Annotated in this window: 55 protein-coding genes, 1 tRNA gene, 1 other RNA gene and 1 pseudogene (2 of these 58 running past the window's edge); 28 read left to right on the top strand and 30 right to left on the bottom strand. The window is 62.3% G+C overall.

The features are described 5' to 3' along the window. From VB672_RS08940 to VB672_RS08895, 10 genes are all read left to right on the top strand, one after another. A protein-coding gene (locus tag VB672_RS08940; RefSeq protein WP_329783835.1) for an AraC family transcriptional regulator crosses the window boundary here: on the top strand, positions 1-629 show its 3' portion. 178 nt of this gene lie to the left of the window's left edge; only the last 629 of its 807 coding nucleotides appear in the window; its start codon lies off the left edge, out of view; the stop codon is at positions 627-629. A gap of 99 nt (positions 630-728) precedes the next feature. After that, the gene (locus tag VB672_RS08935; RefSeq protein WP_329783834.1) at positions 729-1,400 is read left to right on the top strand and encodes a B3/B4 domain-containing protein; all 672 of its coding nucleotides are present in this window, start codon (positions 729-731) and stop codon (positions 1,398-1,400) included. Then, positions 1,397-2,008, top strand: a complete 612-nt coding sequence (locus VB672_RS08930; protein ID WP_329783833.1) for a LysE family translocator — start codon at positions 1,397-1,399, stop codon at positions 2,006-2,008. Before VB672_RS08935 ends, VB672_RS08930 begins: the two co-directional genes overlap by 4 nt. Positions 2,009-2,465: 457 nt before the next feature. After that, the gene (locus VB672_RS08925) at positions 2,466-3,989 is read left to right on the top strand and encodes an ABC transporter substrate-binding protein (protein ID WP_329783832.1); all 1,524 of its coding nucleotides are present in this window, start codon (positions 2,466-2,468) and stop codon (positions 3,987-3,989) included. Between the two features lie 67 nt (positions 3,990-4,056). Then, positions 4,057-4,998, top strand: a complete 942-nt coding sequence (locus VB672_RS08920; RefSeq protein WP_329783831.1) for an ABC transporter permease — start codon at positions 4,057-4,059, stop codon at positions 4,996-4,998. Beyond that, positions 4,998-5,861: an ABC transporter permease gene (locus VB672_RS08915; RefSeq protein WP_329783830.1), complete on the top strand. Its 864-nt coding sequence runs from the start codon at positions 4,998-5,000 to the stop codon at positions 5,859-5,861. The genes VB672_RS08920 and VB672_RS08915 overlap by 1 nt, the downstream gene beginning before the upstream one ends. A gap of 4 nt (positions 5,862-5,865) precedes the next feature. Then, entirely contained in the window at positions 5,866-7,089 is a 1,224-nt protein-coding gene (locus VB672_RS08910) for an amidohydrolase/deacetylase family metallohydrolase (RefSeq protein WP_329783829.1), read from the top strand. Then, positions 7,086-8,099, top strand: a complete 1,014-nt coding sequence (locus tag VB672_RS08905; protein WP_329783828.1) for an ABC transporter ATP-binding protein — start codon at positions 7,086-7,088, stop codon at positions 8,097-8,099. The genes VB672_RS08910 and VB672_RS08905 overlap by 4 nt, the downstream gene beginning before the upstream one ends. Next, positions 8,096-9,079 (top strand): ABC transporter ATP-binding protein, encoded by a 984-nt coding sequence (locus VB672_RS08900; RefSeq protein ID WP_329783827.1) that lies wholly within the window; start codon positions 8,096-8,098, stop codon positions 9,077-9,079. Before VB672_RS08905 ends, VB672_RS08900 begins: the two co-directional genes overlap by 4 nt. Then, positions 9,076-9,564 carry a RidA family protein gene (locus VB672_RS08895; RefSeq protein WP_329783826.1) on the top strand — a complete coding sequence of 163 codons (489 nt, stop codon included), beginning with the start codon at positions 9,076-9,078 and terminating at the stop codon, positions 9,562-9,564. The genes VB672_RS08900 and VB672_RS08895 overlap by 4 nt, the downstream gene beginning before the upstream one ends. Before the next feature lie 20 nt (positions 9,565-9,584). On the opposite strand, the gene VB672_RS08890 is transcribed toward VB672_RS08895, so the two are convergent. Next, a complete protein-coding gene (locus tag VB672_RS08890) occupies positions 9,585-10,391 on the bottom strand; it encodes an IclR family transcriptional regulator (RefSeq protein ID WP_329783825.1) in 807 nt (268 codons plus the stop codon). 127 nt (positions 10,392-10,518) lie between these two features. Between VB672_RS08890 and VB672_RS08885 the strand changes: the two genes are divergently transcribed. Further along, positions 10,519-11,718: an aminotransferase class V-fold PLP-dependent enzyme gene (locus VB672_RS08885; RefSeq protein WP_329783824.1), complete on the top strand. Its 1,200-nt coding sequence runs from the start codon at positions 10,519-10,521 to the stop codon at positions 11,716-11,718. Between the two features lie 100 nt (positions 11,719-11,818). Here VB672_RS08885 and VB672_RS08880 read toward each other — a convergent pair whose 3' ends face one another. From VB672_RS08880 to VB672_RS08845, 8 genes are all read right to left on the bottom strand, one after another. Then, entirely contained in the window at positions 11,819-12,721 is a 903-nt protein-coding gene (locus tag VB672_RS08880; protein ID WP_329784069.1) for an ABC transporter ATP-binding protein, read from the bottom strand. Further along, a complete protein-coding gene (locus VB672_RS08875) occupies positions 12,721-13,542 on the bottom strand; it encodes an ABC transporter ATP-binding protein (protein ID WP_329783823.1) in 822 nt (273 codons plus the stop codon). Before VB672_RS08875 ends, VB672_RS08880 begins: the two co-directional genes overlap by 1 nt. Continuing rightward, a complete protein-coding gene (locus tag VB672_RS08870; RefSeq protein WP_442931958.1) occupies positions 13,539-14,429 on the bottom strand; it encodes an ABC transporter permease in 891 nt (296 codons plus the stop codon). The genes VB672_RS08875 and VB672_RS08870 overlap by 4 nt, the downstream gene beginning before the upstream one ends. 1 nt (position 14,430) lies before the next feature. Then, positions 14,431-15,408 carry an ABC transporter permease gene (locus VB672_RS08865; protein WP_329783822.1) on the bottom strand — a complete coding sequence of 326 codons (978 nt, stop codon included), beginning with the start codon at positions 15,406-15,408 and terminating at the stop codon, positions 14,431-14,433. Between the two features lie 50 nt (positions 15,409-15,458). Continuing rightward, the gene (locus tag VB672_RS08860) at positions 15,459-17,111 is read right to left on the bottom strand and encodes an ABC transporter substrate-binding protein (protein WP_442931956.1); all 1,653 of its coding nucleotides are present in this window, start codon (positions 17,109-17,111) and stop codon (positions 15,459-15,461) included. A gap of 48 nt (positions 17,112-17,159) precedes the next feature. Then, complete coding sequence (locus VB672_RS08855; protein ID WP_329783821.1) at positions 17,160-18,182, bottom strand: glycoside hydrolase family 3 N-terminal domain-containing protein; 1,023 nt, start codon at positions 18,180-18,182, stop codon at positions 17,160-17,162. Positions 18,183-18,227: 45 nt separating this feature from the next. Next, positions 18,228-18,719: a GNAT family N-acetyltransferase gene (locus VB672_RS08850; RefSeq protein ID WP_329783820.1), complete on the bottom strand. Its 492-nt coding sequence runs from the start codon at positions 18,717-18,719 to the stop codon at positions 18,228-18,230. A 711-nt stretch (positions 18,720-19,430) separates the two neighbouring features. Beyond that, positions 19,431-19,694, bottom strand: a complete 264-nt coding sequence (locus VB672_RS08845) for a hypothetical protein (RefSeq protein ID WP_329783819.1) — start codon at positions 19,692-19,694, stop codon at positions 19,431-19,433. Positions 19,695-20,453: 759 nt separating this feature from the next. On the opposite strand from VB672_RS08845, the gene VB672_RS08840 reads away from it, so the two are divergent. Continuing rightward, positions 20,454-21,434: a S8 family serine peptidase gene (locus tag VB672_RS08840; RefSeq protein ID WP_329783818.1), complete on the top strand. Its 981-nt coding sequence runs from the start codon at positions 20,454-20,456 to the stop codon at positions 21,432-21,434. Between the two features lie 497 nt (positions 21,435-21,931). On the opposite strand, the gene VB672_RS08835 is transcribed toward VB672_RS08840, so the two are convergent. Both VB672_RS08835 and VB672_RS08830 read right to left on the bottom strand, forming a co-directional pair. Beyond that, entirely contained in the window at positions 21,932-22,216 is a 285-nt protein-coding gene (locus VB672_RS08835) for a hypothetical protein (RefSeq protein ID WP_329783817.1), read from the bottom strand. Between the two features lie 201 nt (positions 22,217-22,417). Next, the gene (locus VB672_RS08830) at positions 22,418-22,615 is read right to left on the bottom strand and encodes a hypothetical protein (protein ID WP_329783816.1); all 198 of its coding nucleotides are present in this window, start codon (positions 22,613-22,615) and stop codon (positions 22,418-22,420) included. 468 nt (positions 22,616-23,083) lie between these two features. Here VB672_RS08830 and VB672_RS08825 point away from each other — a divergent pair, with 468 nt between their 5' ends. Next, positions 23,084-23,530 (top strand): hypothetical protein, encoded by a 447-nt coding sequence (locus tag VB672_RS08825; protein WP_329783815.1) that lies wholly within the window; start codon positions 23,084-23,086, stop codon positions 23,528-23,530. 21 nt (positions 23,531-23,551) lie between these two features. Beyond that, a complete protein-coding gene (locus VB672_RS08820; RefSeq protein ID WP_329783814.1) occupies positions 23,552-24,109 on the top strand; it encodes a hypothetical protein in 558 nt (185 codons plus the stop codon). On the opposite strand, the gene VB672_RS08815 is transcribed toward VB672_RS08820, so the two are convergent. Both VB672_RS08815 and VB672_RS08810 read right to left on the bottom strand, forming a co-directional pair. Then, positions 24,044-24,388 (bottom strand): universal stress protein, encoded by a 345-nt coding sequence (locus VB672_RS08815; protein ID WP_329784066.1) that lies wholly within the window; start codon positions 24,386-24,388, stop codon positions 24,044-24,046. The two genes, VB672_RS08820 and VB672_RS08815, sit on opposite strands and share 66 nt — an antisense overlap. Then, positions 24,385-26,352, bottom strand: a pseudogene (locus VB672_RS08810) (efflux RND transporter permease subunit); the annotation flags it as partial. The pseudogene VB672_RS08810 and the gene VB672_RS08815, both read right to left, overlap by 4 nt. A 132-nt stretch (positions 26,353-26,484) precedes the next feature. Between VB672_RS08810 and VB672_RS08805 the strand changes: the two are divergent. Further along, positions 26,485-26,898 carry a hypothetical protein gene (locus tag VB672_RS08805; protein ID WP_329783813.1) on the top strand — a complete coding sequence of 138 codons (414 nt, stop codon included), beginning with the start codon at positions 26,485-26,487 and terminating at the stop codon, positions 26,896-26,898. 259 nt (positions 26,899-27,157) lie between these two features. Here VB672_RS08805 and VB672_RS08800 read toward each other — a convergent pair whose 3' ends face one another. Next, positions 27,158-28,300 (bottom strand): sensor histidine kinase, encoded by a 1,143-nt coding sequence (locus tag VB672_RS08800; RefSeq protein ID WP_329783812.1) that lies wholly within the window; start codon positions 28,298-28,300, stop codon positions 27,158-27,160. Positions 28,301-28,899: 599 nt separating this feature from the next. Between VB672_RS08800 and VB672_RS08795 the strand changes: the two genes are divergently transcribed. The 6 genes from VB672_RS08795 (at position 28,900) to VB672_RS08770 (ending at position 33,631) form a co-directional block, all read left to right on the top strand. Next, positions 28,900-30,330, top strand: a complete 1,431-nt coding sequence (locus tag VB672_RS08795; protein ID WP_329783811.1) for an alpha,alpha-trehalose-phosphate synthase (UDP-forming) — start codon at positions 28,900-28,902, stop codon at positions 30,328-30,330. Between the two features lie 1,396 nt (positions 30,331-31,726). After that, positions 31,727-31,936 (top strand): cold-shock protein, encoded by a 210-nt coding sequence (locus VB672_RS08790; RefSeq protein WP_329783810.1) that lies wholly within the window; start codon positions 31,727-31,729, stop codon positions 31,934-31,936. 149 nt (positions 31,937-32,085) lie between these two features. Continuing rightward, the gene (locus VB672_RS08785; protein ID WP_329783809.1) at positions 32,086-32,295 is read left to right on the top strand and encodes a hypothetical protein; all 210 of its coding nucleotides are present in this window, start codon (positions 32,086-32,088) and stop codon (positions 32,293-32,295) included. Between the two features lie 116 nt (positions 32,296-32,411). Continuing rightward, positions 32,412-32,585, top strand: coding sequence for a hypothetical protein (locus VB672_RS08780; RefSeq protein WP_329783808.1), 174 nt, complete (start codon positions 32,412-32,414; stop codon positions 32,583-32,585). A gap of 51 nt (positions 32,586-32,636) precedes the next feature. After that, a complete protein-coding gene (locus tag VB672_RS08775; protein ID WP_329783807.1) occupies positions 32,637-32,930 on the top strand; it encodes a hypothetical protein in 294 nt (97 codons plus the stop codon). A gap of 29 nt (positions 32,931-32,959) precedes the next feature. Beyond that, positions 32,960-33,631 carry a hypothetical protein gene (locus VB672_RS08770; RefSeq protein WP_329783806.1) on the top strand — a complete coding sequence of 224 codons (672 nt, stop codon included), beginning with the start codon at positions 32,960-32,962 and terminating at the stop codon, positions 33,629-33,631. A gap of 118 nt (positions 33,632-33,749) precedes the next feature. Here the strand turns inward: VB672_RS08770 and VB672_RS08765 are convergent, their stop codons facing one another. Together VB672_RS08765 and ssrA are read right to left on the bottom strand one after the other, a co-directional pair. Then, entirely contained in the window at positions 33,750-34,496 is a 747-nt protein-coding gene (locus VB672_RS08765; RefSeq protein WP_329783805.1) for a hypothetical protein, read from the bottom strand. A gap of 82 nt (positions 34,497-34,578) precedes the next feature. Then, positions 34,579-34,964, bottom strand: a transfer-messenger RNA (tmRNA) gene (ssrA, locus tag VB672_RS08760). A 203-nt stretch (positions 34,965-35,167) separates the two neighbouring features. Here ssrA and VB672_RS08755 point away from each other — a divergent pair. Further along, the gene (locus VB672_RS08755; protein ID WP_329783804.1) at positions 35,168-35,416 is read left to right on the top strand and encodes a ParB N-terminal domain-containing protein; all 249 of its coding nucleotides are present in this window, start codon (positions 35,168-35,170) and stop codon (positions 35,414-35,416) included. A 1,065-nt stretch (positions 35,417-36,481) separates the two neighbouring features. After that, the gene (locus VB672_RS08750) at positions 36,482-37,753 is read left to right on the top strand and encodes a sensor histidine kinase (protein ID WP_329783803.1); all 1,272 of its coding nucleotides are present in this window, start codon (positions 36,482-36,484) and stop codon (positions 37,751-37,753) included. Positions 37,754-37,939: 186 nt separating this feature from the next. Here the strand turns inward: VB672_RS08750 and VB672_RS08745 are convergent, their stop codons facing one another. Further along, on the bottom strand, positions 37,940-38,512 hold the full coding sequence (locus VB672_RS08745; RefSeq protein ID WP_329783802.1) for a CarD family transcriptional regulator: 573 nt from the start codon (positions 38,510-38,512) through the stop codon (positions 37,940-37,942). Between the two features lie 438 nt (positions 38,513-38,950). Continuing rightward, positions 38,951-39,859 carry a LysR family transcriptional regulator gene (locus VB672_RS08740; protein WP_329783801.1) on the bottom strand — a complete coding sequence of 303 codons (909 nt, stop codon included), beginning with the start codon at positions 39,857-39,859 and terminating at the stop codon, positions 38,951-38,953. A gap of 93 nt (positions 39,860-39,952) precedes the next feature. On the opposite strand from VB672_RS08740, the gene VB672_RS08735 reads away from it, so the two are divergent. Both VB672_RS08735 and VB672_RS08730 read left to right on the top strand, forming a co-directional pair. Further along, positions 39,953-40,960, top strand: a complete 1,008-nt coding sequence (locus VB672_RS08735) for an NAD(P)H-binding protein (protein WP_329783800.1) — start codon at positions 39,953-39,955, stop codon at positions 40,958-40,960. Further along, positions 40,960-41,343 carry a DUF6220 domain-containing protein gene (locus VB672_RS08730; protein WP_329783799.1) on the top strand — a complete coding sequence of 128 codons (384 nt, stop codon included), beginning with the start codon at positions 40,960-40,962 and terminating at the stop codon, positions 41,341-41,343. The genes VB672_RS08735 and VB672_RS08730 overlap by 1 nt, the downstream gene beginning before the upstream one ends. 219 nt (positions 41,344-41,562) lie before the next feature. On the opposite strand, the gene VB672_RS08725 is transcribed toward VB672_RS08730, so the two are convergent. The 7 genes from VB672_RS08725 to coaD all read right to left on the bottom strand — a co-directional run bounded on the left by VB672_RS08725 (position 41,563) and on the right by coaD (position 46,452). Next, positions 41,563-41,638, bottom strand: a tRNA-Lys gene (locus VB672_RS08725). 146 nt (positions 41,639-41,784) lie between these two features. Next, a complete protein-coding gene (gene tgt, locus VB672_RS08720; protein ID WP_329783798.1) occupies positions 41,785-42,966 on the bottom strand; it encodes a tRNA guanosine(34) transglycosylase Tgt in 1,182 nt (393 codons plus the stop codon). Between the two features lie 112 nt (positions 42,967-43,078). Next, positions 43,079-44,155 (bottom strand): tRNA preQ1(34) S-adenosylmethionine ribosyltransferase-isomerase QueA, encoded by a 1,077-nt coding sequence (gene queA, locus VB672_RS08715; RefSeq protein ID WP_329783797.1) that lies wholly within the window; start codon positions 44,153-44,155, stop codon positions 43,079-43,081. Positions 44,156-44,277: 122 nt separating this feature from the next. Next, entirely contained in the window at positions 44,278-44,745 is a 468-nt protein-coding gene (locus VB672_RS08710; protein ID WP_329783796.1) for a peptidylprolyl isomerase, read from the bottom strand. A 117-nt stretch (positions 44,746-44,862) separates the two neighbouring features. Beyond that, positions 44,863-45,369, bottom strand: a complete 507-nt coding sequence (locus VB672_RS08705) for a hypothetical protein (RefSeq protein ID WP_329783795.1) — start codon at positions 45,367-45,369, stop codon at positions 44,863-44,865. Further along, a complete protein-coding gene (locus VB672_RS08700) occupies positions 45,369-45,917 on the bottom strand; it encodes a peptidylprolyl isomerase (protein WP_329783794.1) in 549 nt (182 codons plus the stop codon). The genes VB672_RS08705 and VB672_RS08700 overlap by 1 nt, the downstream gene beginning before the upstream one ends. Before the next feature lie 34 nt (positions 45,918-45,951). Next, positions 45,952-46,452: a pantetheine-phosphate adenylyltransferase gene (gene coaD, locus VB672_RS08695; protein WP_329783793.1), complete on the bottom strand. Its 501-nt coding sequence runs from the start codon at positions 46,450-46,452 to the stop codon at positions 45,952-45,954. A gap of 223 nt (positions 46,453-46,675) precedes the next feature. Between coaD and VB672_RS08690 the strand changes: the two genes are divergently transcribed. Both VB672_RS08690 and VB672_RS08685 read left to right on the top strand, forming a co-directional pair. Next, positions 46,676-47,287 (top strand): hypothetical protein, encoded by a 612-nt coding sequence (locus VB672_RS08690; RefSeq protein ID WP_329783792.1) that lies wholly within the window; start codon positions 46,676-46,678, stop codon positions 47,285-47,287. A 513-nt stretch (positions 47,288-47,800) separates the two neighbouring features. Then, positions 47,801-48,088 carry a hypothetical protein gene (locus VB672_RS08685; RefSeq protein WP_329783791.1) on the top strand — a complete coding sequence of 96 codons (288 nt, stop codon included), beginning with the start codon at positions 47,801-47,803 and terminating at the stop codon, positions 48,086-48,088. A gap of 129 nt (positions 48,089-48,217) precedes the next feature. Here VB672_RS08685 and VB672_RS08680 read toward each other — a convergent pair whose 3' ends face one another. The 3 genes from VB672_RS08680 to VB672_RS08670 all read right to left on the bottom strand — a co-directional run bounded on the left by VB672_RS08680 (position 48,218) and on the right by VB672_RS08670 (position 54,446). Beyond that, positions 48,218-49,111, bottom strand: coding sequence for a calcium-binding protein (locus VB672_RS08680; protein WP_329783790.1), 894 nt, complete (start codon positions 49,109-49,111; stop codon positions 48,218-48,220). 380 nt (positions 49,112-49,491) lie between these two features. After that, complete coding sequence (gene gyrA, locus VB672_RS08675; protein ID WP_442931975.1) at positions 49,492-52,179, bottom strand: DNA gyrase subunit A; 2,688 nt, start codon at positions 52,177-52,179, stop codon at positions 49,492-49,494. Between the two features lie 1,412 nt (positions 52,180-53,591). Beyond that, entirely contained in the window at positions 53,592-54,446 is an 855-nt protein-coding gene (locus tag VB672_RS08670) for a hypothetical protein (RefSeq protein WP_329783788.1), read from the bottom strand. A 69-nt stretch (positions 54,447-54,515) separates the two neighbouring features. Between VB672_RS08670 and VB672_RS08665 the strand changes: the two genes are divergently transcribed. Further along, on the top strand, positions 54,516-55,154 hold the full coding sequence (locus VB672_RS08665) for a MarC family protein (RefSeq protein ID WP_329783787.1): 639 nt from the start codon (positions 54,516-54,518) through the stop codon (positions 55,152-55,154). 16 nt (positions 55,155-55,170) lie between these two features. Here the strand turns inward: VB672_RS08665 and VB672_RS08660 are convergent, their stop codons facing one another. Both VB672_RS08660 and VB672_RS08655 read right to left on the bottom strand, forming a co-directional pair. Then, positions 55,171-55,605 carry a GNAT family N-acetyltransferase gene (locus VB672_RS08660; RefSeq protein ID WP_442931954.1) on the bottom strand — a complete coding sequence of 145 codons (435 nt, stop codon included), beginning with the start codon at positions 55,603-55,605 and terminating at the stop codon, positions 55,171-55,173. Positions 55,606-55,625: 20 nt separating this feature from the next. After that, on the bottom strand, positions 55,626-56,257 hold the 3' portion of the coding sequence (locus tag VB672_RS08655; protein ID WP_329783786.1) for a M20 family metallopeptidase. 487 nt of this gene lie beyond the right edge of the window; the window shows 632 of its 1,119 coding nt (coding positions 488-1,119); the start codon falls outside the window, past its right edge; the stop codon is at positions 55,626-55,628.

The following is a 56,257-nucleotide window of genomic DNA, read 5'->3' as shown; positions in this document are numbered from 1 at the left end:
ACCTCATCACCGTCAACCCGGGCGAGGTCCATGACGGCTCGCCCATCGGGGACGCCGGGCGCACGTGGCGGATGCTCTATTTTGACCCGTCCCTCATCGCCGAGACGGCCTGCGACGTGCACGAGGGCCGGATGCGCACCTGCGAGTTCGTCCATCCCGTGCTACGAGATGATACCCCCGTCGAGGCATTCCGGGCGCTTTACCAGGCACTGACGGCACCCGCGGCAGAACGGACGGAACTGCGCCGCGATGAAACCCTTGCGGTTCTGGTGGATCGGCTCCTGCGCGAGCGCCCCTCGGACGATGTGCCAGCCGCTCCGGCTGCAATCCGCATCGCGCGGGAGGTCATCGATGACAATCCGGCGGCCTCAGTCACCCTGGCCGAACTGGCACATGCGAGCGGTCTGAGCCGGTACCAGGTGGTACGGGGTTTCTCGCGCGCATTCGGCTTGACGCCTCACACCTACCTCGTCCAGCGGCGCATCGACCTCGCGCGCCACCTCATCACGGGCGGGATGCCCCTGGCGGATGCGGCGGCAGCGAGCGGCTTCGCCGATCAGAGCCACATGACGCGGCACTTCGTGCGTCGCTTCGGCTTTCCGCCCGGCGCCCTTGCTGCGGCGGCGTGAACCCGATTCTGACAGGGCCTGCAATTTCGTTCAAGACACGGCGGCAGAGTACACGGCAGGGATAGACGGTGCGACATCCTCCACGTCCGAGCCCTGCCCATGATCCTTCGCTACTCCCCATCCGTACTGCGCGACTTCCCCGAACTCGCCACGGGCATGCTGCAAGTCGAGCGAATAACCCCGGCCGCGGACGCATCCGCGTCGGTGGCCCGTCTCCACGCTGCCGCGACTGGGAGACTCGCGGGCGGCTCGGAAAGCGACTTGCCCGAGGTGCAGGCCTGGCGGCGCGCCTTTGCCCGCATGGGCCTCAAGCCCACCCAATACCGCTGCGCCTCCGAGGCGCTCCTGCGGCGCTTCCGCAAGGAGGGCACGCTGCCTGCCCTTCACCCCCTCGTGGACCTCTGCAACGCCGCCTCCATGGCCTTCGCTATTCCCGTAGCGGTGTTCGACCTCGGTCAGGTCGAAGGCGCGCTGGAGGTTCGCCACGCGACCGGCACGGAGCGCTATGAGACGCTCGCCGGGGAGGTCGAGCACCCCAATCCTGGCGAGATCATCTTCGCCGACGAGGCAGGATCCGCGCATGCCCGTCGTTGGACCAACCGGCAGAGCGGGCGCTCCGCCGTGCGTGCCGGCACTTCGGCCGCTCTGATCGTCGCCGAGGCCCTGCACGGAACAGCCCGCGAGGACGTGAGCCGACTCACCCGGACACTCCAGGCCATGCTGGCTGAGGCTTGGCCCGCCGCGACCATCCTGGAGGTGCGCCAGCCATGAGCCCCGAGTTTATCCTCACCTCCCTGATCGTCGTGGCCTCCCCTGGCACCGGCGTGCTCGTCACGCTCGCCGCCGGACTGTCGCGCGGTGCCCGCGCGGCCATCGTGGCAGCTTTCGGCTGTACCCTCGGAATCGTGCCGCACATGCTGGCAGCCATCACGGGGCTTGCTGCGCTCCTGCACGCCAGCGCCCTCGCCTTTCAGATCATCAAATACGCCGGAGTAGCCTACCTGCTGTACATGGCCTGGATGACGCTTCAGGAACGCGGCACGCTGCGGGTGGAAGCGGAGGGAACACCGCGCTCGGACGCGCAGGTCATCTGGTCTGCGGTCCTCGTCAACGTGCTCAATCCAAAGCTTTCGATCTTCTTCTTCGCCTTCCTGCCGCAATTCGTGGGCGCGACTGAGCCCCAGCCTCTGAGGAGAATGCTCGAGTTGAGCCTCGCCTTCATGGTCATGACTCTTACCGTTTTCGTCCTCTATGGCGTGTTCGCCGCTGCGGTTCGCCGGCACGTGACCTCGCGCCCGAGCGTGCTGGCCTGGATGCGCCGCGCTTTCGCTGCCGCCTTCATGGCACTTGGAGTGAAACTTGCGCTGGCCGAGCGCTAATGGCTCCCATGATGCGAATTTCTGGGCGATCAGCTTGATCCAAGTGCCATACTGGGACGGTGAGACGCTGCGACACCTCTGCTTGTAAGATCGGATGTTTCCATGAAGCCCGAAGCAGCGAGACGGCAGAGGGCGAGTCGACCCCGGTGCTTCTTCCTGGCGTCGCACAGGCGCGATACTGGAAGGACACCGGGGAACCCCTGGCGCCCGAGTGATTACCAGGATCGTGCAGCAACAGTCTGAAACGTCGATCAACGGGATTTCCGCTACCTCGATCCTGTGGTCCCCTTGCCGTTCGGAGATCCTGACAGGCCGGGACCGACGCCATCCATTGCTGAGCACCCGCTCTCTTCCCCGAAGGCTGCACCCCTTCAGGCCTATTGACCTGAGACTTTAGCTCGCTCACTATGACATAACTAAAGCAAATAATACATAATTATAGAGCAAGAGGGTGACCATGAGGATCAGAGAAGCGTTGCTTTCCGGCTTGGCGATACTCGCATCAGGCCCAGTTCTGGCTCAATCAGGTGGAGGGGTCGTCAATGTGGCGACGATCGGCGAACCGCCGACCCTCGACCCTATGGTGTCCACGGCCGACTTGGTCGGTATTGTCACCCAGCATTTCTTCGAGACTCTCTTCACCTTTGACAAGGATTGGAAGGTCACGCCCCTCCTGGCGGCGTCGCTTCCGGAGGTCACCGAGGGCGGCAAGGTCTATACGATCAAGCTGCGGGACGGGATCAAGTTTCACGACGGCTCCGACATGACGTCCGAAGACGTCGTCGCCTCGCTCAAGCGCTGGATGGAACAGGGCTCGCGCGGCAAGCAGGTTGCCGGCAATGTCGACAAGCTTGAGGCCGTCGATCCGTCGACCGTGCGCATCACCCTGAAGACGCCGTACGCCCCTCTCCTGGCGCTCCTGTCCTTCAACAACTCTGCTGCGGTGATCATGCCGTCGGAGAAGATGGACGTGCCGATGAAGGAGCCGGTCGGCACGGGTCCGTACAAGCTGAAGGAGCGCAAGCCCGACCAGTATATCCAGCTCGTCCGCAACGATTCCTACAAGCCGCTCGATGGCGCCGGGAACGGTTATGGCGGCGCGCGCAAGCCGATCCTCGACGAAATCCGCTTCGTGCCCGTGCCGGATCCCAACACCCGGGTCGAGGGCGCGATTTCCGGACAATTCGACTACGTGGATTCCATCCCGGTTGAATCCTATGACCGCATCAAGAATCTGCAGACATCGAAGCCCGTCATCCTCAAGCCGTTCGGCTGGCCGGTCTTCGTGATGAACACGAAACAGGGCGTGATGGCCAATACCGACGCCCGCATGGCCGTGCGCCTGTCTCTCAGCATGGAGGACATGCTGGCCGCAGCTTTCGGCAACCCCGAGTTCTACTCCCTCGACGGAGCCATGTATCCCAAGGGCTATGTCTGGAACACGGATGCCGGCGTCGAAGGCCGGTACAACGTCGCCGATCCCGACAAGGCGAAGGCGCTCCTGAAGAAGGCCAATTACAGCGGCGCACCGCTGCGCATCCTCACCAGCCGCCAATACGAGTTCCACTACAAGATGGCCCAGGTGGCGGCCGAGTACCTGAAGCAGGCCGGCTTCACGGTCGATCTGCAGGTGGTCGATTGGGCAACCCTGACGCAGAGGCGCGGCGATCCGGCCCTGTGGGACATCTACATCACCCACAGCCCGTTCCTGCCGGAACCGGCCCTCATCGGCCAGCTCTCCGAGAGCTCGCCCGGCTGGTGGTCCAGCCCTGCGCGCAAGAAAGCCGTCGACGCCTTCAACACGGAGAGCGATCCGGCGAAGCGCTCTGCCCTCTGGGCCGAAGTTCAGAAGGTCATCTACGACGAAACGCCCAGCATCAAGATCGGCGACTTCAACGCCCTGTCGGCACAGTCGCCGAAGCTGGAAGGTATCGTGCCCGCGCCTTGGCCATACTTCTGGAACGTGTCGTTGAAGAAGTAAGCGAACGGCAAGCTGGGGAGCGCTTCTCCTGGCGCTCCCCGAACATTCACTTGATGCAGATCGACACATGAGCCGCTACATCCTCCAACGCTTGCTCGGCATGCTGGCCGTGATGTTCGTGGTCGTCACGATCGTGTTCATCATCGTGCGCATCGCCCCCGGCGATCCGGCCGCCGTCATGCTCGGCCCCGACGCGACGGCCCAGGACGTGGCGAGCCTGCGCACCCGCCTCGGCCTCGACCAGCCGCTCATCGTGCAGTACGGCATCTTCTTCGGGCAATTGCTGCAGGGCGATCTCGGGGAGTCCATCTTTCTCAACCGCCCGGTCCTCTCCGCCCTGGCGGATCGCGCCGAGCCGACCTTCTTCCTGACGCTATTCTCCATCGTCATCGCCGGCCTTATCGCCATTCCGGTCGGCATCCTGTCGGCCTATTGGCGCGGCTCGCTCTTCGACCAGACCGCCACGACGCTGGCCATGCTCGCGGCCTCCGTTCCGAGTTTCTGGCTCGGGCTGCTTCTGATCCAGTTCTTCGCCGTGCGCCTCGGCGTGTTCCCGGTCTCCGGATACGGCGGACCCGGCGCCGGGCTCGGCACACGGCTCTCCCATCTCGTGCTTCCCGCCCTGTCGCTGGGCATCGTGTCATCGGCCCTGATCCTGCGCTTCACGCGCGCAAGCATGCTCGACGTTCTGAACGACGACTACGTGCGCACCGCCCGCTCCAAGGGCATGGGCGAGTTCCGGGTCGTCATGAAGCATGCCTTCAAGAACGCGCTCATTCCGGTTCTGACCGTGATCGGCCTGACGGCCGCGCTCCTCGTGTCGGGCGCCGTCGTGACGGAAACCGTGTTCGGCCTTCCGGGCGTCGGCAACCTCGTCGTCTCGGCCGTGCTGCGGCGCGACTATCCCGTCATTCAGGGCGCGCTGCTGATCGTGGCGGCGCTCTATGTGCTCATCAACTTCCTGATCGACATGCTCTACCTGCTCGTCGACCCGCGGGTGCGCTACTGATGGCCGCCGTCAGCACCCCTGCCGTCTCCGAAGCGAGCTTCGTCTCGCGGCTGGTGACCCGCAAGACCGTCATGGTCGGGCTTCTCATCCTCGTGATCGTCGCGGCATTGGCGATCCTGGCGCCGCTGATCGCGCCGTACTCGCCAAGCCGCCTTTCCGTGGTCAACCGGCTCAAGCCGCCGAGCGGCATCTACTGGTTCGGGACGGACGAGTTCGGCCGCGACGTGTTCAGCCGGACGATCTATGCGGGCCGGCTTTCACTCCTCGTCGGCGCCTCGGTCGTGGCATTCGCGGCCGTTTTCGGGGTGACGCTCGGCCTCGTGGCCGGCTTCTTCCGTCGCCTCGACACGCCGATCGCCCGCATCATCGACGCCATGATGGCTTTCCCGGATATTCTTCTGGCCATCGCGCTCGTCGCGGCTCTCGGCCCGTCCCTCGTGACCGTCATCGTGGCGCTCGGGATTGTCTACACGCCGCGCCTCGCTCGCATCGTGCGGGCCTCCACGCTGGTTATCCGCGAGCTGCCCTATGTCGAAGCGGCCCGTGCGCTCGGAGTCCCGACCTGGCGCATCATGTCCCGGCACGTGCTTCGCAACCTCGTGTCGCCCATCCTCGTGCAAGGCACCTTCATCTTCGCCTATGCCATGCTGGCTGAAGCCGGCCTGTCCTTCCTGGGCCTCGGCGTCAGCCCCGAGGTGCCGACCTGGGGCACCATGATTGCGGCCGGGCGGCAATATATCGGACAGGCCGACTGGATGACGCTGTTCCCCGGCATCGCGATCATCCTGTCCGTTCTTTCCCTTCAGATGGTCGGCGACGGATTCCGGGATCTCCTCGATCCGCGCCTGAGAAAGGACCTTTGATCTCATGACGTTTCAAGAAGACTCCTCGCCCCTTCTGATCTCGGGCGTGAAGCCGGTGGGCTTCGGCCGGGGTGTGCCGCAGGAGACGACCGATATCCTGATCGGCGGTGACGGAAAGATCGCTGGCGTCGGTCATTCTCTTCAGGCACCGGAGAGAGCGCGCCGCATCGATGCCAAGGGAGCTTACGTCTCCCCCGGCTGGGTCGATCTCCATGCCCACGTGTGGCACGGCGGCACCGACATCTCCATCAAGCCGCAGGTCTGCGGCATCGAGCGCGGCGTGACGACCATCGTGGATGCGGGCTCGGCGGGCGAAGCCAATTTCCACGGCTTCCGGGAATACATCATCGAGCCTGCCAGGGAGCGCATCAAGGCCTTCCTCAATATCGGGTCGATCGGTCTTGTCGCCTGCAACCGCGTGAGCGAGCTCATCGACATGCGGTCCATCGACATCGACCGCACCATCGCGTGCGTCGAGGCCAACCGCGACATCATCATCGGCATCAAGGTGCGGGCGAGCGGCGTCATCGTCGGCGCCTGGGGCATCACGCCGGTGAAGATCGCCAAGAAGGTCGCCAAGATCCTCAAGCTGCCGCTGATGGTGCATGTGGGCGAGCCGCCTCCGGTCTTCGACGAGGTCCTCGAGGTCCTGGGTCCCGGCGACGTGGTGACCCACTGCTTCAACGGCAAGGCTGCGGCGAACATCATGGAGGACGAGGATCTGTTCCAGCTGGCGCAGCGCTGCGCCAACGACGGCATCCGCCTCGATGTGGGCCACGGCGGCGCCTCCTTCTCGTTCAAAGTGGCCGAACTCGCCATCCAGCGCGGCCTCCTGCCCTTCTCGATTTCGACCGACCTTCATGCGCGCTCCCTCGACAATCCCGTCTGGGACATGGGCACGACCATGTCGAAGCTTCTCTCGGTCGGCATGCCGTTCGAGGCCGTCATCGACGCCTCGACCAGGGCACCCATGGAGGTGATCGGCCTTCCGACGGAGAATCTTCTCTCACCCGGCACGCGAGCCGAGTTCACGGTGTTCGAGGTCAACGACAGCGATCTGCGCATCGTTGATTCCATGGGCTACAACGCGCACCTACCGCGCCTGATCGAGCCTATCTGGACCATTCTCGGACAGGAAGCCGTCAAGGCGAGCCGCTACGTCCCGCCGCGGAAATCCGCCCTGGAGAGCTCCGCCTGTCCGCATTGCGGTTGGATCAACGCCCGATGACGGAGCTTCCCGACGATACCGTGCTCAAGGTCTCTGACCTGCACACGCACTTCGAGCTCGGCAGCCGCGTCGCCAAATCGGTCGACGGCGTGAGCTTCGACGTGAAGCGCGGAGAGACCGTCGCGGTGGTCGGCGAATCCGGCTCTGGGAAATCCGTCACCAGCCTGTCGGTCATGCGCCTTCTCTCGTCTCCAGGGCGGATCGTGGGAGGCAGCATCCTCTACCGCACGAGCCAGGGTCAGGTGATCGACATCGCGGCCCTGCCGGAGCGGAAAATGCGCGCCATCCGCGGGCGCGAGATCGCCATGATCTTCCAGGAGCCGATGACGAGCCTCAACCCTCTCTACACGGTCGGCGACCAGATCGTGGAGATGATCAGGCTGCACGAACCGCTCTCGACGTCCGAGGCGCGCCGGCGTGCCAAGAAAATGCTGGACCTCGTGGAGATTCCCGCGGCCGACCGCAGGCTCGACGAGTATCCGCATCAGATGTCGGGCGGCATGCGCCAGCGCGTCATGATCGCCCTCGCCCTGTCCTGCAACCCCAACCTCCTGATCGCGGACGAGCCGACGACCGCTCTCGACGTGACGATCCAGGCACAGATCCTCGATCTGCTCCGCAGGCTGCAGCGCGAGATCGGCATGAGCATCCTGTTCATCACGCACAATCTCGGCGTGGTGGCGGAGATCGCCCATGACGTCGTGGTCATGTATACCGGCCGCGTGGTCGAGAAGAGCCCGGTCGGGAGCCTCTTCGAGCATCAGAAGCATCCTTATACGCGCGGCCTGCTGGCCTGCATCCCGAATGCATCGCGCGATCGCGACGAAGCCGGCGGAAGGCTGCGCCTCAATCCTATCCCGGGCAACGTGCCCCCTGTGACGGCGCTCCCGCCGGGATGCAGCTTCGCCCCGCGCTGCTCCTATCGCATCCCGCTCTGCGACGAGGCGCCGCCGCTCATGACGGCGGGTCCCTCGCATCTCAGCCGATGCTGGAGGCATGAAGCCCTATGAGCAGTGAAACCCTCCTGAGCGTCCAGGGACTCACCAAGCAGTTCCAGACCCGCAGCGGCACCGTGAAGGCGGTGGACGGCGTCAGCTTCGACGTGAAGCGCGGCACGATCGTCGGCCTCGTCGGCGAGTCCGGATCGGGCAAGACCACGGCCGGTCGATGCACGCTCCGTCTCGTCGAGCCCAACGAGGGGCGGATCGTGTTCGACGGCGTCGACCTGCGCACGTTGCCTGAGCGGGAGATGAGAGCCTACCGGAGTCGTCTCCAGATCATTTTCCAGGATCCGTATTCGAGCCTCAACCCCCGTCTCCGGATCGACCAGATCATCGGCGAAGCGATCGATATTCATCGTCCCGTCAGGGGCAGTGCCCGGCGGGATCGGATCGCCGAACTTCTCCAGAGAGTGGGCCTCAATCCCGATGCGGCGCGCCGCTACCCGCACGAGTTCTCCGGCGGACAGCGCCAGCGCATCGGCATTGCCCGTGCTCTGGCAGTGGAGCCCGACTTCATCGTGGCCGACGAGCCGGTCTCGGCCCTCGACGTTTCCGTGCAGGCCCAAGTCCTCAACCTGATCCAGGATCTGCAGCAGGATTTCGGCCTGACGATGCTCTTCATCGCGCACGACCTGTCGGTGGTGGAGTATCTCTGCGACGAGGTCGTGGTGATGTATCTCGGGCGCGTCATGGAGCGGGGTCCCAGCCGCGAAATCTACGCCATGCCGCGCCACCCCTACACGCAGGCGCTTCTCTCCGCGGCTCCGTTGCCGGATCCGAAAGCGAGCCGCCAGCGCATCGTCCTGAAGGGCGATATTCCGAGCCCGCTCAACCCACCGTCCGGCTGCGTGTTCCGGACCCGCTGCCGATACGCCATCGAGGCCTGTGCCGAGATCGTTCCTCCGCTGGAAGACGTCGGCTCGAACCATCACGTCGCCTGCATTCGTCACGGCGACTCCGAAGTGATTTCCCAAGGACTGACATTGTGAACGAAGTTCAATATCTGACCGCGTCGAACCCTTACGAGCGTCTGAAGGAACTGGGCATCGCATTGCCCAAGCCCCCAAGTCCGATTGCCAATTTTGTGACGCATGTTCAGGAAGGAAGCCTTCTGTTCCTGTCGGGCCAGGGGCCGCAGGAAGCCAGCGGCTATCTCCATACCGGCAAGGTCGGCCTCGATGTCGATGCGGAGGAGGCCTATGAACACGCCAGGTTGACAGGGATCAATCTGCTCGCCGTCATGCAGGACGCGCTAGGTGACCTGTCGCGCGTGAAACGTGTCGTGAAGCTCCTCGGTATGGTCAATGCAGCGCCCGATTTCGGCGAGCACCCCAGGGTGATCAACGGATGCTCCGATCTCATGATGGCTGTCTTCGGAGAGGCGGGCCGTCACGCCCGCTCCGCCGTGGGCTTCGGGTCCCTGCCCAACAACATCACGGTAGAGATCGAAGCCATCATCGCGGTCGAAGATTGAGGCGTTCCTTCATGCCCGGATCAGCGCCAGCCCAACGTCGCCTCGATCCGCTCGGCTGCCTTGCGCACCGCGTTGGTGTAGCGGTCGCGATCCTGCACGACCCGATGCTCCGGCAGCACGATGGAAATCGTCGCGATGCACTCACCCGAAGGCTGGCAGATCGGCGAGGCAATACAGGCGACGGAAAAGTCCGATTCATTGATCTGGATCGACAGGCGCTCCCTGAGCGCAGCCGCAGACGCCTCGGAGAGCGTCTCCGGGTTCGTGTTGGCGCGCCCCGTGGGCGATACCTTCGCGGCATGACGGAAGACCTTCAGGCGTTCCTCGTCGGGAAGATGACCGAGGAGCAGTCGGCCCGAGGCCGTCCAGTTCAGCGGCACGCGCGAGCCGACCTTGGACGTGACGCGGAAATGCCCAGGTCCGTCCGCCATGGCCATCACGATCATATGATCCCCGTCCCGGCCGCAGATCTGGATGGTTTCCTCCACCTCCCGGCAAAGGTCTTGCATCTCGTGCGTGGCGACGTTCAGGAAGTCGAGGGATTCGGCATAAGCCAGGCCGTAATGGTACAGGCGCGGCCCGAGCCAGACAGTTCCGTCGCTGCGCCGCTGCAGAAGCCTTTTCTCCACGAGATCCTCGATGATCACGTAGACTGTCGAGAGCGGCGCTCCAACCGCCTTGGCCACCGCATAGGCGCCGGCCGGCTTCATCTCCGCCTGAAGGAAATCCAGGATCTGCAAAGCGCGATCGATGCCGCTGACGCGGGCGCCGCGGCTACGCTTCTCGGGAACGGACGCATCCGCAGCCTCGGAAAACTTGGTGTCCACTGGATCTTCTCCCGGATCTTCAGAAATTGCGGCCCACCGTTACGGTGGGCCGCATGCCCTCACGTACTTCCTCAGTAATGGAATATACCCCATTCCGCCACCATAAAACATTGAGACAACGAGCTCCATGACCCAGAAAGACATTCGCCCTGACCTCGGCCTCCGCCCCATCATCAACGTATCAGGCACCATGACGTCGCTCGGCGCCTCCATCGTCGTGCCCGAAGCCGTCGCAGCCGTCTCGGCGATCCTTCCGCAATTCGTCGAGATCGGCGACCTGCAGAAGAAAGCGAGCCGCGTGATTGCGCGCCTCTGCGGCACCGAGGCCGGCTTCGTGACGGCCTCCTGCTCGGCCGGGATCACGCTTGCCGTTGCCGGAGCCATGACAGGCTGCGACCTTGCCGCGGTCGAGCGGCTTCCCGATACAGACCGTCTCAAGAACGAAGTGCTGCTCATGACCGGCCACATGGTCAGCTACGGCGCGCCCGTCGAGCAGGGCATTCGCCTTGCGGGCGCGAGGGTCGTGCCGGTGGGCCAAGCCACCTCGGCCTATGGCTATCAGCTCGACGGAGCCATCACCGAGCGGACAGCCGCCGCAGTCTACGTCGTCTCGCACCATACGGTGCAGTACGGCCTGATCCCGCTCAAGGAGTTCGTGGAGATCTGCCATGCACGGGGCGTGCCCGTGATCGTCGATGCGGCTTCCGAATACGATCTGAGGGGGTTCCTCGCCACCGGTGCCGATATCGCGCTCTATTCCTCGCACAAGTTCCTCGGCGGCCTGACCGGCGGCATCGTGGCCGGCCGAACTGAGCTCGTGCGCGCGACCTACATTCAGAACATGGGCATCGGTCGCGGCATGAAGGTCGGCAAAGAAGGTATCCTCGGTACGATCGCGGCTCTCGAGGCCTGGGAGAAGCGCGACCATGCGGGCATCCGCGAGCGCGAGACGCGCTATCTGGAACTCTGGGAACAGACCCTGTCCGGCCGCCCCGGCGTGACGCCGATCCGCGAGGCGGATCCGACCAACAATCCGCTCGATCGTCTGAAGGTCGCCATCGAGCCGAAGGGTGCCCACATCACGGCCTGGGATCTCGCCGATGCGCTCGCCTCGGGGCGCACGCCGATCATCGTTCGCGACCACGAGGTCGAGCACGGCTATTTCTATCTCGACCCGTGCAATCTTCATCCAGGACAGGAAACCGTCGTGGCCGAACGGCTCGTCGAGGAACTGGAGAAGGCCCGGCAGTCCAACGAGATCATTGCGACACCGCTGGAGGGGCGGCGCAACCGCTCCTCCCAGGCGATCATGCGCTGGCCTGATTGATCGGGAGAGCGACAAGAGGCGGGGAGCCAGGAATGGGATACCCGATGAACCGGCTCGCCGCTCCCGATGCTCATTGACGGGCTGATGCCCACTTTCAGGATCAGGCGGCTCGACGCGTGAAGTGGTTCGGCCCGACTTCGACGATGCGGTCCTGGAGGTGCCGGGCTTCCCTGCGAATGGCCTCGACCGCGTGGGGGTCCAATCGGGCGTCCGGATTGTCGAAGCGGATTTCGGGATTGGGCACGGCCGACAGAAGCAGGCGCGTATAGGGATGCTGCGGATTGGTCAGCACCCGGTGAACATCGCCCCACTCGACGATCTGGCCCGCATACATCACGAGAATGTCTTCGGCGACATAGCGAGCAGTTGCGAGATCGTGCGTGATGTAGAGCAGCGCGACCCCAAGATCTCGCTTCATGTCGTTGAGCAGGTTCAGGACCCCTAAGCGCACAGACACGTCCAGCATGGATGTCGGCTCGTCCGCGACGATCACCTGAGCGCCCATGGCGAGCGTCCTGGCGATGTTGATGCGCTGGCGCTGCCCGCCGGACAGCTCATGCGGGTGCTTGCGTGTGACCGCGCCGGGATCGAGCTCCACACGGCGGAGAAGATCGGCGATCGTCTCGTCCACCGCACCGCCCTTGAGATCCGGCTGGCCGAGCGCGAGCGGACGCCGGATGATGAAATCCACCGTGTGGGCGGGATTGAGCGATGCGAAGGGATCCTGAAAGATCATCTGGACTGCACGCCGGTACTCCTTGAGGCCGACGGCTCCCGTCGCGTTCAGGTCCTTTCCGCGAAACAGGATTCTTCCGCTGTCCGGCCGATACTCGCGCATGACAAGACGCGCGCAGGTGGTCTTCCCGCTTCCGGACTCGCCGACCAGCGCCACGGTCCGGCCGGGGTGCAGCGCGAAGGTGATGTCATGAGCTGCCCGCACGGCCTTCCCGCTATGACCAAAGCTCTTGCTCACCTGTTCCAGTGCGATGATCGGCTCCTGAATCATCCCGATGCCCTTTCCAGCCTGACTGGATGCCCGTGCAGCGACGGGAACGAGGCCCAGAGCTGTTTCGTATACTCATGCTGGGGCCGGTGATAGATTTGTTCCGACGTGCCCTGCTCGACCAGATTCCCGCGAAGCATAATGCCAATCCGGTCGCAGAACTGCACCATAAGCCCGAGATCGTGGGTGATGAACAGGACCGAGAACCCGCGGCTGCGGCGCAACTCGTCGATCCTCTGCAGGATCTCGCGCTGGACGACCACGTCGAGCGCCGTCGTCGGCTCGTCCATTACCACGAGTTTCGGGTCCAGGGCCATGCAGATGGCAATGACGATGCGCTGGCGCATGCCGCCGGAGAACTGATGCGGGTAGTCACGCAGGCGCTCAGGCGGGATGTCGACGAGCCGCAGCATCTCGGCCGCGCGCTCCCGCGATTGCTCCTTCGAGTAGCCACGATGCCGCTTCAGCAGATCGTGAAACTGCGCCTCGACTCTCAGGACGGGATTGAGAGAGTTCATGGCGCTCTGGAACACCATCGCGACTTTACTCCAGCGGAATTCCCTCAAGGCCCTGTCGTCGAGATCGAGGACGTCCTGCCCCTCGAACAGAATCCTGCCCCGGCGGATGAGGGCCGGCGGCTTGTGCAGGCGGTTGATCGCGTAAGCGATCGTGCTCTTGCCGCAGCCGGATTCGCCGGCAAGGCCGAAGACCTCCCCGGGCGCGATATCGAAGCTGACATCGTCCACCGCCCGGAAGTCGGCTTCCGCGCCGATGTAGTCGATGGTGAGATTCTGCACCGAAAGAAGAGGATCGGCTGTCATAGACGGCCCTCCCCACGTCGCATCAGCAAGGACCAGCGCGACAGGGTGTTGCCCGTGCGCAGGCGCGGATTGGCGACCTCGTCGACGGCGAAATTCAGGAGCGACAGGCCCGCGCCCAGGGCGATCAGAGCGAAACAGGGGCTCAGGATGTCCCACCAGGCTCCGACCTGCAGAGCGGACGCGTTCTGGGCGTTGAAGAGCATCATGCCCCAGGAGACCGTCTTGGGATCGCCGAGCCCGAGGAATTCGAGGGTTGCCTCCGTAATAACGGCAAAGATCACGCTGCCCACGAAGTTGATCCCCACGATGGAGATCACGTTCGGAAAGATCTCGAACAGCATGATGCGCCAGGACGGCTCGCCCAGCATCTCGGCCGACTTCACGAAGTCCTTCTGCTTGACGGACAGAGTCTCGGCGCGCGTGACGCGCGCGCCCCAGGCCCAGGACGTGGCTCCGAGGATCAGGGCGATCACCCAGGGGCTCGCCTGTCCGATGAAGGCTGCCAGAACGAGAAGCAGCGGCAGGTTCGGCACCACGAGCACCATGTTTGTGAAAAAGCTGATGACCTCGTCCGTTCGCCCGCCTTTGTATCCGGCAAGGATCCCGAAGATGGTTCCGACGACGGTGATCAGCAGCCCGGCGCCGAAGCCGACCGCCAGCGACGTGCGGGCTCCGTAAAGAAGACGGGCGAACACGTCCTGACCGATGCGGGTCGTTCCGAGCCAGTGGTCCCAGCTCGGCGGCTGATGGGGACGCCCTACGCGCCGGGTCGGATCGTATTCGGTGAGCCAGGGCGCCGCGATCGCCAACGCCACGATGATCGCGACGATGACGAGCCCGGTCAGCGCCTTCCTGTTGTGCGCGAAGCTTTTCAGAACGGCTCCCATGTCAGGCGCTCCGCAGGCGCGGATCCAGCAGGACGTAGCTGATATCCACGATGAAGTTGGCCGTGAGCATGGCAAGCGTCATGATCAGCAGCTGCCCCTGGATCACGGGATAGTCCCGGGCGAGGATTGCCTGATACAGGGTGTTGCCGAGCCCGGGATAGTTGAAGACGACTTCCGTCACGAGGGAGCCGCCCAGCACGGTTCCAATGGCGATGGCGAGGCTGCTCACCGTCGGCAGAAGGGCGTTGCGCGCGGCATACCAGAACATCACGCGGCTGTCGGACAGACCCTTGGCACGGGCCATGACGATATAGTCCTCGCCCAGGAGATTGATCATGTTGTTGCGCATGGTCACGAGGAACCCGCCCGTCAGCACGGTCGACAAGGTCAGGACCGGCAGGATGCCATGCCGGACGACGCTGGAGACATATTGCCAGGAGAAGGCGGGATCCAGCGCAGGGTCGGCCGCGTAGCCGGTCGGAAACCAGTTGAGCTCGAAGCCGAAGAAGAACAGGGCCACGAGGGACAGGACCATGGCGGGCATGGATGTCGCCATGATGGCGCCGACGGAGAAGACGACGTCGAAGGTGCTCCCCCGCCGCCAGGCAGCCATGATGCCGAGCACCGTGCCGAGGGTGAAGCTGATGAGCGTCGCGGTTCCCATGAGGCCCACGGTCCAGATTAGCGCGCGGCCCAGCAGTTCCGTCACGGCGAGCGGATAATACTTGATGGATCGGCCGAGATCGCCCGTGAAGACGCTCTGGAGATAGGTCAGGTATTGCTGCCAGAGAGGTCCGTCGACGAAGCCGAAGGTTAGCTTCAAGGCTTCGAGATTCTCCACAGAGAGATCGCTCCCCGCGCTCGAGAACATGATCTCGATCGGATCGCCAGGCATGAGCCTGGGCAGGAAGAAGTTGACGGTCGCAGCAGCGAGAAAAGCCGCGAGATAGAACCCTAGACGCCTGAAAAGAAATGCCATCGAAACCTCAGAGCGGGGAAGCGGACGGGCCGCTTCCCCGTTGCGCTAGATTACTTCACCGGCTTGAGCGCCAAGAGATGGAGCAGCCGGGCCGGGTTCTGGCGCGAGATCGTCGGGTTGACGAAGGGGTTCTCGCCGCTGGCCCAGCCCGTGAAGCGCTTGGTGTTGTACTGGTACCAGGTCGCGCTGTTGTAGACCGGGAAGATCGGCAAATTCTCCGCGACGATCCGCTGAGCGGAGTTCATGATTGTCTTCTGCTGGGCTTGATCCGGCGTCTGGGCGAACCTTGCCAGGAGGCCTTCGAGCTCTTCATTGAACCAGCGCTGCGCCGTAAACCGCGTCTTGCCGGCATCCGCCTTGGTGAAGGCCCGCTGATAGAGATAGTACGGCGAGGCCGCCACCGAGATGCTGTTGATGGCGGCGTCGAAGGATCCGCTGATCAGGTTCTGCGACCAGACCGCCTCCTCGGGCGTGCCCATGCTGGCATTGATGCCGGCTTCGCGCATGCCTTCGATGGCGATCTGGACCGTGTCGATCCAGTCGCTCCAGGAATTCGGCACGATGATATTGAAGGCGATCGGCGTACCGTCCGGATTGTCGCGGAAGCCATCCTTGTTCTTGTCCACGTATCCGGCCTTGTCGAGGAGCGCCTTGGCGCCATCCAGATCGTAGGTCGTGTACTTGCTGAACTCGGCCTTCACCTTCGGATCGAGCCACATCTTGTAGACGTCCCCGAAGGCCGTCGGGTCCTCGTTCAGCGTCGGGTAGCCGTATCCCGCCACGTCGACCATGGCCTTGCGATCAAGCGTCATGCTGACCGCGCGGCGGAAGTTGAGATCCCTGAAGGCCTTGCGGTTGTTCTCGTTGGAGGTTTCCTGATTGAACAGGAATTCCACCATGCTGCCTGCCACGTACCAATACCTGTGGTGCTGCGGGTCCTTGGCGACGAAGGTCTTCTCCACATCCGGCAGGAAGGCGACGCCCCAGTCGAGCTGTCCGCTGGCGGAGGCGGCCAGGATCTGGTTGTTGTCGGCAAGCTGCGGGAAGCGCATGCAGTCGACGGATAGACGTGTTGAATCCCAGTAATGCAGATTGCGGCACTGGTCGTAGGTTTGCGGCGTGAACCGCGTCACCTCCGTCATAGGGCCGCTGCCGACCGGGTTCTCGTTGGCGAAGGTCACCGGCTCGGTGATGCCCTTCCAGACATGCTCCGGCACGATCGGCAGGGCGATGAGACGGTCGACTGCGAGCGCGCTGGGCTGGCGGAGCGTGAAGCGCACGGTCTGCTTGTCGACTTGCTCGACACCGCTGATGAACTGCCAGATCGAGACGAAATCCAGAGCCGGATATTGCTTGATGTAATTGTAGGTGAAAACGACGTCGGCTGCCGTCAGCGGCTGCCCGTCGGACCACTTCAGGCCGTCGCGCAGCTTGAACTCGATGCTCTTAAGATCCTCGGCAAGCTTGTAGCTCTCTGCGAGGCGATAGTTCGGCTTGTTGTTGTCGAGACGGTTGAAGACGACCAGGGGCTCGTAGATGAAGTCGAGCGTGCTCTGCCGCGCCGATGTCTGATTGAACGGGTTGAAGTTGCGCACCCAGGTGGTCGCGGGCTCGATGTTGACCGTGAGCACGGTCTGGGCGGCGGCAGGGAGCGTCAGGGCTCCCAGCATGGTCATGGCCAGAAGCGCGGAAAATGGTTTCATTGCAGTTCCCTCTTTTTATTGAACTTTTTACGCACGCGGACAGCACTCCTACAGATGCCGGGAGAAGATTTCCTCAACCTCCGCATGAAGCTGGTGCACATCGACCTTGAGCGAACCGAGGCGTCGCTTTCCGGCCTCGATCCGCTCCAGGGATTGTTGCGACAGCGGGCGGGCAACCCTTGCCGCCGCGAGGCTTTCCGAGGTCGTGCCATGGCTGTGCAGGGCAATGTCGCATCCGGCATCGAGCGTCTGGCGCACGCGCTCAGGCAGCGGTCCGCGTAGCGATTCCATGAACAGGCAATCGGAGATGAGCACGCCCTGATAACCGAGCTCGCCCCGGATCACGTCATTGCAAATGACGGGCGAGATCGAGGCCGGCTGCTCCTCGTCATAGGCGGAATAGACCACATGGGACACCATGGCCCAAGGGGTGTCGATCAGATCCAGGAACGGCTTGAAGTCCGTCGCAGTAAGGACGTCGCGGCTTTCGAGCACCACCGGCCGCTCCTTGTGGCTGTCGGTCGTGGCGCGCCCGTGGCCGGGGATGTGCTTCATGATGGGCAGGTTGCCCACCTCGAGCAGACTGTCGACCACGACGCGGCCGAGCGCGGCTACCCGCTCCGGGTCCGGGCCGAACGAGCGCGCCCCGATCACGGCGCTTGTCGTGTCGAAGACGAGATCGAGGACGGGCGAGCATCCGCTCGTCAGTCCTAGCTCTGTCATCATGGTGCCCATGGCGTGCGAGGAGAGGCGCAAGGCGTGCTTGGCGAGATCCATGTCACGATCCGCAAGTCGCGAGAAATCGCCGAAGGAGCGGAACAACGGCCACGGGCCGGCATCGAGATGCTGCACGCGCCCTCCTTCCTGGTCGGTGAAGACCGGCGCATCGTCCCGTCCAACCGCCTCGCGGAACTGCTCCACCAATGCCTTGACCTGATCCGGCGTCTTCAGGTTGCGGCGTCCCACGAAGAGGCCGTACGGATTCGTCTCACGGAACAACGCGACTTCATCGGCATCGAGAACCGGATTTGGAATGCCGACGAAGAGAGCAAGTGGAACGTTTTGGGACATGAGACTCTGCGTGTTTGAGTGAAAGGTCTTTGGAGGCAACGCCGCCTATGTCACGACCGCCGGCCTTGGCGTTCGCAGCATGTCGGCGTAGATCCCCTTGCCCGAAACCGGGATCTCGATGGCGCCGACAGCGTCGATATAGAAACGGGCGGGGCCGGGATCGCCGATGACCGCATAGGCATAGCCCATGGCCTTCATGGCGAGGAGCGTCCGGTGCAGCAATGCGGCGCCGATCCCCTGCCCTCGAGAAGCCTCCGCCACCCCGGTGGGTCCGAAGAACCCGCGCGCAATAGCATCATAGCAGGCAAAGCCGACCAGTTGGCCGTTGCTGAGGGCGATGAGGCAGGAGGAAGGCTGGCGTCCGATGGCGATTGCGGCTTCGCTCGCCCAATTCTCGCTGAAGTGCCGCTGGATCCAAGCCACGACGATGTGCCGTTCCGGAGCGAGGACCGGCCGGATTGTCAGATCCGTTCGCTCGGTGCGCTGCCCGAGCCTTTCAAGGCCCGGATCGTAGAGACTGACAAGCAGGTCACCCATGCATATTCCATAAATACGAAATATCTATTTTTATAGTGTACTATATTTGGGTCATCTCCTCCCGTTCCGTCAAGCATGATCTCCGTCACGGTCGAGATGGTCCTTGTCCAGGGCGATCAGGGGAGCGTCCACAAGCCTTCCACCGAGCCGCATGGGAACAAGAGGGCTTTGCAGAACTTCTAGCTTAGGGCCATGATTGCCATGACCTCAGCCGGATCAGGCACCGGTTTGGATCGAACTGCAGGTGATCAGAAATCCCCTTGTTACTGACGGGATCGCTCCGAGGGATAAGTTCCTTAGAGGTATTGCGCGGAATTCCGGCGATCTCAATGATCCATTTCAGGCATTTGCAATGCTCGTCGCCGCAAAGGTATTGGGCGAACAGGTATTGCCAAGCTTATGATCGGACATATTTCGTGATTGGTTCACCTGTGTTCATCTCAGGTACGATACAAGAGGTGTGGTCGAACGTATTGCGCAAGCAACCTGCCGAGCTGACTTTTGCTTATACGCTCCAGTCCCGCCCGGATTAACTGGTGGTCGGCTGAATTGCGGAGACGATTGAGAATGAAGGTATCCTGGCGGCGACCCGTCCTCATCGCGATTGCGAGCTGCGCTGCGGCAATTCCCCTGCGGGTTCAACTTGAATTCGGACATGGATCGAGCGTGCCCATTCTGAACGAGGCGGCACTCGCAAAGGGTGGCGACGGTTCAGGTAATAATGGCGGGGGCAACGGGAACGGCGGGAACAGCGGCGGCAAAGGCGATGGCGGAAACGGCAACGGCGGCGCTGGCGGCCAAGGCAATGGCGGTGGGAACGGCAACAACGGCGGCGGAGGCAACAAGGGAGGCACAGGGGACAGCGGCGGCAATGCCGGTGGCCGGGGAAATGCTGGGGGGAATGGCAACGGTGGCGAAGGCAACGGTGCCGGGAAAAGCAATGGCTCGTCGGGCGGTGATGCGGGCAATGGCCACGGTGGCGGCAAAGGCAACTCCAATGGTGGCGGGCTTGGCGGCGGAATAGGCGGCGGAATAGGCGGCGGAGCCGGCCGCGGAAACGGTGGAAGTGCCGGAGGCGGCCTCGGCCGAGGCGATGGTGGCTCGGGCGGTAGCTCAAATGGCAATGTTGGACGCGGTAACAGCGCCGGTGGCGGCGTTGGCAGCGGTGCTGGCGCCAGCAATGGCAACAGCAATTCCGGCGGCAACAGCGGCCCGGCAAATTCGGGCAATAGCGGAAAAGCCGGTTCCAACGGGGGAGCGAATGGAGGCGTGGGCGGCAGCAAGGGCCATTCGCAAGCTGGTGGACTCGGCGGCAACAAGGCTTCGAGCGGCAAGCCCCCGCAAGCCGCTGACAAGACCCAGGGGAGCAACGGTAAGGCACAAGCGAGCCGCAGCAAGGCCGCTGGCGCTGCTCCTCAGCGGTCCGGTCAAGTTAAGGCTGCCGCACAACCGCAGGCAGCGAAGGCTGCTCAACCGGCCAAGGCTCGGCTGGCACGAGTCATTCCGATTGTTGAAGAGATTGATCGTCGCCCCAAACCACGGAGATCCACTCGCTCCATCGTAGCGTCGGGCCTATCCCAGGCAGACCTGGATAAGCTGGCGGCAGAAGGCTTTCGCGTCGAGGCCCGCACCCAAGGTAGTATTGCGCCCCAGGTAGTCCGGCTGCAGGTTCCAGCGGGTGTCTCGGTCGCGCGGGCCCGAGAGTTGGTCCGGCTGGCCGATGCTCGAGCGTCGGTGGATTTCGATCAGTTCTACTACCTCGATGAACATCACGCCGCCTGCACGGGTGTCGAGTGCCAGGTTCCCTCCCCCGTGAACTGGGCCTCGCTCGTAAATTGGTCGGACGCCGACTCGCCCCAGTGCGGCCCGGCCCCCCTGATCGGCTTGATCGACACCGGGGTGAATGTCGAGCATGCGGCTCTGAAGGGCCAAGCTGTCGAGGTCATATCCCTGCCTGAGCGCCGCGCCATGGCTTCGCTGCAGGATCACGGCACGGCCATCGCAGCGCTCCTCGTCGGACGGCCGACCAGCCAGACGCCCGGCCTCCTTCCGGGAGCCAGGATCGTTGCGGTTGACGCCTTCTACCGCGATGGCGGCACGGCTGATCGGACGGACGTGATGACGCTTGTGGCCGCCATCGAAGCGCTGGCCGAGCGCGGAGTGAGGGTCATGAACATGAGCCTGTCGGGACCTTCCAATGAGGTTCTACAGAAGGCCATTGCGGCGGCCCAGGCCAAAGGCATCGTGATCGTTGCGGCGGCCGGCAACAACGGAGCCGGTGCCGAGCCTTCCTATCCGGCTGCCTATCCGGGCGTCGTCGCCGTCACCGCCATCGACAATGATTTGAACGTCTATCGGCGCGCCACCCGTGGCCCCTATGTCGATCTGTCCGCTCCTGGGGTGAATGTCTGGACGGCCTCGGCTAAGGGCAGCGCGATGCTGAGAACAGGAACATCCTATGCAGTTCCCTTCGTATCGGCTGCCGCAAGCCTGGCGCTCGCATGGAATCCGGCATTGGACGCCAAAGCGGTTCAATCTCAGCTCGAAGCGCACACACGCGACCTTGGTCAGCCGGGTCGCGATCCGACCTTCGGCGTCGGCCTCATCCAGATGTCAGGCCTGTGCAAGCAACCGGTGGCAACTCCGACAGTCGCATCCGGTCCTGAGCCATCGTCTGCAGCATCCTATCAGGAACAATTTGTAGATATGCCTTGATTGGCGTCCGGTCGCCCGATTGGACCGCGGTCGTCCGAAGCTGCTCGGCTCACTGAGGAACGCGGCAATGATCGGCGCGGGCGACCCCGTTGCGAGCAGTCAGGAATCGTCATCCGTATGGCCCGCTGGATCAGCTTCAGTTCCTCCTGCAAATCCGTGAGGCGCTGGAGCAACTCAACATCCGTCAGTCCTCGGATGGAGCACTCGTCACATTGCCCGAACGCCCGGATTTTCCGCAGGATGGCTGGCCCGATGGAAGGCGTCGCAAGCCATTGGGCATCCGTGATCTCGGCCACCTGTTGGTGACTGGGACAGCGTCCTTCGAACTCATTCCGAATGACGCATTGCAGCCTCGGAGAAAACCGGTTCAGGGGAAAGGGCTCATCCGGCGACATGTGTTCTGCTCCTGGCTGAAGCGGACTTCTATCGCAGGTTCCAATCTTGTCTCCCCGGAGGCAGAATGAAGGCCAAGCCTAGGCATTCTTGCCGACCTATACCTATGGGTCGGGAGTCGAGGTACCGAATTCAGCGTCGCTGCGGGGCGCATTCGGAAGCTGACGGTCAAGGGATTCACGGTATCGGAGGCAGCCGCGGAGGAATTGCGGCCATGCCGGGACCCTGATGTCATCCGGTATCGGTTCGGGCAGCAATGCCCATAACTGCGGATGATGCCAACAGAGTTCGTGACCGCTGCTGTCGCGATGCGCGCGGATGCCATTGCGGAGCCGGACCACCTCCGCAATGAGGGCTTCCCGTGAAAGGTCGGTAAGATCGTCGTCCATGTTAGCCTGCCGACGTTGTTCAAGCCAAGGGTCGTAACAGCCCAATGCGACCGAAGTCGTTCGTCCGCCATGGTGATCGGCTACGACGACGACCGAGAGCGAATCCATGTCCTGGCCGACCGTTCACGCGGCGGCCACCGAGCGTTCACAGGCCGAGACCGAATGGAGCTCCGTCCTATTGTTCAGGCACGCGCCTGAAGCTCAGGCCTGGTGCATTTCTGGAATTTTGATGTCTGTCTCGGCAACGACGCAGGTGATCCCGCTTTTCGCTTCCTGAATGCGATATTGCGGCTCGTAGGAGGTCTCGGGGATCAGCTGAACGATGTAGTACACGTGATGCCGGTCCTTGCGGGGACTCGCGGGCACCACGGCTTGACCAATCTCGAACTTATGGCGCATGGGGCACCTTTCTCCAGCTTGACCATTCCCCCGCCACCCCGACGTCATGATTGCATTCGATCGTAAAAGCTTATGAGCGAACCGGAGGTTCCTTGCCGCATGAAAGAACACCAGACTCAATCCTACATTCGCGGAAGAGATCACCGGCGACGCCGCATGCCGACAGCCTCAATAGGGTAAGAAGTTCTAAAAAGAGCTGAAAAGCTTATCGCCCCGACCTGGAATGCATCCGGAGTAATTGAGTTACCGACAGGCCTGTTGCTTAGTCGATGCGAACGAGGAACGGCTAACGGCCGATCGAAAGGCGTGGGAACAAAGGGGCATGCTCATTGTTGGTAGCCGGGTTGTAGCCCAGCCAAGTTTGTACGTTTGGGCATGCATTGCCGGCTGTTCTTTGCCGGCTAGCCGGTAAAGATTTCCAAGTCGCTAAGCTTACCCGCCTTGCGCAGGGTCGGAGCAGTCACGCATATGGTCGTATCTGACAGAGCTTCTACATTCGGGAGCTTCTTCCTGGGTGGCTTCGAATGTTCAAGCCACTGGCGAAGTGACGGCCGCAGGCTAGACCTCCTGGCGAGCACGCAACATGACCGGCTTGCGGCGATGGATTACGAGCTTCTCGCACGGCATGGCATACGGGCTGTTCGAGACGGCTTGCGACGGCATCTGATCGAGAAGAGGCCCGGCTACTACGATTGGAGCAGCTTTCCACCGATGCTGCGGACCTCTGAGGCTGTCGGTAAGCGCGTCATCTGGGACCTGTGCCATTACGGCTATCCCGACGATCTCGACATCTGGTCGACCGCCTTCATTGATCGGTTCGCTCGCTTCGCTTCCGCGGCAGCCCAATTGATCAAGGAAAAAAGCCGCCATGTACCCGTGTATTGCCCCGTCAACGAAATGTCGTTTTGGGCTTAGGCCGGCGGCGAGGCCGGTCGCTTGAATCCGTACTGTCATGGTCGGGGCGTCGAGCTCAAGCGCCAGCTCGTGCGGGCTAAGATCGCCGCCATCGAGGCGATTCGAACGGTTGACCCCAGAGCCCGGTTCATCACGGCGGAGCCCCTGATCAATGTGGAAGCCGGACTTGGTGACGAGGAGCATGTCAGAAGCGCACAAGCCTACCAGCAGGTGCAGTTTGAGGCCCTCGACATCCTGTGCGGTACCAAGGAGCCTGAACTTGGTGGCGCGCCGGACTATATCGATATCGTGGGGCTCAACTATTATCCTGATGATCAATGGTATCATGGCGGGTCGACGATCCCCATGGGCCATCATGCCTACCGGCCTCTGCACACCCTGCTGGAAGAGGTGCGTCTGCGCTATGGACGCCCGCATCTCATCGCGGAGACCGGCGCCGAAGGTTGCGGTCGATCCTCCTGGTTTCATTACGTCTGCTCGGAGGTGCATACCGCCCTGGATCCGGTGTGCCGATCATGGGCGTCTGTCTTTACCCGGTGGCCGACTACCCTGGCTGGGATAACGAGCGGGCCTTCCTGAAAAGATGCTCCGATCATCATTCTGGACGAGGCGACCTCGGCGCTCGACACGGAATCCGAGATGGAAATCCAGCGCGACCGCCACTGGATCAGGTGGCCGGCGCCAGGAGGGCACGGGTCCAAAGTCGTGGAGGCCACCCGTATCGAGATTCTCGAGCACGTGCAGCACCACGAGCATCGCCTGCCATTCCTCGGCTAGAGCCACCGCCCTGTCGGTGGCGCGGTCGCAGCGGGCGCTCAGGTCCGTCGCAAGGAGGATGGTCTTCGGGAGGCCGATCATTGAGACGGCCATTGATGTCGTTCCTCCTGAATGGATCTTATCCCAGCATCCGAGCCGTCCGGCTTTGATCCGCTGAACAGGCGTGCCTTCGCGCGCTCGCGGACGCTCTGGACCATCACGTACAGCACCGGGATCAGCACGAGACCGATCACGGTCCCGACCAGCAATCCGCCGAACAGGGTCATGCCGATGGACCGGCGGCTGCCCGCCCCGGCGCCGGTGGCGATCACAAGCGGGATGACGCCGAGGATGGACGCGAACGCCGTCATGAGCACCGGACGATAGCGTTGGCTCGTTCCTGCCGTCGCGGCCTCGCGGATGCCCATCCCCTCCTCGCGCCACGCCTTGGCGAACTCGACGATCAGGATCGCGTTCTTGGCCGCGAGGCCGATGAGCAGGACAAGGCCGATCTGGGCGTAGACGTCGATGGCGATCCCCGCGAGCGCCAGGCTTGCGAGCGCCCCCAGCGCCGCCACCGACACCGACAGCATCACGGCCACCGGCACGCTCCAGCTCTCGTACTGGGCGACCAGGAACAGGTAGGTGAAGACGATGCCCATCACGAGGACAATGGCGGTCTGGCTGCCGGCGTGCCGCTCCTGCAACGCAAGACCCGTCCACTCGAAGCCGAAGCCTGCGGGCAAGGTTTCCTGCGCCACGGTTTCCATCGCGGCGAGCGCCTGCCCGGTGCTGGTGCCCGGGGCCGCTTGGCCGTTGATCGAGGCGGCATTTGGCAGCTGCACGTTCACGAAGAGATAGCCGAGATCCTCCGACGGGATGAACCCAGTGGGCAGCTGGCGGAACAGGCCGTAGATGCCGCCGAAGATCGCGAGCACCAGCACCGAGGCCAGCACGAGCTACCGTCCGAGGCGCGCCAGCAACCCGAGATACCAGTTGCGGGAGGTGTCGAGCGCACGGTTGAACGCGCCGAACACCCGGCCGCGGTTCTCGATCGGCGGATGCAGCAGCAGCGCGCACAGCGCCGGGCTGAGCGTGAGGGCGTTGATGGTGGAGAACGTGATCGTGACCAGGATGGTGACGGCGAACTGCCGATAGAGCTGGCCCGTAATCCCGGCCAGGAAGCCGATCGGCACGAACAGGGCCGCGAGCACCAGGGTGGTGGCGACGATCGGGCCTGTGACCTGCCGCATCGTGCGGCGGGTGGCCTCCGTGACATCGACGCCCTCCTCCTTCATCACGCGCTGCACGTTCTCGACTACGATGATGGCGTCGTCGACCACGAGGCTGATGGCGAGCACGATGGCAAACAGGGTGATCGTGTTGGCGGAATAGCCCAGCAGGTAGAGCACCGCGAAGCCGCCGATGAGCGAAACCGGGATCGTCAGAGTCGGGATCAGCGTCGCGCGCCAGCCCTGGAGAAACAGATAGGTGACCAGCACCACCAGCACGAAGGTGATCATGAGCGTGACGATGATCTCGCGGATCGTCTCGCTCACGAAGGCGGTGGTGTCGAACACCACCGTGTAGGCGAGATCCTCCGGGAACTGCGTCGAGAGGCGCTGGATCTCGTCCCTCACTGCCCTGGACACGGCCAGGGCGTTGGCGTCCGGCGACTGGTACACGACCAGGGTCGCGCTCGGCTGCCCGTTGAACCGGGAGGTGGAATCGTAGGACTGCGCCCTGAGCTCGACCCGGGCCACATCCTTCAGCCGCACGATGGCGCCGTCGGGGTTCGTGCGCACCACGATGTCGCCGAACTCCTCCGGGGTCGCGAGGCGCCCGCGGGCCATGACGGTCATCTGGAGCTGCTGGCCTGGCTGGGCCGGCGCCGAGCCGATCAGGCCAGCCGAGGCCTGGGCATTCTGGCCCTGGATCGCCGCCGTCAGGTCCGAGGCCGTGATGCCGAGCGCCTGCATGCGGTCCGGGTTCATCCACACCCGCATGCTGTAGACCGGACCGAAGATGCCGGCCTCGCCGACGCCGGCCACGCGGGCGAGCGCGTCGTTCCCCTCGATGCCTTGGTGCGGATCTCATCGAACCCGTTCTACCCGTACATCGAGCGCAGGGTGGCCGAGACCATCGACAGGGCACCGTACCGGACACCCTGATGCCGCGGAAGGCGACAACTGCCGCTCGTGACCGGACGTCAGTGGTACAGGAACAGCAGCACCGGAGCGGCATGCGACACGGCGCGTGCAGGATCCGAAGATCTCGCGGATGCCGCGCGTGCCGTAGGTTCCCATGGCGATCGTGCCGGCGTCGAGCGCCCCTGCCGTCTCGAGGATGGCATCCTGCGGCGTGTCAGCGGCGCCTGGGGCAGTTTTACCCCAGGCTTCCGGCATGAGCAGCACGGAACGGGGCTCCTCTCGGGTGATGCGGTCAACGCACAGCGGCAACGCGCGGATCTCGCCGTCCACGTCGAGCATGCTCTCGCGGCCCAGGACGACGTGGTCGTGGTCGACGGCCGCATGCCGGATCGGAGAACGAGAGGGCCTGCACGAAGGCCTGCTTTCGGCGAGCGAGACCAGACCCCGCTTCGGCGGCCTTGAGGCCGGACGGTGAGCCCAAGGGTGACCAGAATTCGGCGCAGCCTCTGAAGTTCCCTTGCGTGCTCATGCCTTAGCTCATTCAGTCGTCGCGCCCGACCCCAAGGTTCCATAGCCCTCGAGAGGCTGCCCAGTCAGTTGCTCCTTCTATGGAGGATCGCTTTGGGTCAGGAGCCGAGATTTCCTGCGCCTTCGGAACGTCCGGTTCGATGAGGATTGCTGCCCTTCGGCCAACGTCTCAGGAGTGCCATATGCGGTCGCTTTAGCTCGCCAGTGGAGCGTTGACTGAGCATACGACGCCTGTCTCAGAAAACTCGATCTGCACCTCGCCCGCGAGTTCCTGAGCCAGACTGCGCTCGATGAGCCGCGTGCCGAAGCCCCGGTGAACGGGCCTCTGGACAGGCGGTCCCTCCGTCTCCTCCCACACTAGGCGCAATCGCGAGGGAGTGTTCGTACCATACAGGGTCCAGTGTACCCTGATCTGCCCCGTTGCGTTGGACAGTGCCCCATATTTCACGGCATTCGTCACCAGTTCCTGGAGCGCCATCGCAAGCGGCAGCGCCATGCGCGGCGGGACCTGTACGCTCGGGCCCTGGACGTGGATGCGGTTCTCCCCACGGCTACGGTACGGCTTGACAGCTTGTGCAACAATGTCGTGAAGAGCGACATGCGCCCAGCTGCGGTCGGTCAGAACATTGTGAACCTGCGACAGCGCGATGAGACGGCTCTCGATGGCGTCCGACGCGTGGTCAAGCGAGGGCGCATTCCGCAGCGTTTGCGAGGCGATGGACTGCACCGTCGTCAGAGTGTTTTTCACCCGGTGATTGAGCTCGCCGATCAGAAGGTCCTTCTCCCTCACGGCCGCTCGCAGTTCGTCCACAACTCGCAGGCGCTCGATGGCCGCGCCAAGTAGATTGGCGTAGCTGCGGAGGAACTCGATGTCCGATTGCGTGAAGGCCCGGGGTTCGCGGCTGTCCACCTGAAGGACACCAAAGGGCGGACGCCCCTTGCTGCTCAGCACGAGCACGTTCACGAACGCCTGGACCCCGTGCTCCTTCATGAAGTCGTGGTACTCGAAGCGATCCTCCTCATCGATGGTCGCAGAGATGACCGCTCCCTCCTTGAGAGTCAGCCCCTCCGGTGAGTTCTCGGCCGCCGTGACGGTCACCTCTCCGATGATCCCTGGTCTCCACCCGACGCCCGCGCGAACTACGAAGGTCCGACCGTCAGGCAGGAGTTCCATGAGCTTGGCCAGGTCGGTTTCGAGCGCCCGGCTTATGAGCTCGCAGGCCCTATTAAGGATGTCATCGATGGTCTCGGACTTGAGCGCGAAGTCCCCGAACTCTGCCAAAGCCCTCTGTTGCTCCAGCAACTCCTCCTGGTCGGTGTCATTTTGGTTAGGCATCTCGTCGAGCTTCGCCGTGGTAAGAGGGTGTTCAATTCCCCAAAGGTTCCAGGGTTCCGGATGCCTAACGTGTTCCATGGAAGCATTGCATCGCCGTCACCGACAGGAAGGCTCCCTGGGACCACAGACAATTCTCCGCGAATTGCCTTTATGGAACGCGACACGCTCGATGGGATGACTTGGTAGTCCATGGAGGCACTCTATGCGACGGGAGGATCATGAAAATTCCAGTCGTAGAAGATGATGCCTTCGTCCGCGTGGTAGCCGTGGCGGGGCGGGACAAGGCCGGCAGTGGAAGGTTAAGTGTGGTGTTACGATGCTAAGTAACGTGTCTAGTCAGTCACCTTCAGAGAAGCAGCAAGGGTACGGTTCCTGCTGTGGGCAGGTCTGTGGCAGCGGCCCGCTTGTTGAAGCATGTCAGCGGTTCGGATTGGCCCTGCCGATCCAGTTCCTCAGCCACCATAGCCAAATGAGAAGGTACCTGTGTCCTGGTCCAGAATGGCCTCTATCTGCTTGATCTGCCTAAGCCAATGTGCGGTGTTTGCCAGCGTGTTCGTCCTTGGGCTACCCTCCAGCATGCTACGAGAGAGAAGGCCCATTTGCGACGGCTCGTTGTCATCTCTAATCGCGTAACCATCCCAGATGCCACCGGAAAAGCCGCCGCCGGTGGCTTGGCCGTGGCCCTGCACGAGGCCTTTCAAGCTTATCAGGGGCTATGGTTCGGCTGGAGCGGTAAGGTTTCAGCCCATCCGGCAGCACAGCCCAAGATTATCGACAAGGGGCAGGTGCAGTATGCCGTCATGGACCTGACTTCGCTCGACCGGCAGGAATACTATAACGGCTTCGCCAACCGGGCCCTCTGGCCGATCATGCACTATCGGATTGGTTTGTCTGAATTCTCACGGGCTGACTACGCAGGATACTTGCGGGTCAATCGCAGCTTCGCGAGTGCACTAGCCCATCTCATCAAGCCTGACGATCTTGTCTGGGTTCATGACTATCACCTCATCCCCCTCGCGAGCGAGCTGCGGGCGGCCGGGATCACCAATCCGATTGGATACTTTCATCACATTCCCTGGCCCGCTCCTGAAGTGTTTGGAGCTCTTCCAGGCAGCACAGAGCTCCTGCGCGTCATCCCGGACTATGATCTTGTAGGCGTGCAGACAGAGCGGGATGCCGACAACCTCCGGCGCAGCCTCGTCCAGGAACTTGGCGCCATCCACCGCCGGGCGGATCTTCTCGACGTCGGAAGCCGACGCGTCCGCATCAAGAGCATTCCGATCGGCATTGACGTGAAAGGGTTTCAGCAAGCGGCCCAACGCTCTGGCTCGAGCCGGCTTCTCAAGCAGACGATTGCTGGTCTTGGAACCCGCAAGCTGATCATCGGGGTTGATCGGCTGGATTACTCAAAGGGGATCCCTGAGCGCATGGAGGCGTTTGAGCGCTTTCTCGTCAGCCATCCGGATCAGCGAGGACGGGTGACCTATCTGCAGATCGCCCCAACCAGCCGCAGCGAAGTGCCCGAGTACGCGACCCTCAGCCGAGTTGTGAATGAGACGCTGGGGCGGATCAACGGCTCCGTGGGTGAGCCGGGCTGGGTGCCGATCCACTATGTAACCAGCACCTATTCTCGTGCAGTCCTCGCTGGCCTTTATCGGCTGTCTCGGGTCGGCCTCGTGACCCCTATTCGGGACGGGATGAATCTGGTGGCCAAAGAATATGTGGCTGCCCAGGACCCGGAGGATCCCGGTGTTCTCATTCTGTCGAAATTTGCCGGGGCTGCTGAGGAGCTCACTGATGCACTCCTCGTCAACCCAAACGACAAGGTCGAAGTAGCAGAAGCTATTCAGCACGCGTTGCACATGAGCCGGGAGGAGCGGGTGGCTCGTTGGCAGGCGATGTTGAACATTCTGTGGGACTCCGATGTTGCACGGTGGGCGGCAGCATTTATCGACGATCTGGCCGGCCACAAGACAAGCAGAGCCCGCAGCAAGATTGCGCTAGCCAAGAAAGAGAACGATCATCGCTAGGAGCCGCACAAGGAGCACCGTTGGATTTGTCGCAACTCTGTCTTCCCAGCCCGGGCTACGGCCTGCGCATGCGGATCCATCGTTGAATGGGTTGTGATGGTGGACGTCCCCAACAGCCTCATATGAGAATGTTTAGGTCAATAGTTCACGCCTAGTTGTTCCCGGCGAACTCTCCTGCGGTTTCAGTAGAAACCTGATCATGTCCTTGGATCCGCGGATCAAGCCCATTTGCATCATCCGTGGCCGCATCGCCTCACCACTCGATACGTCTGCACCACAATCCCTCCTGCACAAGGGTACCGGGGTTCGGAAAAGTGGAACCATTCTCGGAATGGCGGCATGATTCAGCCTTGGCCATTGGCGGTCTGCTCGCCCGGATCCAACGAGGCTGATTGGTCAAAGGAGAGAGATGGCGCAACGGTCACTAAGACGGGATCAGGATATCCAGCTTTGCGACAGGTGCCGTGAGCACGTCGTTCTGAATTGGACCTGATCTGCGAACTCCCATCCGGACCCGCAGCATAGTATTGATCTTGGCCCGTCAGAATGGTCGACGCGGAGGGTGACTTTCATGAGGATTTGGATCCTCCTAGGGGAGGATCAGTGCCACGAAGATCGCCTTTGCGCAGCGTCGCTCGGATTGGCTTTACCGTCGATCCCGTCCACCGAAGAACAGACGTTCAAGCTCGGCTTGCCCTTTCTCGCGGGCTTTAGTCTCGGATGGGTGCAGCCGGTCGGATCTCTGGATCAGCCTGCCGCGCTCTCGAATGCTCCACTGAAAGTGGCCTGCCGGTTTCTCGCAGGGAAAGACCTCTAGTGAATAAGGGTACATGGGTTCGGTGTTCATGCAGAGCTTATGGCACGCGCGGGCTTCCCTGACCAGAGCGGTGATAGCTCGATGATCAGCTGGCCATAAAGGACGTGTCGTACGCTGAAACGTTGAGCGGATCTAACACGTTGTTTTGCATCCCACTTCGCACGTCGCTGGGTTCCATCGCAAGTTTGGAGTACCAGCGAATATACCGGAAAATCCGGGATGCGTAGCATTTACCCAACGAGCGGGCCCTTCAGTTGGGTTTAGGTGAGCGCATCGCTGGCCGCGGAAATTGGGGTCTAACTTTCCCGCACGATGCGCTAGATCTCTCTTCGAATTTCATCCGCTGCTAGCCGGATCCACCCAAATTCAAAGTAAAAACAGCCAACACTTGCAATTCTCATAGAAAAGACCTATATAGTTTTTATCGGATTTTGGCCGGACAATCGGGTCGTTTCGCTTTTGGTCTTTCCAGGCGCACGTTCGGACTTTCTTACCATTACATCGACGAACCGGGTTGAGGCCGCGCTTTTGCGCGCCTTCGCTCACGTGCATCTGCAGCAATCGCGAAAGGTTACCCCTATGATTATGGGCACTGTGAAATTCTACAACGACATGAAGGGCTTCGGCTTCATCCAACCGAATGACGGCGGCAAGGACGTGTTCGTCCATGCCACCGCTCTCGAGCGTGCTGGCATGCGCAACCTCGTTGAAGGCCAGAAGGTTGCCTTCGACACGGCCGAGGACCGCCGCTCGGGCAAGATCGCCGTCAACAACATCGAGAATGCGTAATCTTGATGGTCGGCTCAAGACAGAGCCTGTGCCGCTAAGCCTTGAAGCCGCTCCCGCGTGGGGCGGCTTTTTCGTTTGGGCCCGCGAACACGCCATAGCGGTTATATGCCTTACCCTGCCCCGTGACAGTTAAGCTCCAGGAGCAATGAATGTCTCACAAGTATAAAGTTCATCAGTTGGTCCGCATCACCCATCCGCGCATTTCGGACAAGCGTGCAAGTGCAAGCGGCATTTACGAGGTGACGCGCCTCATGCCCGCCGATCAGACTGGTGAGGTCTCGTACCGCATCAGGTCGTCCGGCTTCGGTGAGCGCGCCGTGCGCGAAAGCGAGATCACGGCCGGGGCGTCGACCATTTGACCAGCGGCGACGCTTTCTTTCAGGGATCACAGATCTACGATCCGGTTGCGCTGCTTCGACGCGGTGACGAGAACCTGTACGTCGCCCGCGTGGGCATGAAGGCTTCAAGGCAGTTTATGATCCTGACACCCACGGGCGAGCCTGCTTGGCCGCATGAGCCTCTCGGCAGCCTCTCGGATATCGCCTGGGCGCTTCGAGCACATGAATGGCACGACGTGACGCCTGAGCCCGTTGGACAGAACGAGCGTTTGGCCAAGACCCTGGCTCGCCTGCTGATCGAACGTGCTTAGGCGATTGACTCAGCAGTGGATGCGCAGATAACGGACATGGAGGAACGGACCATGGCTGATCAACCGACCAATCTCGATGCACATCGCGGCATGGCAGCCCAGAAGGCCACTGACCTTCGGCGTCTGCGGTCCGAGGTCGAAGCCGACCAGGAAGCGTTGCGGGCAAGACAAGCGGAACTCGAGGAGCTCCTGGCCGCTGCGCCTGCCACTGATTGGCACGAGGCGGCTGATAAGGCACGCTATCTGCTTGGCCTCCTCGCGCAGAGTCTGGATGCAAGCGATCTACGCCGCCGCAAGCTGATCGAACGGGTGCTAGCCGACTTCGACCATTTACTCGGCACGTAGAATCAGTAGTGCTTTCTGAAGAGCTGTTCATGATCCCCTGGGTCCTCCTTGACACGGCAAAGATCCCCGGTGACGGCGGCGAGCTGCGCCTCAAGAAGCGTGGGGCCGAGTTCTCCATCATGTTGGGCAGCAACGAGCTGATGAATAGCCGCCTCAGCGGTTCCGAGGAGGCGCTTGCTCGATTGGCTTGTCTGAGGATTCAGGATCGTCGGAAGCCGCAGATCCTTATTGGCGGATTGGGGATGGGCTTTACGCTTCGCGCTGCGCTAGTCGAACTTGGCCCCGATGCTCAGGTTACCGTGGCTGAACTACTGCCGGCTGTTGTGGCATGGGCGCAGGGTCCTATGGCCGAAGTATTCGGCGATAGCCTGACAGATCCGCGCGTCAGCATCGTCGAAGGGGATGTTGGGCGTCTGATAAGGTCTGGCCGGTCTGCTTACGATGCTATTCTGCTCGACGTTGATAACGGGCCCGAGGGGCTGACACGCAAGGCCAATGATAGCCTCTACGACTTGCCAGGACTGAGTTTCGCCCGGACGGCGCTGACGCCTGGCGGGGTCCTGGCCGTGTGGTCGTCGGCACCGGATCGAGCCTTCACCCAGCGCCTGCGCACGGTAGGGTTCGGCGTGAATGAGGTCGGCGCTCGCGCCCATGGAACACATCGAGGCGCAAGACACACGATCTGGATTGCGATCAAGTAACGCGCCTCACCTGCCTCGCAGGTGCGAAGCTAGTCGGCAGAGACAGTGCGCAACCGGTTCGCTTGTATGCGCACCTATTCACCTGACCCGCAATCTTTAGTAGCTTTGAGATTGCCCCTCAGGTCTGCGGCCCGTTCACCAATTCGACGAAGGGCTCGAGGCTGGCATAAGGCAACGTGAACTTCTCGCCTCGGAACATCATCGGCACATCCTGGCCGCCTGCGAAACCGGACGTCAGCTTGCTGCGTACCGTGAAGATCTCGCCGGCCGTCACAGGACCCCAGGGTTGATCGAGATGATCGATCACGCCGAGATCGCTCAACCTGGATTCAACTGTTTGAGTCCGAGCGTGCGAAGGTTGTTGACGGAGGCTGCTCACGACATCGTCACGTATGGTGGCATAAGCCGGATTGCGAACTTTGTAACGAATTTCTGCATCTTGGATGAACCGCCACACCGAACCTGCAGCCATCTGCTGCAACTTGGTGAGAGGCTGCTTCTCCGGCTTCGCCGTCTTTTTCGAGGTCTTGGCGCTGACCGGGGTCTCGGCAGGCTGAACATTGGCGATCAATGCCCACTTTTTCGACCATTCCACAGCTCGGTAGTCGCCTTTGGTCAAGCGATCCGTGAATTCCAGAATATCACGATCAATCGGATGCTTGCCGCCGCTGGATTCGAAGTAGCGCAAGCGCATCTCGTCGGGAAGAAGCAGGTAGAAGTTGTTGCTCTTGACATCCACGTCCACGATTTTGGCGACCTTCACCACCATATTCCGAGTTGATGGAGCTTCTATGCCATCTCCTGTCGGGTAAACTATCGTCCCTTTTGGGATCTGGACATAGCCGTCTACTTGGATCTCCGACATCTGATTGGGTCTTCCTTTTGTGCAGGGCCAGCGCTGGCTGCTGGAACCGGCATGGCATTTCAAAAATGGGAACGGCACCCGAAGGTGCCGTTTCTGTTGCTAGGCTTTCCCGAGCCCCGGATGGTTACGCCGCGAGGCGCACCGCACCCATGTCAACGTTGTCGTTGGCATTTATGAATTTGCACTATCAAGGCCGTAGCTCAGCCCAATCGCAACCTAGCCTTTATTGCGCCCAGTCGAACCCATGTCGCCCCCATCACAAACACACCGGGACAGCGGCCTGACCTCAACGAAAGGCCAGTCCGCCCAAAACCCGCCTTGCGGTACCTGGACGGCCGGTGTGCTTGTGGTGGAGGCGGCGGGAATCGAACCCGCGTCCTAAACGCCTATTCCACTCTGCCTCTACGATCATAGTCAGGCGAACCTGACATATCTGATATAGGGCTTCGTCGACCTGATTACTAGGCACAAGACCTACAATCGCGCCTGTCGAAGGAGGAGTTCGTTCACTGGGCATGGGAAATAGCGCGCCAGCAGGAAGTTCGCACTTGGTTCATCACAAACGGACCCGTTGTCCAGCATGAACGTCTCATGTGGGAACGGGTCCTATGCAACCCGATCGGCAGCGCCTAAGCTCCGGTTTAACATGTCATGACACTGGAGCAGCAGAGATGATGAAGAAGCAGATCGTTGCAATCCAGGATGTCTATGTGCCTGTCCAACGGCGTCAGACCCTTGATCGGCAGAAGGTTGAGGCCCTTGCCGAGAGCATGCTGGCAAAAGGGCAAGAGGCACCTATCCTCGTACGGCCCGATGGCAAGCGTTTTGTCCTGGTTGAGGGTCTGCATCGACTGGAAGCCTGCAAGGCACTCGGGGAAACAACCGTGCCCGTTTACTTGGTCCAAGCTCGCAAGCATTGAGCGTTGCTCGGTGAAGCGCTGGTGCGCAAGCCTCGGCATGATGATGCCTGCTCCTTAGCCCCAGACGCCCCCTCCATCACCGCCAGACGATCGGGTGGAACATGCAGAAGACTCCTGCCAGCATCGCCCTCACCATTCCGCAAATTGCGGCGAAGCTTGCGACATCCGAAGCAAGCCGCGGCAAATGGCTACTGAAGCGGCAAGGCGAATTGGACTTGATTCAGCGGACGCTACTTCTTGGATCCGGTACTCGAACCCACTGTCCCCTTCGTCGAAGGCGCAGCGGCAATCGTCTTTGTCTTTTCCTTCTTTGGCTTCTTCGCCTCCCGGTTACCGCGCTGCTCACCTTTGGCCATATCCGCATCTCCTAGGGTTGTCCCGGAGTGTAACACCTGCAGAAGCCCGGCGGAACAGCGAAGTGCCCATGGAAATTTCAGCCATCATGCGTGAGTCTGTAAGTTGCGGCTTTCTCGCGTCGGCGCCGAGTTGCGTGCGGCGTCACTCCCCGGGCGGTCGGATGAGGGCGGTCAGCGTCTTTTCCCGCTTCGCTCGACGCCTGAGCGACGTTGATGATCTTTGCTCCCCGCCCGAAACTCACGCCATGCAATGATGCTGGCCTGGACTGCCTCCCCGGTCGTCCCATTCCGCCATTCCCCGTCAATGCGCTCACACGGGAATGGAAGGATGTAGGTCCCGACATGATCCTCAGCCAGAACCTGCACCGGCAGCCCATAGCCCGGATATCCGTCGGTTGTGAAATCCTTCAAACGGGCAGTTCGTGTCACCATGCACTCGCTCCGAGTCGATCCGACGCATCAAAGATCCATAAGGCAACACTCAACGTCAACTGGATACTCGGTCAGCGGGACGAGCGGATCCACGAGGGCAACAGCAACCGGAATCGCCTTCCTTGGCTTAGCTGTTTCAAGGCATGCCGTGTACGGCAGGTGCTATCGAGGTCCCGTTCGGGATTGCCATTGTTCCTGTTAATCTGATAGAACACAATTGGACCGTGAGCCTGCTTGCGCAGATCCAATTCCGAAGCTGCTCACCACGAGACTGTCCATGAATCGCACCCCAAGTGGCATTACTGCTGTGGGCGACCTCCCCTGGGGCACCCACTTCTGCCAGTTCTACGATGATCGCAATGACTTGGCTGAAGCTCTTGTCCCTTTCTTCAAAGCAGGACTGGAAAATAACGAGAAGTGCCTTTGGGTGACTTCCGAGCCGTTCGGCCGAGACGATGCCCGGGCCTCATTGCGAGCAGCTGTTCCGGATCTTGAGCAGCGTGAGAAACGGGGGCAAATCGAAATCATCGATTTCCAGAATTGGTATCTCCGCTCCGGCCATCTGGATGCGGATGAAACGGTCGATCAATGGCTCGGCCGGGCCCGTACAGCGGTCGATGAGGGCTATGGCGGCTTGCGGCTCACCGGCAACACCTTTTGGCTGGAATGCGATGGGTTTGACGAGTTTGCCGACTACGAGAGTAAGGTCAACTCACGCTTCTCATCCCAGCCCATTCTTGCCTTGTGCAGTTACTGCTTAGGGCGGTGCAAGCCATCGGACGTGCTCGAGGTGGTCCGCAATCACCAGTTTGCGATATCGCGACGCCGCGGGGAATGGGAGGTAATCGAAGATGCCTCTTTGAAGATCGCGCGCTCAGATCTTGAGCGTCTGAACTCTGAATTGGAACAACGGGTTCACGAGCGGACAGCTGCGTTGGAACAGGCTCTGACCGATAAAAACGAGCTCTTTCGTGAAGTCCATCACCGTGTTCGTAACAACCTGCAGATCATCTCCAGTGTTGTCCGCATGAAGCAGCGACAGACTGCATCTGATGACGTCAAGCAGAATTATTCCGATGTTCTAGGCAGGGTTGACGCCATCGCCCTGGTTCATGACACCTTATACGCTTCCGACGAACTCTCACGCGTTCCGATCGCCGAATACCTCAGAAAGCTTTGCGAGAATCTGGCGGAGCTGCGCAACCGGCAAAATGGAGTGACGCTTCGGCTCGATCTCATGGATACCAAGCTGCATCTCGACAAGGCGGTTACCCTTGGATTGATTGTCACCGAATTGGTCACAAACGCCCTGAAGCATGCCTTTCCCTTGGAGAGAGCCGGGCAAGTGACCGTTCGGTTCGACTGCAATGGTGATGATTGCACCCTGATCGTGTCGGACGACGGCATTGGTATAGCCAAATGCGAGGACACCCTCCGGTCGCGTTCCGGGCTGAGGCTTGTGTCCAGCCTCGCTCTTCAGCTGGGCGCGACGATCACTGAGCACGCCGGGGAAGGCACAACCGTCGAAGCGCGGTTCCCTCAAAGTTAGACATCCATAGTCTAAGTGGAGATAACGCAGGCCTGTACGAGTGGCACGCTTCCATCCACCGAGCCTATGACTTCTGCCGCACTCGCCGACAAACCCTGGAGAGCTGGCATCTGACAGCTTGGACTGGTTGTTCCAGCGGCGGGCCCTCTTGTGTTTGCGAGGCAGCAAATTCGCCTGACGTCTCGGCTATGCAGCCGCTTCGTCATCGGGTCCCTCCGGGCCCTTGGCCGGGGGCTCAGCCTTGTTGAGATGAGGAGCTTTGGCCAGGCTCAGCTCGATCAACTTACGGGCTTCGGTCTGGGTCAGCCGGTTGGCGGCTGCCACCTCCCTGATCATGAAATCCAGAGCGCCTTCGAAGATCTGCTGCTCGCTGTAGGAAGCCTCCTGCTGCTCTGAGCCACGGTTGAGATCCCGCAAAACTTCAGCAATGGTTGTCAGCTGCCCGGTCCCGATACGCTCCTGAAGGTCGTTCGAGCGCCGGTTCCACATGCCGCGCTTGGCCATTGCCTTCCCGCTCAGGAGGTCGAGCGCCTGGTTCACCACATCAGGCTCCGACAGTTTTCTCAGGCCGCTGTTCTTGGCTTTCGCCAGGGGAACGCGAAGGGTGAGGCGATCCTTATCGAAGGTGATCACAAAGAGCTCAAGCTTGAACCCGGCAATCTCTTGCTCCTCGATCGCGGTAATCACACCCACACCATGGGCCGGGTACACAACCGTTTCACCGATCTCAAAGGACGGAGCATTGTTCTTCGTGGCCATTCAGACATGATCTCCGTTAGATTCAAACTAGGCCTCAGTAGGAAAAGCCTGCGTCGTAGATGCGTATCTCGCGATTGTCGCGTCAATGCACCATAGGTCTGCAGAACCCGAAGCGTCTTACGTGGTTCCCACGGAACGGCTGCGCTCCATTTGGTAGATCCAGCAGTGTCTGGGTAGAGCACGCGCCACATATCGGCATTAGGCGGATAATCGGCTATAGATCATCCGAGGAAATTGCGAAAGCCTCGGGAATGTCTGTTATCACCTTCATCAGCAGACATTCGGTCTACTTCGCAAATGTGCCAGAAGCTGCCCTTCCTGATTTAGCGTTTCGTTGGACAAGCCGACTTCGGAATGAGAGACCGGGAGGGCAATGGTCCGCATCCCGGATGTATCTGCCAGTTTCTATGACTGGAACAAGCTAATGTAACTGCGCTCTCATGGAAGAGGCTGAGCGGCTCCTGTATACTTGGTTAGGCCGTCAACCAAGGCATCAAAGGTCACGCGGCAGCGGGGGCTGGATCGGAGATCCTCATGCATCACAATCCAGGTTTTGAGATCTAGCCTGAACTCCTCCGCCAGAACCCGAGCAAGCTCAGGGTTTCGGGCAGCCAGCGGAACCTGACACACCCCGATGCCAAACCCCGCTCGAATGGCAGCAAGCTGCGCCAAGTCACTATCGGCCCTCAATGCAAAATTGGAGTGCTCGAAGCCGCTCACGCGCTGGAGCATGCTGCGGATTGCCGGCGTCTCGCGGGCAAACCCGATGAGGTCATGCGGGCCCAGGTCGTTGAGGGTGAGGGGAATGCCTCGCTGATCCAGGTAGCGCGTGTGCGCGTGAAGCCCGAGCGTGATCGATCCCACGGGCCGTGCAACAAGAGCCTCATGTACAGGCTCGACCATCCGAACAGCAATATCGGCCTCACGCCGGAGCAGATCATCGAGGCTGTTCGACAGCACCAGTTCGATGACGAGCTCGGGATAGCGCGCCCGAAGATCTGTCAGGATTGCGGGCAGGACCTCAACGCCCACAACCTCGCTGGCGCTGATCCGGACCGTTCCCCTGACAGCCGTGCCATGACCGGACGCCGCCCGCAGCAGCGCTGCGGAGGTGGAGGCCAACGTCTCCGTATAGGGCTTCAGCGCGAGCGCGGCGTCTGTCGGCGCCAGTCCGCGCTGCGAGCGCAGGAACAGGTCGTACCCGATGGTGGCTTCAAGGGCATCGATGTGACGGGCCACCGTCGGCTGCGTCAGGCCGAGCGCCCGGGCCGCTCCGGACAGGGAGTTTTCCGTGAGGACGGCCAGGAAGGTGCGGTAGAGATCCCAGCTCGGTTCGATCTTGCTCATATATTTCAGTATAGCGACCCTACGGATTTACTCAATTTCGTTGATCACGGCTCCACGCCATCTTGGCTCCGTCCATGAACACAGGAGGACATGATGGCTGACAGAACTGCTCTGGTGCTCGGCGCCACCGGAGGAATTGGCGGAGAGGTCGCGCGGCGGCTGAAGGGACGTGGGTGGATGGTGCGTGCTTTGCACCGCGATCCATCCCGGATCGGCAGCCGTGACGGTCTCGTTTGGGTGCCGGGCGACGCACTGGTCGCGTCCGAAGTTGCCGCCGCGGCTGAGGGATGCTCTCTCATCGTGCATGCAGTCAACCCGCCGGGCTATCGGAACTGGGGCGAGGTCGTCCTGCCGATGCTGGACAACGCGATCGCCGCGGCACGGCAGAACGGAGCTCGCATCCTCCTTCCAGGTACCATCTACAACTATGGCCCTTTCGCCTTCCCGCTTCTGGATGAGCACTCGGTCCAGCAACCCGTCAGCCGCAAGGGCCGCGTCAGGGTCGAGATGGAGGCGCGCCTGCGCCGCGCGACGATGCAAGGGGCAAAGGCGCTGGTCGTTCGTGCAGGCGACTACTTCGGCCCGCGCGCTGGCAACAACTGGTTCTCGCAAGGGCTCGTGAAGCCGGGCCGTCCCGTCACGGCGGTCACCTATCCTGGCAGGCCGGGCGTCGGCCACCAGTGGGCCTACTTGCCGGACGTCGCCGAGACCATGGTGCGCCTTGTCGAGCGTGCCGATCTGGATGCCTTCGCCACCTTCCATATGGAAGGCCACTGGGATCATGACGGTCGACAGATGATCGAAGCCATCAAGCGGGTGGTCGGCAGGCTCGACCTTCCCGTCCGGCGGTTGCCGTGGCGGCTGATGGCTCTTGCCTCGCCCTTCGTGCCCTTGTTCCGGGAATTACGTGAGGTGAAGTATCTCTGGGAGCAGCCGGTCCGAATGACCAATGCCCGCCTGCTTAGTACAATCGGCGAAGAGCCCCACACGCCGCTCGACGAGGCCGTTAGGGCTACCCTGCTGGGCTTGGGATGCCTGAAGCAGAGCGAGCGCCCGGCGCAGAACATTTCTGGCGCAATGCACGGCCAGGGGAGGTCCTGATGCAGCGGCTGCCCTTTATCACCCTACTGGCTTGGTGTGCTCCGGGAGCAATCCTCGCCCAGTTCCTGTTGGCTGGTCTGTCTCTCTTCCATGATACGCAACTCTGGGCGGCCCATACGATACTGGGCTCGGCTCTGGCCCTGCCCATTGGAGGGGTTGCCTTCAAAGCCTTGGTCAGCAGTTACGCCCCGCACCTGCGGAGCTGGGCTTTGGTTCAGGTGGGGATCTATGTCGCTCAGGTTGTCCTGATCATCGTCGGCCAGAACACGGGCTCTGGTGTCCTTCAGGCCCTTCATGTCTTCAATGGTGGGCTTCTGCTTATGGTCTCTTTCGTGATTGCACAGAAGGCTGGGCCAACCTCGAAGAAGCCGTCGAGCACATAGAGCTCTGCATCGGGTCAATCTGAGTTATCCAGCGTGACCGTAACAAGGTCCCCTCTCAGGCTGATTCCTGACGCTCGTTGGTTCTGGCAGTAAGGGTCGACCTGCGGGTGAACCGATGCGACAGCACCGGAAAAGCTCATTCAGTTCAACGTGCTTCCCAACACGGTTTTCTGGGAAGCAAGACCAAGCCTGATTAGCGACTAAGCGCTTGATAAGGCTTGGTGAGCGCGCTGGGACTCGAACCCAGGACCCTCTGATTAAAAGTCAGATGCTCTACCGGCTGAGCTACGCGCTCCCAGAGGTGAGCCCGAGATAGGGACTCTCGGGCTTCGGGTCAATCGAAAAGCCCGGTCTGGGTCGGTAATTCCTCAGCTTTGGGCCGAGAGAGGCTGCAGTTTCTCGAAATCTGCCCGGAGGAAGCCCTTTCGTCAGCCCGGGCAGCTAACCCTCCGCCACCATGGCAATATTGTCGGCGTGCTGGCCGATTTCCGCTTTGCTGTCCCGCTCACCCTTGGCCCAGCCTTCCTTGACCTCGCCGATATAGGTCTCAAGCCGTCCTTCGGCGATCGCCTTGCGCAAGCCGGCCATGAGTTCCTGGTAATAGGCCAGATTGTTCCAGGTCAGCAGCATCATGCCCAAGATCTCGTTCGAGCGGACGAGGTGGTGCAGGTAGGCGCGGGAATAGGTGTTGGAGGCCGTGCATTTCGATTCAGCGTCGAGCGGGCTCAGGTCCTCGGCAAAGCGCGCGTTGCGCAGGTTCATGCGGCCGTGGCGGGTGAAGACTTGGCCGTGACGCCCGGCCCGGGTGGGCATGACGCAATCGAACATGTCGACGCCCCGGCGCACCGCCTCCACGATATCGTCCGGCGTGCCCACCCCCATGAGGTAGCGGGGCTTCTCCTTCGGCATATGCGGCTCGACCGTCTCGATCATGCGCAGCATCACGTCCTGGGGTTCGCCCACGGCCAAGCCGCCGATGGCGTAGCCTTTGAGGTCGAGGGCCGCGAGCTCCTTCGCACTCTCGATGCGCAGCCGCTCCACCGCTCCCCCCTGGATGATGCCGAACATGGCCTTGCCCGGCTGCTCGCCGAAGGCCACCCGGCACCGCTCGGCCCAGCGAAGCGACAGGCGCATGGCCTTCTCGGCCACCTCGTCGGAGCACGGCAGCTTCACGCATTCGTCGAGCTGCATCTGAATATCGGACCCAAGGAGCCCTTGGATCTCGATGGAGCGCTCCGGCGTCAGAACATGGGTCGAGCCGTCGATATGGGACTGGAAGGTCACCCCGGTCTCGTCGATCTTGCGCAGGGCCGAGAGCGACATGACCTGGAAGCCGCCGGAATCGGTGAGGATCGGATACGGCCAATTCATGAACTGGTGCAGACCGCCGAGCTTGGCGACACGCTCCGCCCCCGGGCGCAGCATGAGGTGATAAGTGTTGCCGAGCACCACATCGGCGCCGAGCGCTTTCACCTGGTCGGGATACATGGCCTTGACGGTGGCGGCCGTACCGACGGGCATGAAGGCAGGCGTGCGGATGACGCCGCGCGGCATCCGGATCTCGCCGGTGCGGGCCGCTCCGTCGGTCTTGTTGACGGTGAAGGTGAAACTCTCGGTTGTCATTCAGAAACTCTCAGTATCAATCCCGGCCTGGATACGGCGGAGTCCATAACCGCCGCACCTCACCGATGGATCCCTTTCCCGCGCATTCCGCAGGCCGGGACGACATGGGGTATCAACGCCGGAACAGCAAACTCGCATCGCCATAGGAGTAGAAGCGATAGCCCGTTTCGATCGCATGGGCATAGGCGGCCTTCATGCAATCCAGCCCTGCGAAAGCCGAAACCAGCATGAAGAGGGTCGAGCGCGGGAGATGGAAATTGGTCATGAGGACGTCCACCGCCTTGAAACGATAGCCCGGCGTGATGAAGATGGCCGTGTCGCCGGAGAAAGGCTCAATCGTCCCGTCCTCACGGGCTGCGCTCTCCAAGAGCCGGAGGGATGTGGTGCCTACCGCCACGATCCGCCCTCCACTGGCCCGGGTCTCGTTGAGCGCCTGCGCAGTCTCGTCCGAGACGGAGCCCCATTCCGCATGCATCCGGTGCTCGTTCGTATCATCGGCCTTTACCGGCAGGAAGGTGCCCGCTCCCACATGGAGCGTCACGAAATGACGGGCGATGCCGCGCCTGTCGAGGCGGCGGAAGAGATCCTCGGTGAAGTGCAGCCCGGCGGTTGGGGCGGCGACGGCCCCCTCGTCCTTGGCATAGACCGTCTGGTAGTCGTCCAGGTCCTTGTCGTCGGTGGGGCGCTTGCCGGCGATGTAGGGCGGCAGCGGCAGTTCTCCGAGCCGAGCGATAGCCTCGTCCAGGAAGGCGCCAGCAAACGAGAAGCGCAGCGTCACGTCGCCCCCCTCGCCCTTCTCGATAACCTCGGCATCGAGCCGCACCAGTTCGCAGGCGGTGCTCTCGGACGCCTCGCCGAAGCGGATGCGGTCACCGATGTTGAGCTTCTTGGCCGGCCGCGCGAAGGCGCGCCAGCGGTCGGCGCCCTCGCGCTTGTGCAGCATGACCTCGACCCGAGCCGCCGTCTCCTCACGGACGCGCAGGCCGTAGAGGCGGGAGGGAATGACCTTGGTGTCGTTGAGGACCAGCACGTCGCCCGGCTGCAGGAGATCCGGCAGGTCGTGGACGATCCGGTCTTCGAGGTTGGTGTCGGGCCGGACCACGAGCATGCGCGCGGCATCCCGCGGCTCCACGGGGCGGAGCGCGATGCTGGTTTCGGGGAGATCGAAATCGAAAAGGTCGACGCGCATGGATGGTGTTCATCGTCCGCGTCATGGCCGCGTTAGTTGCGGCCATCCACGTCTCGGAGCGCTTCCAAGACGTGGATGCCCGGAACGAGCCCGGGCATGACGGTATTAAAGGGAGAACGCGCTCAAGCCGCGTCGGCCGCGACCTTCATGGAGACGATGCGATCGGGATCGCGCACGGGTTCGCCGCGCTTAATTTTGTCCACGTTGTCCATTCCCTCGGTCACCTTGCCCCAGACGGTGTATTGCTTGTCGAGGAAGCGGGCGTCGTCGAAGCAGATGAAGAATTGCGAGTTCGCCGAATGGGGAAAGTTGGTGCGGGCCATGGAGCAGGTGCCGCGCACATGCGGCTCGGCATTGAACTCGGCCTTGAGGTCCGGCATGTCGGAGCCGCCGGTGCCGGTGCCGGTCGGGTCTCCGGTCTGGGCCATGAAGCCCTCGATCACCCGGTGGAACGGCACGTTGTCATAAAAACCCTGGCGGGACAGCGTCTTGATGCGCTCCACGTGGCCGGGAGCCAGATCGGGGCGCAGCTCGATGACCACACGGCCCTTGGTGGTTTCCATGATGATGGTGTTTTCGGGGTCTGCCATGAGAATCTCCTTGGAATGGCGTGTATTTAGGGGATGCGGTCGCCGGTCACTAGAGCGCGGGACCCAAAAGTGAGATCCCTTGGTCGCTGACTCGAGCCTGCCGTTCGGCACACCGCGTTAAAGGAACTGTTGTTTTTCAGTTGCCGGGGAATCAACGAAGCGGAACGTGAAAGGACGGCCGGCCACCGCGGCGCCGAGCTTGTCGCTGAACGGCATGGGCGAGCAACGCACCAGGGCCTCCCTTACGGCTTGCGTGAAAGCCTCCCGGTTTGCGGCGTCGGGTTCGCCCTCCCGGTAATGAGTGATCATAGGCTTGCCAAGCACCTCGCCGTTCCGCTTGAAGCTGATGCGGATCGTCACCGACTGGCCGGAATAGCGCACGCCCGCCGGCCGCCAGCAGGCCTGCATCGCCCGCACGATATCATTGAGGGTGTCGACCTGCTTCGGGATCTCCTCGCCGCTCGGAGGGCGGATGATGCCGTTGAAACTCTGCGGCAGGGACGGAGGGGACTCGCGACGCTCGTCCGGATCGCCGAACAACCCCTGGGCAAGACCCGGCGCAGCCAGGGCCAAGCTCAGGAGGAACGCGGCGATCCCCGCTCCGTTTGATCGCAGGTGGCGCATCACTTCCCGTCGGCGGCAAGCTGCATCTTCACGATCTTGTCCGGGTTCGACACCATGCCGTTGGCGGCCGCGTCGCCCTTCTTGATCTTGTCGACCACCTCCATGCCCGACACGACCTCGCCGAAGAGGGTGTACTGGCCGGTCAGCGGGCCGCAGCCCTCGTAGCAGATGAAGAATTGGCTGTTGGCGGAATCCGGGCTCTGGGAGCGGGCCATGCCGACGGAGCCGCGCTTGTACTGGGTCTTGGTGAACTCGGCCGGGATGTTGGGCAGGCTGGACTTGCCGGTGCCGGTGCCGGTCGGATCGCCGGTCTGGGCCATGAAGCCGTCGATCACCCGATGGAAGACGACGCCGTTGTAGAAGCCCTGCTTCGTGAGCGTCTTGATCTGCTCCACATGCTTGGGCGCGAGGTCCGGGCGCAGGCGGATGGTGATGCGGCCGTCCTTGGTGTCGAGGAAGATCGTGTTCTGCGGGTCGGCGGCCTGCTGGGCGGCGGCGGGAACGAGGCCTGCGAGCACGAGCGCTCCGGCGGCGAGTAAACGCTTCATGGTGGGAAGTCTCCTTATCAAGGACGATGAAACTTTATGGCCGATTGAATGTGGCCTTCAGGCGTTCGGCGACAAGACCCGGCACGAAGGCCGAGACGTCGCCGCCCATTCCGGCGATCTGGCGCACAAGCGTGGCCGTGATGGGGCGAACCGGGGGCGAGGCCGGGAAGAAAACGGTCTGGACCTCCGGCGCCATGGCGGCGTTCATGGAGGCCATCTGGATCTCGTAGTCGAAATCCGTGCCGTCCCGGAGCCCACGGACGATGAGGCTCGCACCGTGGCGGCGGGCCGCCTCGACCGCAAGATCGCTGAAGGTCACCACCTCCAGCGCAACGCCCCTCTCCTGCAGCACCGGCCCGCAGACCTCCCGCAGCATCTCGGCCCGCTCTTCGGCGGAAAAGATCGGGGCCTTCGAGGAATGGACCCCGATGGCGATCACGATCCGGTCCGCCACGCTGCAGGCCTGGCGCAGGACGTCCAGATGCCCGTTGGTGACGGGGTCGAAGCTGCCGGTATAGAGCGCGGTGCGTGTCATAAGGCTAAGGCGTAGCGAGATAACGGCCGAGGAGCAAGCCGTGCGTTGGCGCACGATCGGAATTGCAGGACTGCTCCATAATATCCTTACTCAAAGTAAGGAGAAGTCCAGTGATGGTTCGCCTCATCGTCGTGTTCCTGATTTCAATCGCTGTTCTGACACCAGCAGCAATCTCAAGCGCTTATGTGCTTCTTGGCTAACTCTGGCATGATCGGATTAGACGATGAAGATCAGCACTCCATTATCGAATGCGCTTTCGGTTACCATCGCCTGTTTTGTTTTCGGTCCCGTATACGCGGATGAACTGATTTGCCGGGGACCCTTTGCCCGGGATTCGGATTACAATCGCCTGGTCAGCGCCTTCGGCCGGGCCAATGTCACGCAGGAAACGGTGTATGGAGCCGAGGGCACCGAGTTCCAGGGAACCATCGTGTTTCCAAATGATCCTGCTCGGCGGCTCGAGATCATCTGGATCGATGAGAAGGCACGCCGCTACCCGGCAAGGATCGAGATGATCGGCTCTAGCTGGTCCGGCCCGAAGGGTCTGCGTGTCGGCATGCCCATGGCAGCTGTGGAAGCCGCCAATGGCAAGCCATTCTCCCTATCCGGGTTCGATTGGGACTATGGCGGCACCGTGGAAAGCTGGAAGGAGGGCGTATTGAGCACCCTTCCCGGCGGCTGCATCCTGAGCATGATTTTCAGGCCTGATGAAAACGTGCCCATGTCCATCCTGGAGAAGGTCGGCGGCAGCCGGGTGTTCGCCTCGGACTCGACGGAGATGAGAGCCGCCAATCCAAGGATAGAGAGCCTCAAAATAGGCTATCCTCAACGATGAGATGGTGGTGGGAGAGCATACAAACCTGGCATTCGAACGCTTTTCATTCGCCGAAAGGCGGATGCTCGTTCGCTGCAAGAGGCCACGCCTCGCCGAGACTGGCCGTCCGGCAAGCCGTGCGCTGGCACACGGCAACCTGGACGACGCCGTGAGACATAGGGCTCACCTTAAGTCAGGAGAGAGCCATGATCGTCCGTCTTTTCATCGTCGCCATCACGGCCGTTGCCGTCTTGAGCCCGGCCGCGCTGGCGAGTCTGACTTGAAATACGAAATCCCGTGAGCTGCCGGTCCTGCGTTTAGGATTTGCAGTTGGAGTATTCCTGGTTGCCGGCCTTGCCCATGCCGATGAGCTGGAGTGCCGGGGCCCGCTCGGCAAGGATGCGGACCACAAGCGCCTCGTGCAGCCTTCGGCCGCGAGAATGTCATCCAGAAGACGGTCCATGAACCGGAAGGCCTGGAAGTCAGGGCCAGCGTCGTCTTCCCGAAAGATCCGTCCCGGCGTCTGGTGGTCCTTTGGTCCGACGAGAAAGCGCTCCGCCGTCCGGCTCGGTTGATCTGCAGGGATCGGGCTGGTCCGGACCGGAGGGGCTGCGGGTCGGAAGCCCCTTCAAGGCTGTCGAGACGGTAAACGGCAAGCCGTTCATTCTTTATGGCTTCGAATGGGATTACGGCGGAACAATCGAAAGCTGGAATGGCGGGGCATTGGGAAACCTCCCGGGCGGCTGCCGTTTCGACCCGATCTTCGAAAGCGACGCGGGGGTCAGCGCGGCGGCACAGATGCGGGTCGCGAACGACCGGTAATATGCGTCGAACTCACCCCTGATGAGAGCGGCCAACCCGAGGGTCCGAAGTCTTCATCTGCGCTACCCGCAGCGCCATTAGCGAAATCGCACCATTGCCCGTCCTTTACTGGCACAGGAACGCGATCATTCAGTAGATCAGGAAATCCGCGGCAGTCATCTTGAGATTTTTGTAGAGAGTGGCAATAGCCACTGCTCCTCCTGCGGACGAACCGTTCTTGTCGTAATAGAGGAAGCCCTTCCTGGCGTCGTAGATAACATAGTCGTTCTCATCCTTGGCCTTGTTGCCGATGACGAAGTATTCCTTCTTCAACTTGACCGCACGAGAGCCGACACGCGACGCTATCTTCGTCATCCACGCATCGTTCAGAAAGATCGTGTCGTCCTTAACCGAGAAGTCCGCGATCTTGTCGAGGTCCTTTCGATCGGGTTTGACATCGAAAGCGAACCGATCCTTACCATTGCCGCCGAACAGGACATCCCGGCCATAGCCTCCGACAAGCCAATCGCTGCCATCTCCTCCTTCCAGAACATCGTCATCACTATGGCCGTAAAGAATATCGTCCCCGGCGAAACTCTGCAGGAAATCGTTTCCGAAGAAGCCGTCGATAGTGTCGTTTCCGGCTGTGCCCGAGAGAACGTCGGCTCCATCGGAACCGAAGAGGAGAGGACCAGTTGCTTTACCGTCGGCACTGCTATCGACGACCATGATGGCGAACGACTTGTCAAACGTCAGTCCGCTGTTGTCGGTCACCCGGACGATGACGGTATGTGATTGTACCGTCTCATAGTCGATCAGGGCTGCGTTCGCGACGACGAGCTGTCCGAACTCATCGATGGTGAAACGCCCGCCCGCATCGTCTACGAGAGAAAAGGTGAAATAATCGACTTCATCCGGATCAGCAGCAGTAAGCTGACCGATCGCCTCGCCGTTGAATGTGTCCTCAATCACGCGATTCGCGTCCAGCACGATATCCGTTGGTGTATGGCTAACAGCAGTCGCGGCAGTGATGAGCTCTCTCATTAAGAGATTCTCTTGGATAGTGCGAATCGTCATGACAAACCTGAAAGATGAACCAGGGCACAAATATATAACTCTATAAAGTTACATTCAACTTTTTGTTTGCACTTCGCCCTGCGAAAGCAAATCCCAATACAGACGCCATTCCGACATATAGGACGTTCCGACAACCTTCGTTGCCAGGGATCGCCCGACTGGACGAGGCTCGGTTATTCGACGTCTGTCAAAGCCCGGAATCTGCGCCTCTCCTTCCGCAGAACGCTGCAGGCGCAAGAGCTATTCTCGTAACAATCATCTGACAGATCGCCTGTATGATATGCCACGCAAAAACCCGCCGACCTGAGCCGGCGGGTTTTGCATCTTCTCAACCGGGAGGAGGCTCCTTACTCCTCGGCAGCCTCTCCGCCTTCGAACGAGACGTCGTCGACGCCTTCGCCGTCCTCATCCTCACCCTCGATGTGCTCCACCGAGACCACCTTCTCCTTGTCGCGGGTGGAGAAGACGGTGACGCCCTGCGAGTTGCGGCCGACGACGCGGATGCCCTCCACGGGCACGCGGATCAGCTGGCCGCCATCGGTGACGAGCATGATCTGGTCCGAGTTCTCGACCGGGAACGACGCCACCAGCTTGCCGTTGCGGCCGTTCACCGCCATGGCCGTGATGCCTTTGCCGCCGCGTCCCGTGATGCGGTACTCGTAGGACACGGTGCGCTTGCCGTAGCCCTTCTCGGAGATCGTCAGGATGCACTGCTCCTGCGCGCTCATCTCCGCGTAGCGCTCCTGCGAGAGGGAGAAGTTTGCGCCCTCCGTATCCTCCGCATCCTCCGATGCGTCCGGGTCGGCACCCATCTGCTCGCCGGTGACTGCGCGGCGCATCTTGAGATAGGCCGCGCGCTCCTCGCCCGTGGCCTCCACGTGGCGCAGGATCGCCATGGAGATGATGTCGTCGCCCTCGGCCAGGTTGATGCCGCGCACGCCCATGGAATCGCGACCCTTGAAGACGCGCACGTCCGTGACCGGGAAGCGGATGCACTGGCCCTTGGCCGTGGTGAGCAGCACGTCGTCGTTCTCCGAGCAGATCTGCACGTCGACGATATGCTCGCCCTCATCCAGCTTCATGGCGATCTTGCCGCCGCGGTTGACCTGGACGAAGTCGGACAGCTTGTTGCGGCGGACCGTGCCGCGGGAGGTGGCGAACATCACGTCGAGCTTGTCCCAGGACGCCTCGTCCTCGGGCAGCGGCATGATGGTGGTGATGCGCTCGCCTTGGCTGAGCGGCAGCATGTTCACCAGGGCCTTGCCCTTGGCGTTGGGAGCCGCCAGCGGCAAGCGCCACACCTTCTCCTTGTAGGCCTGGCCTTCGGAGGAGAAGAAGATGACGGGCGTATGGGTGTTCGCCACGAACAGGCGGGTGACGAAATCCTCGTCCCGGGTCGTCATGGCGGAGCGGCCCTTGCCGCCGCGGCGCTGAGCCCGGTAGGTCGAGAGCGGCACGCGCTTGATGTAGCCGGCATGGGACACGGTGACGACCATGTCCTCGCGGGCGATCAGGTCCTCGTCGTCGACGTCGGAATCCCAGTCGACGATCTGGGTCTTGCGCGGGGTCGCGAAGGTGTCACGGACTTCGATGAGCTCGCCCTTGATGATGTCCATGATGCGGACACGCGAGCGCAGGATCTCGAGATAATCGGAGATCTCCGCCGCGAGCTTCGACAGCTCGTCGCCGATTTCGTCCCGGCCGAGAGCCGTGAGGCGCTGCAGGCGCAGGTCGAGGATGGCGCGGGCCTGGGTCTCGGAGAGACGATAGGTGCCGTCCTCGTTGATCTTGTGGCGCGGATCGTCCACGAGCGCGATGAGCGGCGCGATGTCGTGGGCCGGCCAGTCGCGGCCCATGAGGGCCTCGCGGGCGGTGTTCGGATCCGGCGCCGTGCGGATGAGGCGGATGACCTCGTCGATATTGGCCACCGCGATGGCGAGACCGCACAGAACGTGAGCGCGCTCGCGGGCCTTGTTGAGCAGATACTTGGTGCGGCGGGAGACGACCTCCTCGCGGAAATCGACGAAGGCCTTGATCAGGTCCTTCAGATTCATCAGCTCGGGGCGGCCGCCGTTGAGCGCCACCATGTTGGCGCCGAAGCTCGTCTGCAGCGGCGTGTAGCGGTAGAGCTGATTGAGAACCACGTCGGCCATCGCGTCCCGCTTGATCTCGACCACGATGCGCATGCCGTCGCGGTCGGATTCGTCGCGCAGGTCCGCGATGCCTTCGATCTTCTTCTCGCGCACCAGCTCGGCGATCTTCTCGATCAGCGAGGCCTTGTTCACCTGATAGGGAATCTCGGTGAAGATCAGCGCCTCGCGGTCCTTGCGGATCTCCTCCACTTCGGACTTCGCCCGCATGACGATGGAGCCGCGGCCGGTCGTGTAGGCGGACTTGACGCCCGCGCGGCCGAGGATGAGCGCGCCGGTCGGGAAGTCCGGCCCGGGGATGAGCTCGATCAGCTCCTCGGTGGAGATGCCGACATTGTCGATGAAGGCCAGGCAGCCGTTGATGACCTCGCCCAGATTGTGGGGCGGCATGTTGGTGGCCATGCCGACCGCGATGCCGCCGGCGCCGTTGACGAGCAGGTTCGGAAAGCGGGCCGGCAGAACCGACGGCTCGTCCTTGGATTCGTCGTAGTTGGGGGTGAAATCGACCGTGTCCTTGTCGATGTCGTCGAGGAGCGGCATCGCCGCCTTGGCGAGACGGGACTCGGTGTAGCGCATGGCCGCCGGCGGATCGCCGTCCACGGAGCCGAAATTGCCCTGCCCGTCCACGAGCATGAGGCGCAGGGAGAAGTCCTGCGCCATGCGCACCAAGGCGTCGTAGATCGCGCTGTCGCCGTGCGGATGGTATTGACCCATCACGTCGCCGACGATGCGGGCGGACTTCACGTATTTCTTGTCCGGCGTATAGCCGTTCTCGTGCATCGAGTAGAGGATGCGCCGGTGCACGGGCTTGAGGCCGTCGCGCGCATCGGGCAGAGCGCGGCTCACGATCACGCTCATGGCGTAATCGAGGTAGGAGCGCTTCATCTCGTCGACGATGGAAATCAGCTTGATGTCGCTCGCCGGCTGGTCCCCACCGGGGCCGCCGGGGCGGTTATCGTTCGGATCGGTCAAGGTTGGTCTTTCTTAAAACGGTCTGCCCTTTCGCGAGAGGCGGCTTATCGGTGCCGCTTCGTCAAGCCATTCGGCAGGCCCGCGAATCCAATTGAAATCAGTCTCTTAGATGGGCGAGAACGCGGCAATTTTCAAGCGTTTTGACGGGTTTTCCAGAGGCAATGCGCAAGCCGAAATCCGTTTACGTTTCAGCAACTTATTGTCGAGTCGGACGCAATCGCGGGCAAGCTCGCACCTGTGGCACTTTCGCAGGGCGCCCCAAGAGACGAGATCCCGGTTCAACTGCGACGTCTAAAGGACTGGTTTGGCTTTGTTTTTCTGCGCATTCATGGACACGGACCCCAACCCTCGTCCCGATCTCCTGCGCTCCCTGATCCGACCGCCTCCGGAGAAGCTGCCACAAGGCATCCCGGAGGATCCCGCGCCCGCTGGACCTCCTTCGAGACGCCGCTGCGCGGCTCCTCAGGATGAGGCCGGTGGGGCGTGTAGCCTGAACCACCGGATCGGGCTGACCCTGCCACCCTCGCCGCGGGCCTCAGCGGACCCGCCCTTCTCCTCGTCATCACCGGGCTTGTCCTGGTGATCCCGATGAATTGAAGCGCCGAGCCTCTCCGATCGGGATGGCCGGCACGAGGCCGGCCATGACGTGGCGGGAGGCATGACGTGGGCGGGCTGATGCATGATGTCAACGAGCCAGCACCTTCAGGCCCAGGGCTGGTGAGCCCTGAGCCGGAAGGACGATCGAGGGTGGCGCGAGAGGCGGCCCGGCTCGATGATGATGGTGGGAGATGGAAGAGCCGGACGGCACCTCGCGCACGGTTCTTTTCAGGCGGACCAGCTGGGACGACACCCAAGGTCGGCCTCCTGCGCTCCCAGGCGTGCGAGGCCTGCCGCAGGACCGTGCCGGCTCCCGTCACTGCGACGCCTCGCGAGCGCGCCCCTCGCAGGAACCGATCTGCACAAGGGTATAGCTCAGATGCAACCCTGTGTCAAGAACAAAGTGAGAACATTACGGTCTCAAACATCACGGTCTCACGCCTGCTCACCGCTCCTGCTACCCGTCCCGTCATCACCGGCCTTGTGCCGGTGATCCCAATCCGAGAGGCGCCGTGCTCCCCAGCATCGGGATGGCCGGCACAAGGCCGACCATGACGGGGAGAGAAACGATGGTCGGTGGAGGGAAGCAACGATCAGTGGAACGTGCGAGCAGGGGATGGCCGGGACCGATCCCGGATCACGTCCGGGGAAGGCCATGACGGCGAGAGCGCCAGAACTAGTATCAGGCTGGAGCCTAGACCCGGTGGGATGGAAGAGACGGTGGCTGGTCAAACCCTCAACAAAATCGCCGTCGCATCGTCACTCGCCTTGAATCGCGGATAGAGCCTGCCGTCCGGGTCGCGCTCCGTCTCGATCTCCCGTGCCAGCTTCGCCAGGGGCTCGAGGCCGGAGGTGAGAGCGGCTTCCATGATGGCCCCGGCATCCATCGCCTCGTAGAGATCGACCAGGGCCGAGAAACCGTCTGAGGCCAGGAGGATCACCGTGCCGTCCGCGCACGGAGCCGTCTCGTGCCGAAGCCGATCCACGGCATCCGGGTTGAAGCTCAGGAGCGCGGCCGGAACGCCGCTCTTCCGCTGCCGCTCCCGACGCTCGCCGAGCCACGCGAGAAAGACGGGCGCGTCCAGGATCGCCGTGGGCTTGGATCCCGCCTGCTGCATCAGTTCGGCCGCCTTCGCGGACTCCGCGTCGCGCAGATTGGGAGCATCGCCCAAAACCTGAACCGTCCCGTCGGGCTGCCGGACATAGGCCGTGGTATCGCCGAAGGTCCAGGCGTCCAGAACGTTGCCCCTGCGTCGCACCAGGGTCATGGCTCCCAGGGGCCAGGCAACGAAGTCCTCATGCCGCTCCGAAGGCGCTACAGCCCGATAGGCCGTGCGCGCCTCCTCCATCACGTGCCGCAGAAGGGCGACGCCGTCCTGAGCGTAGGGGGCGAGGTCGGAGAGCCGCTCGTCCGCGAACCGGGCCAGCCAGGCGGCATCGCTCTTCCCGTCCATGACGGGCTTCGTACCGGGAAAGATCGACGTGTCGATCACCCAGGCCCAGTCGCCCGAGGCGCCGCAGATATCCTCGTTGGGCTTGTCCGGGTGCCCCGGCCAGCTGATCCGATCCAAAACCGTGAACATTGTCGCCCCGCCCCTCGCCAAACATCCTCGGGAACGCCATAACGCAAAGCTTAAGGGAAGGTCCAGCCGATGCTCCTCGACTACATCTCCGCCGCCCTCGTGACCCTGCTCGTCACTCTCGATCCGGTGGCGCTGGCGCCGATCTTCGTGTCGCTGACCCGGGGCATGACCGCCGCGGAGCGCCGCCGGGTTTCCATGCGGGCCTGCCTGATCGCCTTCGGCATCCTGGCGTTCTTCGGCCTCGGCGGCGAGGTGCTGCTGCGGCTCCTCGGCGTCGGCATTCCGGCCTTCCGCATCTCCGGCGGCCTGCTGCTGTTCTGGATCGCCTTCGAGATGGTGTTCGAGCGCCGCAACGAGCGCAAGCAGCACACGGCCGACATCGCCATCACGGAGGATCACATCCGCAACGTCGCGGCCTTTCCGCTGGCCATTCCGCTCATGGCGGGCCCCGGCGCCATCACGGCGGTGATCCTGCTCGCAGGCCGGGCGGACGGCAATGTGGTCTATCTGTCCGCGCTGCTGATCCTGATCGCGCTGGGAATCCTGAGCTGCTTCGTGGTGTTCTCCGCCGCCGAGCGCGTCGCCCGCTGGCTCGGCGTAACGGGCAACGTGGTCCTGACCCGTCTCCTCGGGGTGATCCTCGCGGGCCTCGCCGTGCAGTTCATCATCGACGGCGTGCTGGCGCTGCTCCGGGGTCCGGGAGCCTGAGCCGAAACCACCTCTGTCACGCTTCCCTGCTCAGGATGAACATCCCGTCGTCAGTCGTCTCAAGCACCGACCAGCCCAGCCGCTCGTAGAACAATCGCCGGTTTGGACCCGACAACAGATAGACGCGCTCCGCCCCTGCCCCGAATGCCAATGCGGCGGCCTTCTCGACCAGGGCGGCACCGATCCCGCGACGCCGGTAGTCGGGCTCGACCCAGAGCGCCGCGACCCAGGGGGTGTATTGGGGTCTCGTCGCCTCGTCGCAGGCGATGATGGAGACGGTGCCGATGAACGTATCATCTTCCTGAGCGACGAGCGCGGTCGGAATGGGTCCGGCGCCGAAGCTCTCGCGCACGAGACCGGTGAGCAGGCTCAAGGGATGTCCCTTGTTCTTCCAGAAGGCGCGCCAGACGCGGTCCGCGACGGCATCGGCAAAGCCGGGTCGATCCCGCAAATCCGAGATGATGATCGGCCTCAGCGCAGGGTCTCGAGCAGGCGCATCATGAGCTTCTGGCGCGGCGCGATGGACGAGATCAGGCCGTATTCCTGAAGCGTATGCGCCCCGTCGCCGTCGATCCCGAGGCCGTCGAGGGTCGGAATGCCGAGCGCCGCCGTGAAGTTGCCGTCCGAACCGCCGCCGACCCGAGGCGCGGATACGAGATCGAAGCCGATCTCGGCGGCCAGGGATTTGGCATGGTCGAAGAGCCTGGAGGTTGCCTCCGTCCGCTCATAGGGTGGGCGGTTCATGCCGCCGGTCACGGTGAGTTTGAAGTCCGGATTGGATGGCTTCAGCCCGAGGATCGCAGCCGATACGGATTCCCCGTCCGCCACCGTCTCGACCCGCAGATCCACCGGGAAGCGGCAATGCTGCGGAATGGTGTTCACCGCCGTGCCGCCCGAGACCATGCCGACCGTGGTGGTGATGCCGCGCGCATAATCCGTCAGGGCCTCGATGGCGAGAATCTGCCGGGCGGCCTCGTAGACCGCGTTGCGTCCGTCCTTGTGGCGCGAGCCCGCATGGGCCGGCCGGCCTTCCACATGCACGTCGAAGCGCCCCACCCCCTTGCGGGCCGTGACGATCTGGCCGCCGTCGCGGGCGGGCTCCG

Source organism: Microvirga sp. CF3016 (assembly GCF_036314085.1).
Lineage (GTDB): Bacteria > Pseudomonadota > Alphaproteobacteria > Rhizobiales > Beijerinckiaceae > Microvirga.
The sequence above is the reverse complement of the archived record's forward strand: the minus strand, read 5'-3'. Positions and strand labels throughout refer to the sequence as shown.

Excerpts from the sequence above, each read along its gene's own strand:
- VB672_RS08935 (WP_329783834.1), top strand. The coding sequence starts at position 729 with ATGATCCTTCGCTACTCCCCATCCGTACTGCGCGACTTCCCCGAACTC.
- VB672_RS08930 (WP_329783833.1), top strand. The coding sequence starts at position 1,397 with ATGAGCCCCGAGTTTATCCTCACCTCCCTGATCGTCGTGGCCTCCCCT.
- VB672_RS08925 (WP_329783832.1), top strand. The coding sequence starts at position 2,466 with ATGAGGATCAGAGAAGCGTTGCTTTCCGGCTTGGCGATACTCGCATCA.
- VB672_RS08920 (WP_329783831.1), top strand. The coding sequence starts at position 4,057 with ATGAGCCGCTACATCCTCCAACGCTTGCTCGGCATGCTGGCCGTGATG.
- VB672_RS08915 (WP_329783830.1), top strand. The coding sequence starts at position 4,998 with ATGGCCGCCGTCAGCACCCCTGCCGTCTCCGAAGCGAGCTTCGTCTCG.
- VB672_RS08910 (WP_329783829.1), top strand. The coding sequence starts at position 5,866 with ATGACGTTTCAAGAAGACTCCTCGCCCCTTCTGATCTCGGGCGTGAAG.
- VB672_RS08905 (WP_329783828.1), top strand. The coding sequence starts at position 7,086 with ATGACGGAGCTTCCCGACGATACCGTGCTCAAGGTCTCTGACCTGCAC.
- VB672_RS08900 (WP_329783827.1), top strand. The coding sequence starts at position 8,096 with ATGAGCAGTGAAACCCTCCTGAGCGTCCAGGGACTCACCAAGCAGTTC.
- VB672_RS08885 (WP_329783824.1), top strand. The coding sequence starts at position 10,519 with ATGACCCAGAAAGACATTCGCCCTGACCTCGGCCTCCGCCCCATCATC.
- VB672_RS08875 (WP_329783823.1), bottom strand. The coding sequence starts at position 13,542 with ATGACAGCCGATCCTCTTCTTTCGGTGCAGAATCTCACCATCGACTAC.
- VB672_RS08870 (WP_442931958.1), bottom strand. The coding sequence starts at position 14,429 with ATGGGAGCCGTTCTGAAAAGCTTCGCGCACAACAGGAAGGCGCTGACC.
- VB672_RS08865 (WP_329783822.1), bottom strand. The coding sequence starts at position 15,408 with ATGGCATTTCTTTTCAGGCGTCTAGGGTTCTATCTCGCGGCTTTTCTC.
- VB672_RS08860 (WP_442931956.1), bottom strand. The coding sequence starts at position 17,111 with ATGAAACCATTTTCCGCGCTTCTGGCCATGACCATGCTGGGAGCCCTG.
- VB672_RS08855 (WP_329783821.1), bottom strand. The coding sequence starts at position 18,182 with ATGTCCCAAAACGTTCCACTTGCTCTCTTCGTCGGCATTCCAAATCCG.
- VB672_RS08850 (WP_329783820.1), bottom strand. The coding sequence starts at position 18,719 with ATGGGTGACCTGCTTGTCAGTCTCTACGATCCGGGCCTTGAAAGGCTC.
- VB672_RS08835 (WP_329783817.1), bottom strand. The coding sequence starts at position 22,216 with ATGGACGACGATCTTACCGACCTTTCACGGGAAGCCCTCATTGCGGAG.
- VB672_RS08830 (WP_329783816.1), bottom strand. The coding sequence starts at position 22,615 with ATGCGCCATAAGTTCGAGATTGGTCAAGCCGTGGTGCCCGCGAGTCCC.
- VB672_RS08825 (WP_329783815.1), top strand. The coding sequence starts at position 23,084 with ATGGTCGTATCTGACAGAGCTTCTACATTCGGGAGCTTCTTCCTGGGT.
- VB672_RS08815 (WP_329784066.1), bottom strand. The coding sequence starts at position 24,388 with ATGATCGGCCTCCCGAAGACCATCCTCCTTGCGACGGACCTGAGCGCC.
- VB672_RS08800 (WP_329783812.1), bottom strand. The coding sequence starts at position 28,300 with ATGCCTAACCAAAATGACACCGACCAGGAGGAGTTGCTGGAGCAACAG.
- VB672_RS08790 (WP_329783810.1), top strand. The coding sequence starts at position 31,727 with ATGATTATGGGCACTGTGAAATTCTACAACGACATGAAGGGCTTCGGC.
- VB672_RS08785 (WP_329783809.1), top strand. The coding sequence starts at position 32,086 with ATGTCTCACAAGTATAAAGTTCATCAGTTGGTCCGCATCACCCATCCG.
- VB672_RS08780 (WP_329783808.1), top strand. The coding sequence starts at position 32,412 with ATGATCCTGACACCCACGGGCGAGCCTGCTTGGCCGCATGAGCCTCTC.
- VB672_RS08775 (WP_329783807.1), top strand. The coding sequence starts at position 32,637 with ATGGCTGATCAACCGACCAATCTCGATGCACATCGCGGCATGGCAGCC.
- VB672_RS08770 (WP_329783806.1), top strand. The coding sequence starts at position 32,960 with ATGATCCCCTGGGTCCTCCTTGACACGGCAAAGATCCCCGGTGACGGC.
- VB672_RS08765 (WP_329783805.1), bottom strand. The coding sequence starts at position 34,496 with ATGTCGGAGATCCAAGTAGACGGCTATGTCCAGATCCCAAAAGGGACG.
- VB672_RS08755 (WP_329783804.1), top strand. The coding sequence starts at position 35,168 with ATGATGAAGAAGCAGATCGTTGCAATCCAGGATGTCTATGTGCCTGTC.
- VB672_RS08750 (WP_329783803.1), top strand. The coding sequence starts at position 36,482 with ATGAATCGCACCCCAAGTGGCATTACTGCTGTGGGCGACCTCCCCTGG.
- VB672_RS08745 (WP_329783802.1), bottom strand. The coding sequence starts at position 38,512 with ATGGCCACGAAGAACAATGCTCCGTCCTTTGAGATCGGTGAAACGGTT.
- VB672_RS08740 (WP_329783801.1), bottom strand. The coding sequence starts at position 39,859 with ATGAGCAAGATCGAACCGAGCTGGGATCTCTACCGCACCTTCCTGGCC.
- VB672_RS08735 (WP_329783800.1), top strand. The coding sequence starts at position 39,953 with ATGGCTGACAGAACTGCTCTGGTGCTCGGCGCCACCGGAGGAATTGGC.
- VB672_RS08730 (WP_329783799.1), top strand. The coding sequence starts at position 40,960 with ATGCAGCGGCTGCCCTTTATCACCCTACTGGCTTGGTGTGCTCCGGGA.
- tgt (WP_329783798.1), bottom strand. The coding sequence starts at position 42,966 with ATGACAACCGAGAGTTTCACCTTCACCGTCAACAAGACCGACGGAGCG.
- queA (WP_329783797.1), bottom strand. The coding sequence starts at position 44,155 with ATGCGCGTCGACCTTTTCGATTTCGATCTCCCCGAAACCAGCATCGCG.
- VB672_RS08710 (WP_329783796.1), bottom strand. The coding sequence starts at position 44,745 with ATGGCAGACCCCGAAAACACCATCATCATGGAAACCACCAAGGGCCGT.
- VB672_RS08705 (WP_329783795.1), bottom strand. The coding sequence starts at position 45,369 with ATGCGCCACCTGCGATCAAACGGAGCGGGGATCGCCGCGTTCCTCCTG.
- VB672_RS08700 (WP_329783794.1), bottom strand. The coding sequence starts at position 45,917 with ATGAAGCGTTTACTCGCCGCCGGAGCGCTCGTGCTCGCAGGCCTCGTT.
- coaD (WP_329783793.1), bottom strand. The coding sequence starts at position 46,452 with ATGACACGCACCGCGCTCTATACCGGCAGCTTCGACCCCGTCACCAAC.
- VB672_RS08690 (WP_329783792.1), top strand. The coding sequence starts at position 46,676 with ATGAAGATCAGCACTCCATTATCGAATGCGCTTTCGGTTACCATCGCC.
- VB672_RS08680 (WP_329783790.1), bottom strand. The coding sequence starts at position 49,111 with ATGAGAGAGCTCATCACTGCCGCGACTGCTGTTAGCCATACACCAACG.
- gyrA (WP_442931975.1), bottom strand. The coding sequence starts at position 52,179 with ATGAAGCGCTCCTACCTCGATTACGCCATGAGCGTGATCGTGAGCCGC.
- VB672_RS08670 (WP_329783788.1), bottom strand. The coding sequence starts at position 54,446 with ATGTTCACGGTTTTGGATCGGATCAGCTGGCCGGGGCACCCGGACAAG.
- VB672_RS08665 (WP_329783787.1), top strand. The coding sequence starts at position 54,516 with ATGCTCCTCGACTACATCTCCGCCGCCCTCGTGACCCTGCTCGTCACT.